General features: G+C 44.4%; 54 protein-coding genes and 4 rRNA genes (2 of these 58 cut by a window edge). 23 read left to right on the forward strand and 35 right to left on the reverse strand.

The genetic code is table 11. The features are described 5' to 3' along the window. Together ubiA and ACYX4N_RS01215 are read right to left on the reverse strand one after the other, a co-directional pair. Positions 1 to 276: the beginning of a 4-hydroxybenzoate octaprenyltransferase gene (ubiA, locus tag ACYX4N_RS01210; protein ID WP_474803167.1), read on the reverse strand. Its footprint begins 576 nt before the window's first position; 276 of the gene's 852 nt are visible here — the first part of the coding sequence; its start codon is at positions 274 to 276; its stop codon lies off the left edge, out of view. Further along, positions 273 to 842: a chorismate--pyruvate lyase family protein gene (locus ACYX4N_RS01215; protein WP_474803170.1), complete on the reverse strand. Its 570-nt coding sequence runs from the start codon at positions 840 to 842 to the stop codon at positions 273 to 275. Before ACYX4N_RS01215 ends, ubiA begins: the two co-directional genes overlap by 4 nt. 148 nt (positions 843 to 990) lie before the next feature. Between ACYX4N_RS01215 and ACYX4N_RS01220 the strand changes: the two genes are divergently transcribed. Then, positions 991 to 1,404, forward strand: a complete 414-nt coding sequence (locus ACYX4N_RS01220) for a flagellar basal body-associated protein FliL (RefSeq protein WP_474803173.1) — start codon at positions 991 to 993, stop codon at positions 1,402 to 1,404. Between the two features lie 204 nt (positions 1,405 to 1,608). Here the strand turns inward: ACYX4N_RS01220 and glpG are convergent, their stop codons facing one another. The 8 genes from glpG to ACYX4N_RS01260 all read right to left on the reverse strand — a co-directional run bounded on the left by glpG (position 1,609) and on the right by ACYX4N_RS01260 (position 10,800). Then, the gene (gene glpG, locus ACYX4N_RS01225) at positions 1,609 to 2,472 is read right to left on the reverse strand and encodes a rhomboid family intramembrane serine protease GlpG (protein ID WP_474803176.1); all 864 of its coding nucleotides are present in this window, start codon (positions 2,470 to 2,472) and stop codon (positions 1,609 to 1,611) included. Positions 2,473 to 2,630: 158 nt separating this feature from the next. Then, entirely contained in the window at positions 2,631 to 2,942 is a 312-nt protein-coding gene (gene glpE, locus ACYX4N_RS01230) for a thiosulfate sulfurtransferase GlpE (RefSeq protein ID WP_118490912.1), read from the reverse strand. Next, positions 2,942 to 3,967, reverse strand: coding sequence for an L-threonine 3-dehydrogenase (gene tdh, locus ACYX4N_RS01235; protein ID WP_474803179.1), 1,026 nt, complete (start codon positions 3,965 to 3,967; stop codon positions 2,942 to 2,944). The genes glpE and tdh overlap by 1 nt, the downstream gene beginning before the upstream one ends. Next, positions 3,964 to 5,160, reverse strand: a complete 1,197-nt coding sequence (locus ACYX4N_RS01240) for a glycine C-acetyltransferase (protein ID WP_474803182.1) — start codon at positions 5,158 to 5,160, stop codon at positions 3,964 to 3,966. The genes tdh and ACYX4N_RS01240 overlap by 4 nt, the downstream gene beginning before the upstream one ends. A 427-nt stretch (positions 5,161 to 5,587) precedes the next feature. Further along, the gene (locus ACYX4N_RS01245; protein WP_476055351.1) at positions 5,588 to 8,032 is read right to left on the reverse strand and encodes a bifunctional diguanylate cyclase/phosphodiesterase; all 2,445 of its coding nucleotides are present in this window, start codon (positions 8,030 to 8,032) and stop codon (positions 5,588 to 5,590) included. Between the two features lie 9 nt (positions 8,033 to 8,041). Then, the gene (locus ACYX4N_RS01250) at positions 8,042 to 9,217 is read right to left on the reverse strand and encodes a hypothetical protein (RefSeq protein ID WP_474857196.1); all 1,176 of its coding nucleotides are present in this window, start codon (positions 9,215 to 9,217) and stop codon (positions 8,042 to 8,044) included. Beyond that, positions 9,214 to 9,687 (reverse strand): hypothetical protein, encoded by a 474-nt coding sequence (locus ACYX4N_RS01255; protein ID WP_476055352.1) that lies wholly within the window; start codon positions 9,685 to 9,687, stop codon positions 9,214 to 9,216. The genes ACYX4N_RS01250 and ACYX4N_RS01255 overlap by 4 nt, the downstream gene beginning before the upstream one ends. An 87-nt stretch (positions 9,688 to 9,774) precedes the next feature. Beyond that, positions 9,775 to 10,800 (reverse strand): glycosyltransferase family 9 protein, encoded by a 1,026-nt coding sequence (locus tag ACYX4N_RS01260; protein ID WP_474857195.1) that lies wholly within the window; start codon positions 10,798 to 10,800, stop codon positions 9,775 to 9,777. A gap of 72 nt (positions 10,801 to 10,872) precedes the next feature. On the opposite strand from ACYX4N_RS01260, the gene ACYX4N_RS01265 reads away from it, so the two are divergent. Both ACYX4N_RS01265 and coaD read left to right on the forward strand, forming a co-directional pair. Then, positions 10,873 to 11,598 carry a 3-deoxy-D-manno-octulosonic acid kinase gene (locus ACYX4N_RS01265; RefSeq protein ID WP_476055353.1) on the forward strand — a complete coding sequence of 242 codons (726 nt, stop codon included), beginning with the start codon at positions 10,873 to 10,875 and terminating at the stop codon, positions 11,596 to 11,598. Between the two features lie 108 nt (positions 11,599 to 11,706). Beyond that, positions 11,707 to 12,195: a pantetheine-phosphate adenylyltransferase gene (coaD, locus tag ACYX4N_RS01270; RefSeq protein ID WP_179981907.1), complete on the forward strand. Its 489-nt coding sequence runs from the start codon at positions 11,707 to 11,709 to the stop codon at positions 12,193 to 12,195. Between the two features lie 100 nt (positions 12,196 to 12,295). On the opposite strand, the gene mutM is transcribed toward coaD, so the two are convergent. The 9 genes from mutM to radC all read right to left on the reverse strand — a co-directional run bounded on the left by mutM (position 12,296) and on the right by radC (position 19,438). Next, positions 12,296 to 13,105 carry a bifunctional DNA-formamidopyrimidine glycosylase/DNA-(apurinic or apyrimidinic site) lyase gene (gene mutM, locus ACYX4N_RS01275; protein WP_476055354.1) on the reverse strand — a complete coding sequence of 270 codons (810 nt, stop codon included), beginning with the start codon at positions 13,103 to 13,105 and terminating at the stop codon, positions 12,296 to 12,298. Further along, entirely contained in the window at positions 13,106 to 13,570 is a 465-nt protein-coding gene (locus tag ACYX4N_RS01280; RefSeq protein ID WP_474803200.1) for a hypothetical protein, read from the reverse strand. Between the two features lie 373 nt (positions 13,571 to 13,943). Next, positions 13,944 to 14,099 carry a 50S ribosomal protein L33 gene (gene rpmG, locus ACYX4N_RS01285; protein WP_012516577.1) on the reverse strand — a complete coding sequence of 52 codons (156 nt, stop codon included), beginning with the start codon at positions 14,097 to 14,099 and terminating at the stop codon, positions 13,944 to 13,946. An 11-nt stretch (positions 14,100 to 14,110) separates the two neighbouring features. Then, the gene (gene rpmB, locus ACYX4N_RS01290; protein WP_012516576.1) at positions 14,111 to 14,347 is read right to left on the reverse strand and encodes a 50S ribosomal protein L28; all 237 of its coding nucleotides are present in this window, start codon (positions 14,345 to 14,347) and stop codon (positions 14,111 to 14,113) included. A 329-nt stretch (positions 14,348 to 14,676) separates the two neighbouring features. Next, on the reverse strand, positions 14,677 to 16,791 hold the full coding sequence (locus ACYX4N_RS01295; RefSeq protein WP_476055355.1) for a YjbH domain-containing protein: 2,115 nt from the start codon (positions 16,789 to 16,791) through the stop codon (positions 14,677 to 14,679). Continuing rightward, positions 16,788 to 17,537 (reverse strand): capsule biosynthesis GfcC family protein, encoded by a 750-nt coding sequence (locus tag ACYX4N_RS01300; protein WP_474803205.1) that lies wholly within the window; start codon positions 17,535 to 17,537, stop codon positions 16,788 to 16,790. Before ACYX4N_RS01300 ends, ACYX4N_RS01295 begins: the two co-directional genes overlap by 4 nt. Next, positions 17,537 to 18,226 (reverse strand): YjbF family lipoprotein, encoded by a 690-nt coding sequence (locus ACYX4N_RS01305; protein WP_474803207.1) that lies wholly within the window; start codon positions 18,224 to 18,226, stop codon positions 17,537 to 17,539. Before ACYX4N_RS01305 ends, ACYX4N_RS01300 begins: the two co-directional genes overlap by 1 nt. 94 nt (positions 18,227 to 18,320) lie before the next feature. After that, positions 18,321 to 18,668, reverse strand: a complete 348-nt coding sequence (locus ACYX4N_RS01310) for a hypothetical protein (protein WP_474803209.1) — start codon at positions 18,666 to 18,668, stop codon at positions 18,321 to 18,323. A gap of 92 nt (positions 18,669 to 18,760) precedes the next feature. Continuing rightward, complete coding sequence (radC, locus tag ACYX4N_RS01315) at positions 18,761 to 19,438, reverse strand: RadC family protein (protein WP_474803212.1); 678 nt, start codon at positions 19,436 to 19,438, stop codon at positions 18,761 to 18,763. A gap of 205 nt (positions 19,439 to 19,643) precedes the next feature. Between radC and coaBC the strand changes: the two genes are divergently transcribed. Both coaBC and slmA read left to right on the forward strand, forming a co-directional pair. Further along, positions 19,644 to 20,873, forward strand: coding sequence for a bifunctional phosphopantothenoylcysteine decarboxylase/phosphopantothenate--cysteine ligase CoaBC (gene coaBC, locus ACYX4N_RS01320; RefSeq protein ID WP_476055356.1), 1,230 nt, complete (start codon positions 19,644 to 19,646; stop codon positions 20,871 to 20,873). 115 nt (positions 20,874 to 20,988) lie between these two features. Further along, positions 20,989 to 21,576: a nucleoid occlusion factor SlmA gene (gene slmA, locus ACYX4N_RS01325; protein ID WP_012516568.1), complete on the forward strand. Its 588-nt coding sequence runs from the start codon at positions 20,989 to 20,991 to the stop codon at positions 21,574 to 21,576. A gap of 82 nt (positions 21,577 to 21,658) precedes the next feature. On the opposite strand, the gene ACYX4N_RS01330 is transcribed toward slmA, so the two are convergent. Further along, positions 21,659 to 22,723, reverse strand: coding sequence for a CDP-glycerol glycerophosphotransferase family protein (locus ACYX4N_RS01330; protein ID WP_476055357.1), 1,065 nt, complete (start codon positions 22,721 to 22,723; stop codon positions 21,659 to 21,661). 106 nt (positions 22,724 to 22,829) lie between these two features. Between ACYX4N_RS01330 and ACYX4N_RS01335 the strand changes: the two genes are divergently transcribed. Continuing rightward, positions 22,830 to 23,672: an adenylyltransferase/cytidyltransferase family protein gene (locus ACYX4N_RS01335; protein ID WP_476055358.1), complete on the forward strand. Its 843-nt coding sequence runs from the start codon at positions 22,830 to 22,832 to the stop codon at positions 23,670 to 23,672. Between the two features lie 45 nt (positions 23,673 to 23,717). Here ACYX4N_RS01335 and ACYX4N_RS01340 read toward each other — a convergent pair whose 3' ends face one another. Further along, on the reverse strand, positions 23,718 to 25,355 hold the full coding sequence (locus ACYX4N_RS01340; protein WP_476055359.1) for a M28 family metallopeptidase: 1,638 nt from the start codon (positions 25,353 to 25,355) through the stop codon (positions 23,718 to 23,720). 187 nt (positions 25,356 to 25,542) lie between these two features. Between ACYX4N_RS01340 and ACYX4N_RS01345 the strand changes: the two genes are divergently transcribed. The 9 genes from ACYX4N_RS01345 (at position 25,543) to ACYX4N_RS01385 (ending at position 35,358) form a co-directional block, all read left to right on the forward strand. After that, positions 25,543 to 25,878, forward strand: coding sequence for a DUF1820 family protein (locus tag ACYX4N_RS01345; RefSeq protein ID WP_136783251.1), 336 nt, complete (start codon positions 25,543 to 25,545; stop codon positions 25,876 to 25,878). 39 nt (positions 25,879 to 25,917) lie between these two features. Next, positions 25,918 to 27,669, forward strand: a complete 1,752-nt coding sequence (locus ACYX4N_RS01350; protein WP_476055360.1) for a DUF885 domain-containing protein — start codon at positions 25,918 to 25,920, stop codon at positions 27,667 to 27,669. Between the two features lie 2 nt (positions 27,670 to 27,671). Then, positions 27,672 to 28,184, forward strand: a complete 513-nt coding sequence (locus ACYX4N_RS01355; RefSeq protein WP_474857181.1) for a hypothetical protein — start codon at positions 27,672 to 27,674, stop codon at positions 28,182 to 28,184. Between the two features lie 221 nt (positions 28,185 to 28,405). Next, a complete protein-coding gene (locus ACYX4N_RS01360; protein WP_476055361.1) occupies positions 28,406 to 29,158 on the forward strand; it encodes a recombinase RecA in 753 nt (250 codons plus the stop codon). Continuing rightward, entirely contained in the window at positions 29,104 to 30,633 is a 1,530-nt protein-coding gene (locus tag ACYX4N_RS01365; RefSeq protein WP_476055362.1) for a Y-family DNA polymerase, read from the forward strand. Before ACYX4N_RS01360 ends, ACYX4N_RS01365 begins: the two co-directional genes overlap by 55 nt. Positions 30,634 to 30,668: 35 nt before the next feature. Further along, positions 30,669 to 33,758: an error-prone DNA polymerase gene (locus tag ACYX4N_RS01370; RefSeq protein WP_476055363.1), complete on the forward strand. Its 3,090-nt coding sequence runs from the start codon at positions 30,669 to 30,671 to the stop codon at positions 33,756 to 33,758. Between the two features lie 137 nt (positions 33,759 to 33,895). Next, positions 33,896 to 34,357, forward strand: coding sequence for a hypothetical protein (locus tag ACYX4N_RS01375; protein WP_476055364.1), 462 nt, complete (start codon positions 33,896 to 33,898; stop codon positions 34,355 to 34,357). A gap of 35 nt (positions 34,358 to 34,392) precedes the next feature. After that, positions 34,393 to 34,662, forward strand: coding sequence for a hypothetical protein (locus tag ACYX4N_RS01380; RefSeq protein ID WP_476055365.1), 270 nt, complete (start codon positions 34,393 to 34,395; stop codon positions 34,660 to 34,662). Positions 34,663 to 34,827: 165 nt separating this feature from the next. Next, positions 34,828 to 35,358: an acyloxyacyl hydrolase gene (locus tag ACYX4N_RS01385; RefSeq protein ID WP_476055366.1), complete on the forward strand. Its 531-nt coding sequence runs from the start codon at positions 34,828 to 34,830 to the stop codon at positions 35,356 to 35,358. A gap of 90 nt (positions 35,359 to 35,448) precedes the next feature. Here the strand turns inward: ACYX4N_RS01385 and rrf (ACYX4N_RS01390) are convergent. The 4 genes from rrf (ACYX4N_RS01390) to ACYX4N_RS01405 form a co-directional block, all read right to left on the reverse strand. Continuing rightward, a 5S ribosomal RNA gene (gene rrf / locus ACYX4N_RS01390) occupies positions 35,449 to 35,564 on the reverse strand. Positions 35,565 to 35,703: 139 nt separating this feature from the next. Further along, positions 35,704 to 35,819, reverse strand: a 5S ribosomal RNA gene (rrf, locus tag ACYX4N_RS01395). A gap of 138 nt (positions 35,820 to 35,957) precedes the next feature. Beyond that, a 23S ribosomal RNA gene (locus ACYX4N_RS01400) occupies positions 35,958 to 38,833 on the reverse strand. A gap of 406 nt (positions 38,834 to 39,239) precedes the next feature. Then, positions 39,240 to 40,772, reverse strand: a 16S ribosomal RNA gene (locus tag ACYX4N_RS01405). Together the 16S, 23S and 5S rRNA genes form the textbook arrangement of a ribosomal RNA operon. A gap of 737 nt (positions 40,773 to 41,509) precedes the next feature. On the opposite strand from ACYX4N_RS01405, the gene ACYX4N_RS01410 reads away from it, so the two are divergent. Next, complete coding sequence (locus tag ACYX4N_RS01410; protein ID WP_476055367.1) at positions 41,510 to 42,328, forward strand: glycosyltransferase family 2 protein; 819 nt, start codon at positions 41,510 to 41,512, stop codon at positions 42,326 to 42,328. A gap of 26 nt (positions 42,329 to 42,354) precedes the next feature. Further along, a complete protein-coding gene (locus ACYX4N_RS01415; RefSeq protein ID WP_118490975.1) occupies positions 42,355 to 42,897 on the forward strand; it encodes a gamma carbonic anhydrase family protein in 543 nt (180 codons plus the stop codon). Here the strand turns inward: ACYX4N_RS01415 and aroE are convergent. Continuing rightward, positions 42,894 to 43,733 carry a shikimate dehydrogenase gene (aroE, locus tag ACYX4N_RS01420; protein ID WP_476055368.1) on the reverse strand — a complete coding sequence of 280 codons (840 nt, stop codon included), beginning with the start codon at positions 43,731 to 43,733 and terminating at the stop codon, positions 42,894 to 42,896. The genes ACYX4N_RS01415 and aroE overlap by 4 nt on opposite strands. Between aroE and ACYX4N_RS01425 the strand changes: the two genes are divergently transcribed. Continuing rightward, positions 43,732 to 44,163: a group II truncated hemoglobin gene (locus tag ACYX4N_RS01425; protein ID WP_474856776.1), complete on the forward strand. Its 432-nt coding sequence runs from the start codon at positions 43,732 to 43,734 to the stop codon at positions 44,161 to 44,163. The genes aroE and ACYX4N_RS01425 overlap by 2 nt on opposite strands. A gap of 124 nt (positions 44,164 to 44,287) precedes the next feature. Here ACYX4N_RS01425 and ACYX4N_RS01430 read toward each other — a convergent pair whose 3' ends face one another. From ACYX4N_RS01430 to ACYX4N_RS01460, 7 genes are all read right to left on the reverse strand, one after another. After that, a complete protein-coding gene (locus tag ACYX4N_RS01430) occupies positions 44,288 to 44,968 on the reverse strand; it encodes an OmpW/AlkL family protein (protein ID WP_476055369.1) in 681 nt (226 codons plus the stop codon). Between the two features lie 234 nt (positions 44,969 to 45,202). Further along, positions 45,203 to 46,135, reverse strand: coding sequence for an oxygen-dependent coproporphyrinogen oxidase (gene hemF / locus ACYX4N_RS01435; RefSeq protein ID WP_476055370.1), 933 nt, complete (start codon positions 46,133 to 46,135; stop codon positions 45,203 to 45,205). Further along, entirely contained in the window at positions 46,132 to 46,737 is a 606-nt protein-coding gene (tsaC, locus tag ACYX4N_RS01440) for an L-threonylcarbamoyladenylate synthase type 1 TsaC (RefSeq protein ID WP_476055371.1), read from the reverse strand. The genes hemF and tsaC overlap by 4 nt, the downstream gene beginning before the upstream one ends. 45 nt (positions 46,738 to 46,782) lie before the next feature. Beyond that, positions 46,783 to 47,325: a DNA topoisomerase family protein gene (locus ACYX4N_RS01445; protein ID WP_474856773.1), complete on the reverse strand. Its 543-nt coding sequence runs from the start codon at positions 47,323 to 47,325 to the stop codon at positions 46,783 to 46,785. Between the two features lie 85 nt (positions 47,326 to 47,410). Beyond that, positions 47,411 to 47,887: a DUF494 family protein gene (locus tag ACYX4N_RS01450; RefSeq protein WP_014947732.1), complete on the reverse strand. Its 477-nt coding sequence runs from the start codon at positions 47,885 to 47,887 to the stop codon at positions 47,411 to 47,413. A gap of 1 nt (position 47,888) precedes the next feature. After that, complete coding sequence (gene dprA / locus ACYX4N_RS01455; RefSeq protein WP_476055372.1) at positions 47,889 to 48,998, reverse strand: DNA-processing protein DprA; 1,110 nt, start codon at positions 48,996 to 48,998, stop codon at positions 47,889 to 47,891. Positions 48,999 to 49,036: 38 nt separating this feature from the next. Next, complete coding sequence (locus ACYX4N_RS01460) at positions 49,037 to 50,110, reverse strand: LysM peptidoglycan-binding domain-containing protein (RefSeq protein WP_476055373.1); 1,074 nt, start codon at positions 50,108 to 50,110, stop codon at positions 49,037 to 49,039. 216 nt (positions 50,111 to 50,326) lie between these two features. Here ACYX4N_RS01460 and def point away from each other — a divergent pair, with 216 nt between their 5' ends. The 4 genes from def to trkA all read left to right on the forward strand — a co-directional run bounded on the left by def (position 50,327) and on the right by trkA (position 54,560). Next, positions 50,327 to 50,836: a peptide deformylase gene (def, locus tag ACYX4N_RS01465; protein ID WP_014977863.1), complete on the forward strand. Its 510-nt coding sequence runs from the start codon at positions 50,327 to 50,329 to the stop codon at positions 50,834 to 50,836. Positions 50,837 to 50,844: 8 nt separating this feature from the next. Further along, the gene (gene fmt, locus ACYX4N_RS01470; RefSeq protein WP_476055374.1) at positions 50,845 to 51,795 is read left to right on the forward strand and encodes a methionyl-tRNA formyltransferase; all 951 of its coding nucleotides are present in this window, start codon (positions 50,845 to 50,847) and stop codon (positions 51,793 to 51,795) included. A 2-nt stretch (positions 51,796 to 51,797) separates the two neighbouring features. Beyond that, a complete protein-coding gene (rsmB, locus tag ACYX4N_RS01475; RefSeq protein WP_476055375.1) occupies positions 51,798 to 53,117 on the forward strand; it encodes a 16S rRNA (cytosine(967)-C(5))-methyltransferase RsmB in 1,320 nt (439 codons plus the stop codon). Positions 53,118 to 53,180: 63 nt separating this feature from the next. Continuing rightward, positions 53,181 to 54,560 (forward strand): Trk system potassium transporter TrkA, encoded by a 1,380-nt coding sequence (trkA, locus tag ACYX4N_RS01480; protein WP_136782368.1) that lies wholly within the window; start codon positions 53,181 to 53,183, stop codon positions 54,558 to 54,560. Between the two features lie 106 nt (positions 54,561 to 54,666). Here the strand turns inward: trkA and ACYX4N_RS01485 are convergent, their stop codons facing one another. Continuing rightward, positions 54,667 to 56,118 carry a TrkH family potassium uptake protein gene (locus ACYX4N_RS01485; RefSeq protein WP_474803290.1) on the reverse strand — a complete coding sequence of 484 codons (1,452 nt, stop codon included), beginning with the start codon at positions 56,116 to 56,118 and terminating at the stop codon, positions 54,667 to 54,669. 254 nt (positions 56,119 to 56,372) lie between these two features. Beyond that, positions 56,373 to 57,026: an isoprenoid biosynthesis glyoxalase ElbB gene (gene elbB, locus ACYX4N_RS01490; protein ID WP_179981874.1), complete on the reverse strand. Its 654-nt coding sequence runs from the start codon at positions 57,024 to 57,026 to the stop codon at positions 56,373 to 56,375. 421 nt (positions 57,027 to 57,447) lie between these two features. On the opposite strand from elbB, the gene polA reads away from it, so the two are divergent. Further along, positions 57,448 to 57,671: the 5' portion of a DNA polymerase I gene (gene polA / locus ACYX4N_RS01495; RefSeq protein ID WP_476055376.1), read on the forward strand. Its footprint extends 2,566 nt past the window's final position; the window shows 224 of its 2,790 coding nt (coding positions 1-224); its start codon is at positions 57,448 to 57,450; the stop codon falls past the right edge of the window.

Consider the following 57,671-nt stretch of genomic DNA (forward strand, 5'->3'; position numbering starts at 1 on the left):
AAGCGCTTGTTTAGGCTTAACTTCACCAGTTGCCAACGGACGCTGGGTTGTGCGCTTTACGCGTCCGTCCACTTTTCTATCGGCATAGTCATTGATAACGCAGCCTGCTGAACGCATTACGACTACGCCAGCCACAAAGATAAGCGTAATGCCTAAAGACGGTAAACCTTGTGCCGCCATTAACAGTGCCCACAATGTAGGCCACAACAATAAATAAATACCTACGGGTTTATCTAGGCGCATAAGTCGCGCATATGCATTCCAATTGTGTTTCATAATTGTTGTTCGCTTTCCTTTTCGCTTGTCGCTGACTGACCGTAAGCCGGAGAATGTGGAAGAAAAACTTCTGCCACTATCATGCTGTAGTTATCTAACGTAAACAACGAGCGCCTTCCCCACAAGGTTTGATTACTATTGATGCCAAACTGGGAGGCTTGGGCAGTACACAATTGGAACTGTGAACGGGTGAACCGCGCGTCGTTAAATAAGCGTTTTCCCAGTGGCTCGCGACCTAAGTCAGAAAGCTCACTGTCTACAAATGCTTGGGGGATAATTGAGCGTGCAAACACCCAGGGTTGGTGATCGCCACATAATAGAATTTCACGGGCTTGATAGCTGGTGTTACCGTTATTGTGAAGTAACGACAGCTCGTTGTCGTGAGGTATTTGCGTGCTCTGCCCGATAAGCTCCAGCGAAAAATGATCGCTTAGTGATTGCACCCGCTCGGTCAACGACCCTGTGTCTAAAAGCCAATTTTTTAGCTGCGCATTAGGAATTGTGATGCCAGAAGGTGCTTGCCAGTCAACCGCCAAACCCACTGGAAAAGTGGCATTAAAACTCACACGAAAAGCCCGAATAATGAATCTGTTAGTATGATAACACGTCATGTGAGAATATTTTCACTTGGTTAAACTTTTGCAGTAGTGTGTTTGATTAGAGATTTGCTACACTACCAAGTGAATTTATTACTTTGGTGTTTCAGGCTCCACTATGTTTAAGTCACTCGTTTTACGTGTATTTGCGGTTAGTTTTTTTGTTTTTGGTTGCAATTCAGCATTGGCACAAGATAAAGCCAACTACGCTTATTTGGGCTTAGAGCCAGAAATTGTTACCAACTATATTAGCGACAGCGCACAGAAGCTGGGTTACGTTCGCGTGTCGGTAGAGTTGATGATTAACGATGTGAATCAACTGGAAATTGCTGAACACCATATGCCACTACTACGCGCTACCGCTATTGAGATTTTCGGACAGCAGCCCGCAGAAAAAGTAAAGTCGCTAACCGGTCGTGAAGATATTCGCCGCGCTATATTGAAAGCTCTTCAAGAGCATATGCAGCAAGAAACCGGTGGTGAAGTGATTAAGAACGTCATCTTTACTAAGTACTTATATCAGGGTGCTTAAGCAGAATAACTGCAGCCTAACCTAATGAAAAAGCGAGCTTCAATACTGAGCTCGCTTTTTTGTTTCTATAGTAGTTTACCGTTTTTTATTAGCGTGTAATACGCCAAATATCTAAGTAAGCGCGGCTAACTATTCCCTATCTTTTCGTTGTGATACCTGCACGTTCTAGCACTTATACAAACTAAGGCCTGCGCTGGACAATTGCTAACGCTTAGCAGAACCCAAGCTTAGTATGGCGGCAAGTAAACAGCCTGAAATAAGCCCTGCGGTATGTGCAGCATTTGCCATGCTCACCCACAGTATGTCGGCATAGCCAATAACCAACCAAACCAGCATAAAGCCTACAATAGAGTTTGGTAACGACAGCCCCCAACTAGGGCGCAGCCAGCCCAGCCACCACACAAAACCCATCACGGCATATACCACACCAGATAAGCCGCCAAATAAGAATAGGTTGCCTTGTACAGGGTCGCTAAATAGCGCCTGTGCGGCATTTGAAATTGTGGCTGATACTAAAAATACAATAAGCAGCATGCTGATACCTAAAGTACGTTCAATTTTGGCCCCCAGCATGCCCCACCACAGTAAATTAAATATGATATGAAGTGCCGAGAAATGAATGAACGCCGGGCCCAGCAGCCGCCACCACTCGTGATTTTGTGCCAAGACAGAAAACGGCTGCATCAATAAGTGCTGTGCAATGGGGGCAAATAACCCAAATAAAGACAATAGGTAAACTGCAGCACACAGCACAAATACCACAGAAGTAAACGGCGCTTTAACGGCATCAGAGATTATTTTGCTTAACGAAAAGCCGCTACCTGATGGGGCTAGCTGTACGTTCTTACCACTGTCCCATGCCGCTTGCTGATATTTAGGGTTGGTTGGATTTGCTATAAAGTCTTCTGCGATAACTTTTGCGCGGTCAACATGCTCATTGTTATCCAGCACAACCACAAACTCTTTTTCGTGCTGTACTACGTTGGCGTTGATATGCTGACTGGTTAAGTAGTTGGCAAGAAGGTGCGCTGGACTTTGCTGATTAAACGCAATTAAAGGATGACCCATAAGCTAGTTGTTACCCCAAAAGCAAAAAAGAGTGTGAAGCGATAAAGATGTGCAAGAGCGCGGAATCCTAGCTCTCGTCATTGACTCTTTATACTGAAATAGTGAAAGACCTGCAAAACATAAAATAAAGGTGCACATTGTGCACCTTTATAAAATCGCTATTCGGTTACTACCGGGTTCGCCTGTCGCCACGCTTCAAAGCCCCCGTCCATACTATAAACGGTCTCAAAGCCTTGCTGAGCAATCACTTGCGCAGCCTGCTGGCTGCTTACGCCGTGGTAACACACTACAACAACTGGAATATCTTTGGGTGTTTGGTCAATAAACGCCCCAAAGTTGTCGTTGTTAAGCGGTGCCGCATTGGGCATATGGCCATTAGCAAACGATTGAGGATCGCGAATATCCACAATAGTTACGTCGCCTTGGAAGTTAGCCACGTCGTTTACGCTAATGTGTGAGAATGTTGTCATTATTGCCAGTCCAAAATAACTTTACCTGAGTGTCCTGACCCCATGGTATCAAACCCTTTCTGAAAGTCATCAACGGAAAAGGTATGAGTGATGATGGGAGAAAGATCTAGGCCACTTTGTAGTAAGCTCGCCATTTTGTACCAGGTCTCGAACATTTCTCGGCCATAGATACCTTTTATGACCAGACCTTTAAAAATGACCTGGTTCCAGTCGACAGCAACGTCTTGCGGAGGAATACCCAGCATGGCCACTTTGCCGCCGTGATTCATCTTGTCGAGCATGTCTCTGAAGGCTACTGGCACACCAGACATCTCAAGGCCCACATCGAACCCCTCTGACATGCCCAGTTCGTCCATAACGTCTTGTAAGTTTTCTTTACTTACATCAACAGCACGGGTTGCACCCATTTTTTTAGCCAGTTCAAGACGGTAAGGATTAATGTCGGTAACAACAACGTGTCGCGCACCTACATGTTTTGCGACCGCCGCCGCCATAATACCTATAGGACCAGCACCTGTAATAAGCACATCTTCGCCTACCAAGTCGAAACTTAGCGCGGTGTGAACGGCATTACCAAACGGGTCGAAAATAGACGCGAGGTCGTCGCTGATATTGTCTGGAATTTTAAACGCGTTGAATGCGGGAATTACCAAGTACTCTGCGAAAGCACCAGGGCGGTTTACACCCACACCCTCAGTGTTACGGCACAAGTGTACGCGACCAGCGCGACAGTTGCGGCAGTGACCACAAGTAATATGACCTTCACCTGAAACACGGTCACCAACTTCGAAGCCTTTTACTTCTTGCCCCATACCCACTACTTCGCCAACGTATTCGTGACCAACCACCATAGGTACGGGAATCGTGTTCTGCGACCACTCATCCCAGTTGTAGATATGCATATCAGTACCGCAAATCGCGGTTTTGCGAATTTTAATCAGTAGGTCGTTGTGCCCTACTTCAGGCTTTGGCGTGTCTTGTAGCCAAATGCCTTTTTCCGCTTTTGCTTTTACCAGCGACTTCATGAAATCACTCCCATTTCACGGCCTACTTCGATAAACGCATCGATGGCTTTATCTACGTGTTCAAGGCTGTGACCTGCTGACATTTGCGTACGAATTCGGGCTTGCCCTTTTGGTACAACAGGGTAAGAGAAGCCAATAACGTAAATGCCTTTTTCTAGCAGTTTATCAGCCATTTCACTGGCTAAGCGGGCATCGCCAAGCATTACCGGAATAATAGCGTGATCTTTACCAGCAAGGGTAAAACCCGCGTCTTCCATGCGCTTACGGAAGTGGTTGGCATTTCGCCATAGATTAGCGCGTAATTCATCGCCTTCTTTCATCATTTCAAACACTTTTAATGATGCTGAAACAATAGGTGGCGCGACTGAGTTAGAAAATAGGTAAGGACGTGAGCGCTGACGTAGCCATTCAACCACTTCTTTTTTGCCTGACGTGTAACCGCCTGACGCGCCGCCAAGGGCTTTGCCTAAAGTACCTGTAATGATATCTACACGACCCATTACACCGCAGTATTCATGGCTACCTTTACCATTTTCGCCTAAGAAACCCGTTGCGTGGCAGTCATCAACCATTACCATGGCACCGTATTTGTCGGCCAGGTCGCAGATTGAAGCAAGGTCGGCAATAACGCCGTCCATGGAAAATACGCCATCGGTAGCAATGATTTTAAAGCGCGCGCCGTCGGCATCAGCTTGCTTTAATTGCTCTTCTAGCGCTGCCATGTCGTTATTGGCATAGCGGTAACGTTTGGCTTTACACAAGCGCACGCCGTCAATGATACTCGCATGGTTTAATGCATCAGAAATAATGGCATCTTCTGGTCCAAGAAGGGTTTCAAACAGTCCGCCATTGGCATCAAAACAAGACGGATAAAGAATGGTATCTTCTGTACCTAAAAAGTCGCTGATAGAGGCTTCTAGTTGCTTGTGAATGTCTTGCGTTCCGCAAATGAATCGCACAGATGCTACGCCGAAGCCATGACTATCTAAGCCTTCTTTCGCCGCTTCGATTAAGCTTTCATTATTTGCTAGGCCAAGGTAGTTGTTAGCACAAAAATTAATAACGTGCTCGCCACCAGCAACGCCAATATCCGCTTGTTGTTGGGACGTGATTACACGCTCTTTTTTGTACAAACCATCTTCTTTCGTGGCTTCAATTTGCGATTGCAAATGAGAAATAAATGCCGCAGACATGCCATTCTCCAAGTGTGGGTATATGAAAACCGCTAGTGTAATGAAAGCGCATGAAAGGGTACACACCCTTGCGCTGTATTTAATGGGTTTGTCGACTAAGTTTGTAAATTATTCAGCACACTCACAAAAAATGCTTAAATCACGCTAATTTGTTTTAAGTGCTAGGGCCTGTTGACCTTTGTTGTACATTTTTGCAGCGGTCTGTGTGCCATCTAGACAAGGCGAATGTTTGACGGTTTAGTGGTTCTAAATCGAGAACATTCAACGCAGTATAGATGGCACAAAGGCGCTGCCCGTAGGGGTCGTTATGGAAGCCTTTTACTCTTTGTCACAGTCCTTTAACTTAGCCCGCTAGGCTTGCAGGACTGTTTCGCGATTAAAAGGCTTCCATTTAGACCAAAATTCGTACACCAAAGGTCAACAGGCCCTAGGCAAAGTCTTTCCAAAAACCGTTTTCTACTTTGTCCCTTAATGTGTCCCAAAGGTTTACTTCAGGTATAGGACGGCTAATAAGATAGCCCTGGCCCTGATGGCAGTCGAAATGGCAAAGCAACTCGTATTGCTCATTGGTTTCAATGCCTTCAGCTACCACCTGCATGCCCATGTTACGCACCATGGATATGGTGGAATGCACGATGTTTCTGTCATCTGCACTACTGGCGATGTTGGCAACGAAAGAGCGATCTATTTTTATAAAGTCGGCTGGTAATGATTTTAAGTAACTTAAAGATGAATAGCCGGTTCCAAAGTCATCAATCGCTAACATGCACCCCATGTCACGTATAGTTTGCATTATCCCCGTAGCCCGTTTGATATCAGAGACCAACACGGTTTCAGTTAGCTCTAAGCAAACTTGATCGGGAGCGATATCGTTTTTAATAATTTGGTGCTGTAAAAACTCTGGCAAACTGGGGTCGAGGAACTGCCCGGCCGATAAGTTAATTGCCACTTTGATGTCTGGGTAGCCGCTGGTTTTGAGCTCGTTAACTAAGTGAGTGGAACGCGTAATCACCCAGTAATCTAGCTCGAGCATAAATGACGTGTTTTCTAGTAGAGGAATAAAGTCGCCTGGCGATATATGCCCTTTTTTAGGATGATACCAGCGTAACAGTGCTTCAAAGCCCATGAGCTTACCGCTGTGCATGTCTATTTGGGGTTGCAAGGCAAGGCTAAACTGATTGCCTCTTAGCGCTTCGCGGGCTTCAGACTCCAATTCAACCTTTTGCATTACCTTAAGGTTCATAGTGGCGTCATATACCCTAAACTCAGCACCTTTTTTCGCCTTAGCTTCGTACATCGCTATATCGGCATGGCGCAGCAGCTCTACCGGCGTAGCGCGGGAATGATTAGTAATGGCAATGCCAATGCTGATTGAAACATAAAAAGTAACGCCATCAACAATAATGGGCTCTTGAAACTCGTCGATAATTTTTTGCGCGACCGTGTCGACATGTTTTTTGCTCTCTATATTCGACAGTAAGATAACAAACTCATCGCCCCCAAACCGCGATGCAATATCAGACTCCCGAATAGGACGGGAAATTCTCATTGCCGCAGCTTTAAGCAGCTTGTCGCCGACATCGTGCCCATGGCTATCGTTAACTTTTTTAAAGTCATCTAAATCCATAAACATGAGCGCTACTAGCCTGTCATCTCGAATTGAGCTGGCCAGTTGTTTTTCAATTTGAAAGGTCAACATGTTGCGGTTGGGTAGGCCTGTCAGCACGTCGAACATGGCCATTTTTTCTAACTTAGCGGTGTTAATTGCCATTTGTCCGTCAAAGCTTTCTAGCTGGCGCGCTAAATCGTTCGCCGCTTCCTCAACTACGTCGAGTTCGTCGGTTAGCTTAAATACCGGCTGCTTTCGACGCTTAGCTGCGACCGTATAGAATTCGCTAAACTTATGCTCAGCCAACATCGGCAGACGCTCGCTTATGTCTAAAAGCCGTGTGCGATATTGATTTAAGAAAAGATAGAGCAACGAAGAAAAAAGAAGAAATAATGCGATAGCGCTTGAAATAACCACGTACTGATATTGCTCGTTCTGACGTATCATTGCTGAGACATCTTGAACGATAAGCAAATAAGGATGATCGCCTGCCGCATGGTCAAAAGGCAAAAGGCTAACCAGAAGCTGCTGGTTTTCTAACTCTACGTTTACCCCTTTTATTACGAGGTCGTCAACACGCCAGTTTTCAGGCAATGCCTTAATAAGCGAATTTAAAAATTGTTTGTTCGCAGCGGAAACCTGACTTGCTACCTTTAACGCAAGTTTTCCAACCTGTGATTCATCTACCTGAACAACCGCGACTTTATATACATCGGTGGCGCGGCTAAATAAATACAGTAACTCTCGCATGGAAGTCGACACGACAATAACCGGCACTTTTTCGCTTGATGCCATTATAGGTATTGAAATGTAGTGCGTGCATACGCTCTCGCAAACCAGTAACGAACGACTTTCAAATGAGGCCCGGGTAGAATCTACAAGCCGCTTGATGGTGCTGTTAACGGGGTAAGTAGGCTTTCCAACAACGCCGTTTTCATCGAATAAGTAAAGGGTTTCTACCTGAAAATTGAGCGTTAGGTATTCGCTTAGGTCATCTAGCGTATTATGTAAATTATCAAGGTTATTAGAATACGCGCCATTTTTACGGCTTATGATATCAATGAGGGTGATCATACGGCTATGGAGTATGTCTTCGAATAGCTGAACCCTACGCTGGTTGCTAATTTGGCTTTCCCGCTGCTGCATCACAACCTGTGCTTCAGACTCTTGAATTAGCACGGTGGATATAACGATAGTAACGGTTAAAACCATTGCCAGTAAAATAGCGATGGTTTTCGTGGTAAAAGATACCTGAACCTTCATCTTTTACCCTTAAAACCAATACATCAATTGTATTGACCACATTTCCCAATGCTTATCGGCGTGGGATGCCACATCACGGTTTAATAAGCTGACTACACGCGTTGCACCTTCAACCCAGTGATATTCGCCCTGTAATCGCCATTTGGGCGCGATATCCCAGCGTAACCCCACCGTATAAGTATCTTGGTAGCCAAAGTAAGCAGGGATAAGCCCTCCAGTACTTGCCTCTAGTTTTTTACCGTCACTGTCGGAGGTATCGTTGATATAAGTATCGTAGCCAATAAGACCGCTGATTTCGTTGTTAAACAAATATCTAAATTGAACGAAACCACCTTCACCGGTGCGTTTTTCGGCAAAGTCAGGGGAAAATAACCCTTGGCTGTCTTGTTTTTCACGAAGTATCTCTGCAGTGACTTCCCACTTCTCAGCAAAATATTGGGCGGACAGCATAAAGCGCTCAACATTAGCTCCACCAGACAAACGGTTATCGTCTTGTGATGGTGTGTACCTGAAGTCGGAATTAAGCCAACTCGCGCCTACCTTCCACGTCATTGATGAGGGCTGCAAAAATACGCTAGCTTGATGCACGAAATCTTGTTTGATTTTGCCCTCAGCTGCATCGCCTAAGAGAAAATCGCGCTGAGAGTCATTAATGTTCGAGCGGCCATAGCTCCAGTTAAGCTCCCACGTAAATTCTTTACCATAGCGAGAGAAACTGGTTAGTATTCCGTTACTGCCCAAAGCAACATCGCGGAATCCGTCAAAATATACCGACTGAGGCAGTACTGACGTATATCGCGTTTGAGGGACATCTCTGGTTGATGAATAAAGCCAGTGGATGTTTTTAAAGCGTCCTGCGTGAATTTGGCCCTGCCACCCGCCAGGTAAGTCAGGTAATTTCCAGTCAACAAATAAATAATCGAGGCGAGCACCTTGCTCGAAGCGATTCCCACCCTCTAGATAGTTTATTTGACCTGCAATGGATATATTTTCAGCAAGCTGATAATAACCGTTTAAACCGATTTCGGTGAGTTCACCCGTCACGTTATTGTCATCAGTTATAAAGCTACTGTCTTTCGACTGGGTTAAGCCCTGTGAAACATAACCATGCCATGTAAAATCTGATTGCGCGCTAATAACATGCGAACTAAATAGCCCAAGCGCTAAAGCGATGTATATTTTCATTTTAAATCTACCTCAACGCGTCTAAGCTTGACGATATCGGTCCGCTCAACATAACCGATAGAACCTATCGTGTTTTCCAATGCATCCACTAGCGCTTGATAAGAGGTTACTCTGATAGGGGTGATACCTTGGCCAGAATAGGTAATTTGATCCCAAAGACGAGACAGCTGATAAGGGAACATTTGAAGAATATCGCGGCAAAATTGACGGTGTAGCTCGTCGCTGTCTTGAAGTACGAAAACGGTAATTTTAGTGCCATTTTCCCAATACTGGCGCTGCCCTGTAAAGATCTGACGCAGTTCGGAGCGACTAAGTTCTTCAACCATTACACTTTCGTTCACCATGACGTTAAGTTCCGATGCATTTACTTTAGGCAAGCACATGAATAGCACTGCTAGTGTTAGCAGTACTTTTCTAAATGCAGCAAAAGAATGAATCTCGGACAGCCATCGCAAAGCGGGCTTTTTCATTAAGTAACGACTCCCTGTTCAACAGAAGTACACAGCACAACGCTAAGTGTAGATAATAGTTGGTAGTTTTACCTTACGATAAAAAAATTAAACGAGGAACGGCGCAACTTTTTGCTTAACCATGTCTACGGTAATTTTTTCCATTAACTGGCTCCCTTTGGCTCGCGTTCCCCACGGTAAGGCGCTCCAAGGTTTCCCTTTTTGCTCCTCTATGCATTCATCATAAACCGACACCAACCTTTCAAGATTGTTGTAAGGCCCTGTTCTACGTGGATTAGAATGTGCGTATAGCCCAATAACAGGCGTGCCCACGGTAGTTGCCATGTGAGCAGGCCCAGTATCTGGTGCAATAACTAGGTGAGCATGCTTTAGTAACATAAGCAGCTGATGCAATGTTGTTTGCCCAGTAAAGTCTTTAAGCGGATATTTCACACTCGCTTTAATTGCATCAGCAGTTTTGCGGTCTAAATCTCCTGGACCGCCACATAATATCACGGTGACACCGGCCTCTTGGATATAGTCAGCAATACTTGCGTATCGTTGCGGCAACCAATTTCTTTCAGCCTTACTTGCCGCTGGTGAAATAACGACATATTTACCCAAGGTTTTAGCTTGTTCTTCTCCCCACTTTTCATCTTCTGATGCAACAGGAATACTCCAAGAAACAGCTTTTGGCTCAGGTACGCCCAATGCATCGGCAAAATCCATAAAACCTTTAAGCACATGAGCGTGCTTTGTAGCCGCCACCCGTTTATTGGCAAACAACCAGTGCAGCTCCTTACTTCGCGCCCAGTCAAAACCTATGCGCTGTTTTGCTTTAATCACTCGCGAAGCTAAGTTTGCCCGTAATGCCACCTGCATCATTAATAAAGCATCAAAGGTTTCACCGGCGACTTCTGCTTTAAGCGACTCCACTGCAGCTTTCCCTTTTGATTTATCAAAAATAATGAACCGTACGTTTGGCATCAGCTTCACAAGCTGATACTCCACTTTCCCTATTACCCACGTAATTTCAGCATCGTTCCACTGTGATTGAATTCGAGTAACCATAGCAACAGCATGACATACATCCCCAATGGCCGATAAGCGCATTAAACAAATCTTTTTTCCCACAGAAGCTCTCTCGTTGCTGAAAAACCAAAATAAATCATTAGAATATGAAATTTACCATAAGTTGTGGGCAACATGGCGACAATGCGACGAGACATAGGTGCTGGGCACCACTTTATTTTCGACAATACCTTAGTCAGTCAGCCTAATACAGAAATGTTTAGCCCTGAGTTTTGGCAGCTACAAAACAAGATAACAGGTCAAGCCAAGGGGCGTGGTACAACCATCTTCATTGAGCATGAAGGTCAACACTGGGTTTTACGGCACTTTATGCGTGGCGGACTGGTAGGCAAGGTACTCAGTGACCAGTACTTTTTTAATGGCATTGAACGTTCTAGACCTTTCGAAGAATTCGCATTGCTCGAATACATGCGAGGTGAAGGTCTTTTGGTACCTATTCCTGTCGCTGCTCGTATCCACCGCAGAGGCTTGATTTATCGGGGCGATATTATCACCCTTAACATTCCTAATAGCCAAGACCTGCACCACGTTTTGTGCCAGCAGCCACTATCAAAAAACGAATGGCATGAAGTCGGGCGAGCGCTGGCTCGAATGCACAATTGCCAGGTTTATCATCACGATGCGAATGTTCGAAATATTATGATTGATAGCGATAAGCAAATTTGGCTAATCGACTTTGACCGCTGCTCGAAACGTAAAGGGGATAGCTGGAAACAAAGTAACCTAGATCGTCTATTGCGCTCTTTGCATAAAGAGCAAGCGAAAAACCCGGTATTTCACTGGAAAAAAGACGATTGGACGGCGTGCTTAGGTGGCTATAACGAATTGGTGAAGCGTTAAAAACCGCGAATAATAAACATAATTGCAGCAGTACTTAGCATTACTCGTTAATGTGGTACAGTAGCCCAGTTGAACCTATAAACCCTATACGACAATAAGATTCAATTTATGCACACTAGAGCACTTTACCCAGGTACTTTCGACCCAATTACTAACGGTCATGCAGACCTTATTGAGCGGGCGTCTCAGCTATTCTCTCACGTCATTGTGGCTATCGCTTCTAACCCCAGTAAAAAACCGCTTTTTACGCTAGAGGAACGGGTAGAAATGATAAAGAAAGTTACCGCCGATCTGCCTAATGTTGAAGTAGTAGGGTTTACTGGTTTACTAGCGGACTTTGCGGATGAACAAAACGCGACTATTTTGATTCGTGGTTTACGCGCGGTATCTGATTTCGAATACGAATTCCAGCTGGCCAATATGAATCGACGCCTAAACCCGAAGCTTGAAAGTGTATTTCTAACTCCAGCTGAAGAAAACTCGTTTATTTCTTCTACTCTAGTGAAAGAGGTAGCCTTGCATCGCGGGGCCGTAAGTGGTTTTTGCCACCCGGTAGTAGAGCAAGCGTTAAGAGACAGGCTAGGTAAGAAGAGCTAGGTAAACCGGCGCTTTCCAGTACAGCAGGTTTACAGAGTTGTGTTGCTTTAAGCTATCCTTCTAGCTGTAAACCTTTCTAGTTGTGACTCTTTTTTAGCTATTAGCGCTGGCAGCGAGTACAAAAAAAGGTGTTTCGCTGTCCTATTACCTTGCTTTCAATGGCTTTGCCACACACTTCGCAAGGCTCACCTTTTCTTCCATACACATTTAAATGCTGTGCAAAGTAGCCTGGCTTACCATCGGTTTGTGCAAAGTCTTTGAGCGTAGTGCCGCCCTGCTCGATAGCTTTAGCGAGCACTTGTTTTATTGTTGCAGTAAGTGACTTGTAACGAGCGGCGCTAATATTGCCCGCGGCTCTTCTCGGGTCGATACCTGCAAGAAACAAAGCTTCGTTCGCATAGATATTGCCCACACCAACAACGATAGCGTTATCCATAATGAAGTTCTTCACCGGACCTTTGCGGTTGCGCGATAAACTGAACAAACGTTTATCGTCAAAGTCGTCTGTAAGGGGTTCAGGGCCTAAGTTGTCAAACATTGCTTGTTGTGTATCGGGCGCCTGAAATAAAACCGCCCCAAAGCGTCTAGGGTCGTTTAAGCGTAAACACTTACCAGTATTTAAAACTATATCCACGTGGTCGTGTTTCACAATAGGTGTACTTGCGTCAATAACCCGCAGTTTGCCTGACATACCCAGATGTAAAACCAGTGTACCTGTGGCTGTTTCAATCAGCAGGTATTTCGCCCTACGCTTTACCGCTATTACCTTTTGTCCCTCAACCAGTGAGACTTCCTCTGGTATGGGCCAGCGCATTCTACGTTCTCTTACCACTACTTGAGTAATGGTATTGCCGATTAGATGAGGTGATACGCCCAAACGGCTTACTTCAACTTCTGGTAATTCAGGCATTTATAGTGTCCAAGGTAATAATTTATCAAGGTCGGTATTGGTTAATGTGTACCAGTTATTTTCGAATTTGATCACTACCGGTGATGTATTAGGATAAATAGCGTAAACCTTGCCGTCGCTATTACCCGCCAGCCACACCACTACAATAAGCGGCTGTGTATTCAAAACCGATTCAGGCACTTCAGTCGCTGGATTCAACATTGCCCGTTGCCAATGTGAAAACTGCTCATCAGGCTTTACAGCGAGGCTGGTGTTAAGACCTTTTTGACGCCATTGTTGCCCGACACGTTCCAGGCTATTGTTATCATGCTCTATCTTTAGCACGTAAGCATCTTCAGGTAACAAACTAAGTGTTTGTATCGTATTTTTCTTCGGTAGCAAACTGTCTAAGTTAAACAGTGCAATCATAATGAGCATCGCAACGATAACCACATTGTTCATTGCCCGCTGAGAAATTCTTGCCACGCCTTGTTCCTGTAAAGTGGTCGACTATAAATACCGGAATATAGTAATACCTCACTCTCTTATAAGCTAACTCAATATTTTTAGATGGCTTTGAAAATGTATGGGCGTTTGTTTACATAAACCATAGTGCTGCTTAGCGTTTGGTGCCTAGCTTTATGTGTCTTGAACTTTTAGAAGCAAACTTTTTTCAGGCTGATGGCAACGTCTGATCTGATATAGACAAGGCCATTATTGGCCTATGAATTATTTGGGATCATTTGTGCGCTACGTTGCGATCTCGCTGAGATCTGAGAGTTATACGAGCAATTGCAAAGGATATTAAAGCAAAAAACCCAGCAAAGGCTGGGTTTTCGTGGAGACAAAAGCAAGCTAATTACTTGATTTTGGCCTCTTTGAACATAACGTGCTTACGCACAACGGGATCATACTTTTTGATCTCCATTTTGCCAGGCATGTTACGCTTGTTTTTATCAGTGGTGTAGAAGAAACCTGTACCTGCTGAAGAAACTAGTTTAATTTTATCACGCATTGTCGGCTTCCTTAGATTTTCTCACCACGGGCACGGATGTCAGTTAGTACTGAATCGATACCTTTCTTATCGATGATACGCATGCCTTTAGCAGACAAACGTAGTTTTACAAAACGGCTTTCGCTCTCAACCCAAAAACGGTGTGTTTGAAGGTTTGGTAAAAAGCGACGACGAGTCGCATTTCGTGCGTGTGAACGGTTATTACCAACCGTTGGACGCTTACCTGTTACTTGGCATACTCTTGACATTGTATTTGTCTCCAGAACAACGATAACTGTCGCGTCAGTTAATCCCAAGCGCTCAAACAGTGGTTGGGTCAAATGACGTATTACTATAAATTAGAGGGCGCATTTTATACAGCAAAGGCAGGATCATTTCAATAAGAAAGTACAAAAAGGTTACTTTTACGTACTATTTTTGCACAAAATACCACCAGCACTCATTTTTCACGGCCTGTATTGTACTTTTCTCTTCGCAGTTACGCTACGAATAAATACCTAATCTACACTTTAATTTCTTAGCTGAATTAAAATATCTACGGGCAAAAAAACGCCACATTCACGTGGCGTTTTTCTATTTAGTCAAAAAAAGGCGACCTAACTTCAGTTAAATCTATCAATCTTGAAGGTCGGCGTAACATTTGCCCACCGTCACGAGAGATTGGTACCCAAGGGAATAATCCTCGCCCTTTCGACGGCTCTAGCAAGAACAAATCGGTAGGAATGGAAATATAGAAGCCTTTAGTAAAACTGCCCTCTCCATATTCTTCTGACGATACATCAGTGAAGGCAGCGTAAGCACCTACTATAATGCCGCTATCAAAGCGTTTGGCGTAATCAATATTTACACCTTTATCTTTCGCTAAGAATTGACCTGCACTAACCGTAATTTGCGTATCATCTAGGAATTCAGGCTGCCAATAGACACTTGCATGGCCGGTTATCGTATCGTAATCCTCTAAGCCTGTTTGGCTGAAAGGATCACGCTGCTTAACGTAGTTGATATCGATGCCGTAGGCGACATTACTATCGACAGGGCGATAAAGAATTTCACCACCTACACCAGCAAACATGGTTTCAAGATAACCTGCGTATGCTTGAGCATAAAGGTCGTCAGCGATATCGTCTTTGTAATGTAAAAACGCGGTATCTAACCATACATCATTTTCAGACACATATTCACGTACCCGGGTACGCACGCGAGGTAAAGACACGTCTTCACCATCTACGAGGTAATTAAACTTGTCGAAGTTATCAAGAAGCGTCACTCGTGCACTACTCACCACCGAGAAGTTTTCATTAAACGCATAGCCACCGTTGAGTAATAGCCCAGTTTGATAAAGGTAGAAGTCCTCTGGATTACCAAACGATTGAGTGAAAAAGAAGTCGGTGCTATAGAAAAAGCCTGACGTATTTTCGGGGTCGTAAGCGTCCATCACTTCTTCAGAAGGTGACGTTCTTATGTAAGTCTCTGTTATTTCAGCATCCACTGACTCATAGCGGGCGGCAGAGATAAAGGCTTCAGCATCTATTTGTGTATCGACCATAGGAATGCCGCCACGATTATCTACCATATGATAAGTTTTAACACTATCAGGAAGCTCAGAAGCCGCTACGCGTCCCACGCGCTCAATAGCTTCATCTTGATCGCGATACTTAACCTGCGTTCCATAGAAAATTGCACTGTCTTCTTTAATTTCAGCATCGGACAAAACAAAACCGCCTGAATTATAAAGGTCATTATAAAGACGTGATTTATTTACATCTTTAATATTGGATGGCGCATTTCTTCCCATTAAGTTTCGCGGCGCATCGTCAAATTTGATCTGTGATGCTGTGTTCATGTTGAAGCGATATGTCACGCCAAAACCAATGGTATTTCCACGTTGGTAATTTAACAAGAAATCAAAGTCTTTGTAGCGATATACCGCGCCTACATTCCAGCGAGAATCTTGCTCTAACTGACCGGCTCTGTCACGTGAGTAATCGTTCCCTTCAAACTCTAGCTTTAGCGTTAAAGGTTCCCACGGCGTTTGGTACTCTACGCCACCAAAGAAGGCAGTAGTACCTTTAAAAAATTGATCGTAATCGACCTTACCACCACGGCCTGAGAACCCGCCAGGGCGTTCACAAAAGCTGTCTCTAACCTCACAAAATGGGTTAGTGATATCGTCAGCTGTTCCTAAATATCCCCAGCCTAAGCCTAAATGGAAATCAAACGGCCCCACCGATTTACTGGCGTTTACGTATTCGCTTTCAAAGAAGCCTGTGCCACCGAAGTCTCTAAAACCAACGCTAATATCTGGTAGGTAATAACTTTCTTTCCATAGCCTGAATTTAACGTCTAGGCCCTTATCTTTTAAGGTTTGGTCGCCACTGAATGATTCAACTTGGCTATATAAACGTGTACGTACGTCGGTATAGCGAGCGGTCGCTTCCATCCAATCATAAAGCTGGATATTAACTGACCAAAAACGATATTCGCCGTTATCGGTGTAGTTGATGGCCATTCCGCCTTCGTCTCGCATACGCGCGGTTGGCGTTTGGATTAGGCCATTACCGCCTTGCACCATTTGAGAAGGCGTAACGCGAAGTTGAGTATCGGCAAGCGTGGCAGAAGACAATGCGCTGCCAATTACCAGCGCGAGTGTTTTTTTCTTAGATACTTTTTTCTGAAATATTGGCGCACTCATTGAGGTAAGACCCTATGTACAGCTAACGCGGCAACCCGCTCATTTAATTGCTTAAGTTTATTGCTGAAAAGCTCTGAAGAAATAGGCACGTAAACCTGGCTACCCGGCATAAGCTGAGCAAAATCTAAATTCCAGTAAGCAATACCCTTCTCTTCTATATTGCCCATGGGATCAATAACGTAAACAACGCTTCTGTCGGCGTCTACCGCCTTTTTAACCGTATGAGCCGCCGTGTAAATTGAGGTATCGCTTTGATGTTGATAAGCGCCTGGCTTTATTACCGCGCCCGAGAAATGCACTACGTTAGGGCGCCCATTCAAACGGATCCAATATTTACCCGGCTGGAACATAGGGTTGTCTTCGAAGAACAACCTAGCTCGATTGTAAGAAATAGGCATATCGATACGTGTAGACACCGTCCATGAAGATACTTGATCAAAGAGGTTTCGTAGCGCTTTGTGAGTGTCTGAGTCTTTATCAAAGCTAGCCAGCAGTTCCCTTATTTGCGACAGCGCAATCTCTTTTTCTCTTTCAGCTGTTGGGTTGGTTAAATCAAATGCAGAAGCTGTAGGCCAATACCAATCGCCATTATCAGCCACTATAGACAACACACTTGATAACCTGATTGGTCGGTCGAACTGATAAGTTTGCTTGTTCACCATAACGCTTACAAGACCGTCATTGGCATATAAACTAGTAGATGTAATAAGACCCAAGGCAATAAAAAGCGTAGAAATAAACTTCATTATTGCGTTACTCCTTGTTTGTTCATCTCACGGACTACACGGCTTAGATAAACCATGTCGTACACGTCTCCCTTAGGGCTGAACTGTTGCTTTGTGGCCATCAGTTCTTTCGTATGTTTGTGCAAGAAGTAGGTATTTTCCCACGACAGACCCACGTCGATAAACGGGGTATATTCTGAAAAGTCTACGGTTTCTACGACTTTAATAAGGGGCACAGTAAAGCCTAGGTATTCGTGGGTTTCCTCGCCCACAATTCGCCATGAAGAGTCTACTGGAACACCATAGCCAATTGCGTCGATGTCCACTTTACGCTTCCAGCTAAAAGGCAAAACATCGTTGGTGGCTAACGGATTATGCTGCAAATTTCCTGTATAAAAGAGGTCGTTATCTAAACCTTCAGTTTTTACAATTATGCCGTGATGCATGGTGAAAATAACTTTATCACCTGATACCCACTTATATTTATCGCCATCAATATAGGCTAACGCAAGAGACGCAGTATCCCGCTCCCCTGCTTTAATTTGCATAATATCTGATTTACTCGCCGCAATTTCATCGACGGTGTAAGTCACTGTGCGGTCTTTTAAAGCTAGTTTTAGTGTATTGTAATAGGCAACGGTTGTTGTAGAACAACCCGATAGAGACAGGCAAAGAAAGCCAATAATGGCTGATAGAATGTGTAGTTTCATTAAGGTACGCCGACAAAAACTAAGGACAATTAAATTTTGCTGTAAAAATAAAAAAAGCCGCTAAAAAAAGCGGCTTTTTCGAATACTCTTAAATTTACTGTACGGTCGGCGCGTAAGTAAATGTAACAGGCACAGTAATTGTTTGAGTTACAGTACCAGAAGTAGTTACGGTAACAGTGTTAGTTGTACCAACACATACGCCGTCTACTAGTGGATCGTCACCTTCACAAGTTGGGTCAGTTGGAGTAGTGCCACCATTTCCTGGCGCGTCTGCAGAGTTGTTGTTTGCAACACCAGCAATGATACCAGCAGCAACAACACCAGTAGCGATCATGCCACCACTTACGCCACCGATACCTGAAGTTCCACCTTCGTTATCTTGTGCGTTAACACCAGCTACCATAGTAGCAGCTGCAAACAATGCAATAATTGACTTCTTCATAACAGTCCTTTAAAAAAATTACCCACTAGGTCCTATGCTAAATCATTTTCAACCATTTGACTAGATTATAATCGACGAATGACTTAGGAATCTTATGTTAGCAAGCCACGCTGCGCAAATGAAATGGTTTCTTTATCTCCAACCACAAAATGATCAAGTACAGGCACGTCGATCGATGCCATGGCATTTTTGATCTCGGCTGTTAGCCGAATGTCTGCATGACTTGGTTCTGCTACGCCTGAAGGGTGATTATGGACCAAAATGATCGCCGCCGCATTGTCGATCATAACCTGCTTGATCAATTCTCGCGGATACACTGCAGCGCTATTGATCGTTCCGTTAAACATGGTACGAAAGGCGATAAGTTGATGTTGGCTATCAAGCATCAAAAGCGCAAATTTTTCCCTTTCGCAGTCTCTTAATTTGGCCTGTAAGTAACGCTTAGTGTCATCTACGTTGTTAAATACATCTTGGCGTTTAAGTTTTATTTCTAAATTGCGCTTAAAGATTTCAAACCCTGCTTGGAACTGGGCATACTTACACGGCCCAATACCTGACACTTTTGAATAGCTCTCTTTCGTTGCGGTTACCACTCCTCGCAAACATCCGAGTTCGTTTAACAATTCATGCGCTACAGATAAGGCGCTCTTTCCTTTAACCCCCTTGCCCAGCAACACAGCGAGCAACTCAGCATCACTTAAGCTTTCTGCACCTTGCTGTAGTAGCTTTTCTCTTGGCCTTTCACTTATCGGCCATACTTTTATCGACATGTACTTGGTCCGTTAACTCAATAAAACAGTGGTTATAGTTGAATTGAAAGAGATTAACGACTGTATAAAAGGCGGGTTTCTTCTTTTGAAGTTGAACAGATAAAAGACAAACAGTATCTAAACGCCAAGATCGACTTTTGTTCAGCTATCCGATTTTTTGTCACCATGGTAGGCTAATATTAATATTTAGATTTCGTGTTCTTTTATGTCTATTGCTAATAAAAACATTTTGCTGGGCGTGACGGGTGGTATTGCCGCATATAAAGCTCCAGATTTAGTGCGCAAGCTCACCGCATTAGGTGCAAACGTACGTGTTGTTGTCACCGACTCTGCCGCAGAGTTTGTGAGCACTTTATCGCTCCAAGCTGTGTCAGGAAATCCGGTGCATCAGCACCTTCTAGACCCAGCTGCTGAAGCTGCGATGGGTCATATCGAATTAGCAAAATGGGCCGACATCCTACTTATCGCGCCAGCCACAGCAAACACTATCGCTAAACTTGCTCACGGCATGGCAGATGATTTATTAACCACGCTTTATTTGGCCACAACCGCTACGCTTTTTGTTGCCCCAGCAATGAACCAGCAAATGTGGAAAGCGTCGGCGACACAGCGCAATATTGCTACACTTCAAAAAGACGGTGTAACTTTTATTGGCCCAGCAAGTGGTGAGCAAGCTTGTGGTGATGTAGGCTCAGGCCGCATGGTCGAACCTGTAGATATCGCCAGTGTATTAAATGAAAATGAAGATAAGACTTCAGAGTTGGCATTAGCATTAACAAACCTAGCGGGAAAACAAATAACCATTACTGCAGGACCAACCAGAGAGCCGTTAGACCCCGTACGCTATATCTCTAATCACAGCTCTGGAAAGATGGGGTTTGCTATTGCGCAAGTCGCGGCTCAAGCGGGCGCGAACGTAACACTAGTTGCAGGGCCGGTGGCACTTTCAACGCCAGCCTTCTGTAACCGTATTGATGTCACCACCGCAGATGAAATGCTTGAGGCTTGTGAAAAACTTGTACCTTCAACAGATATTTTTATCAGCACTGCCGCGGTTGCCGACTATAAGGCATGCTCAGTGGCGGACAATAAAATAAAGAAAACAGGTGATGAGTTAACACTTACTTTTGTTAAAAACCCTGATATTCTAGCAACGGTATCTAACAGACAAGACCGTCCATTTTGCGTAGGCTTCGCAGCTGAAAGCCAAAATGTGGAAGATTATGCCCGCGGCAAACTTGCTAAAAAGAAGCTAGATATGATTGCGGCAAATGATATAACGGCTGAAGGTCTGGGGTTTAATAGCGATAAAAACGCGCTGCATGTAATATGGCAAGACGGCGATAAACGATTGCCTGCCACCAGCAAAAATGCACTAGCCGAGCAGCTGCTCGTGCTCATTGCGGAACGTTGCGCTTTAAACAACAAAAACTAACAGATACTTATTAAGTGTCGATAATAAAAACGATAAATATAAACGCTTTGGCGTAAGCCAACTTAACATGGAGCCCGGGTTGCTATAACTCGGTAGCGGAGGAACCACTTTCGTCATGCCTGCTGTCAAAAAAACAAATCGCAGAGCCCAAATTCTGCAAGCACTTGCTGGAATGTTAGAAACCAGCCCAGGTCAACGTATCACTACTGCTAAGTTAGCGGAAAAAGTCGGTGTGTCTGAAGCAGCACTGTATCGTCATTTTCCCAGTAAAGCGCGAATGTTTGAAGGGCTTATCGAATTTATTGAAGAAACGCTTTTTACGCGTATCAACAAAATAGTTAATGAAGAAAAAGACTCGCTCACGCGCTGTCAGCTAATTCTTCACCTTATTTTAGGCTTTGCAGAGAAGAACCCAGGGATAACCCGTATTTTAAACGGCGATGCGTTAATGGGTGAGCAAGACCGACTACGTGCGCGTATCGCCAAGCTTTTTGAACGTTTAGAAACCCAGCTTAAACAAGTGCTAAGAGAGCGCAAGCTGCGTGAAGGGAAAACCCTTTCCGCTGATGAAGCGATCATCGCCAATATGATGATTTGCTATACCGATGGACGTATCAACGGCTTTATTCGCAGCGGCTTTACCCGCAAACCCACTGAGCAATTCAATGAACAATGGGCCGCGTTTAAGCAAATGTTTGTGTAAGGCGCTAGGTTTAAACTAAGCATCAGTTTTTTGCATATTACTGATGCTTTATTCTGGCTCATTTCAACACTACTATTCGCAGTTAGTTTTTCTCAATATAATCAACTATGCGTAGCGAGCTTTTACCATCAGTAGGACCTACGTGATCTTCGGTATATGCCTTACGCTCTTCTTTATATAAATCCCTATTTTCTAATTGCTTTTCTATCGCGCCACGTAGTTCTTTATAGCTATTTATATGAAGCCCGATTTTTTGATAAATCACGTTATCTTTACCAAAGCGCTTCTTAAAGCGATATTTGAAAATTCCCCGATATGACCACTTCAATTTAAAGAAGTTACATACGATCACAGGTTTAGTTAACGCGACAAACTCAAAGAGTGTGCTCGATGCTTCACTGACTAAAATATCTGCTTCTTTCATAAAAGGAAGTAAAGATATGTCTGTTTCGGTTGCTACATAGGTGTTACTAAACTCTCCCCACTTTTTCAGTTTTTTCCGCTGATTTTTGTAAGCTTCACGGGAGTAGGTGAAAGTGTGCGGCTTGATAATAATATTGAAATCAGGAAAGTGGCTTGGCCAATTATCAGGAAAACATTCAAGTGAGCTTGGGTTAAAAGTGGGGGCAAACAATAGGGTCGGCTTATTCTCATCCAAACCTAGTTCAGCGTACTTTAAACCTGTTTCTGTATTGTTAAATAAGGGGTCGAGCTTGGAAAAGCCAACCTGAACAAACTCGTCATTCGGATATAGCTCTCTAATCTTTGCTAGACGTAGTTTACCCTCTATAAACCTAACCGTCATAGGCGTAGCGGATTTGTGATAGTAGCTAGGTTTAGGCCCAATACCATGACCGAGTTGTGCGGTTTTACTGGCTTTGTGAATATCATCTAAGTAAGGAAAGCCATTGCCAAAGAAAATCCAGTCAGGGGACTCTTTCAAATAAAAGTCTCTGGCGGCTTTATCATCATCTACCCAGCAAAACTCATAGCCTAGCGACAATAAAACTTGTTCGAATTTCTGAACGTTGTTTTTATTGCTATAGCAAACGAGTTTAACTTTATGACCGCGCTTAGCAAGTTCTTCACATATAGGAATAAATTGAGGTAAGTAATACACATTGACAGTGTCAAAAGCTATCTTCATAAAATTTCTTATAATTATTTATTGTTAGTATCAAAAAAATAAGCGACTGGGCGTAATACTTAATTTGTATTACAGTGTGAACAGTATCATTTATAGAATAAAATTTATGCTTAACACTACCCTATCTAAATTCGGTTATCCTGATAATCTTATAAAAACATACGATTATTGGCATGTTTTACTCAGACCTGGACAGGTAACTCTTGGTTCATTAGTTCTTATATGTAAGGAAAATGTCTTTAACTATTCTGATATTTCAGAAGAGGCGGCTAGAGAACAAAAGATCGTTGTTGCAGATATAGAAAAGGTGCTCAAAAAACGCTTCAACTTCTGCAAAATAAACTATTTAATGTTAATGATGGTGGATCCTGCTGTCCATTTTCATGTTATTCCTCGTTATGAACATCCCGTGATTTTTTGCGAAGAATCTTTTGAAGACAAGCACTGGCCCAAGCCACCTGTCTTAAGCGAAAAGCTTGAATTAGATGATGATTATTTTGCTGAATTAAGAGCAACGTTACGCGCTGACTTTGCATTACTTTCATCTACGAACGCATCCGAGACAGGTAAAAAATATCAAAGAATGTATACGTCAGGCTGCTTTGACATTTTCCACCAAGGTCATCTAAATATACTGAAGAAGACAAAAGCGCTTTGTGATTATTTGATTGTAGGTGTTTCTACCGACGAGCTTATCGAGAAGTCTAAAGGACGCCCACCGCTTATCCCGTTTGAAGAACGAATTTCCATCCTCGAGTCCAACCGATATGTGGATGAAGTTATCCCTCAGGTGGATAAAAACAAACAAAGAGTGGTAGATGAATACAATATTGATGCGATTTCAGTGGGCTCTGATTGGAAAGGAAAATACCCTAGCGTGACTTGTGACATGGTCTATTTCGATTATACACCCAACGTTAGCTCTACCGTGCTTAAAAGAAAGCTATAAAAAACGCATGAGCTAGCAGTAACCTGCTAGCTCAAGCATAGCCGTTTACTTACTAAACGTGTTACCAAAAAAGTCACCATCGTTCCACTTAGGCTTATCTTTTTGGTTTGCTAGTGTCCAACCAATTTGCGCGTTGACCTTAGTAAACGTCTCCGCCGCATTCCAGTTGAAAGGCTGGTTAATATCATCGCTAGGCTTGTGATAGTGCGTAGATAAGAACTTACCAAACACCTTGCTGCCATCTACGTTAGGGTCTTTTGATTTAAGACCCGGCACCATAAATACTGAGGGTACACCTTGTTTTACAAACGCATAGTGATCTGAGCGAGTAAACAGCGCCTGCTCAGGCCATGGGTCTGGGCTTAGCTCGATATCGGCATTAGCTGCAGCTTTTTCCACTGACTCTTGCAAATCGCTGTGGTTCGCACCAAAGGCAATAACGTCTGCAAACTCGTAGGTTAGAATTGGCATATCTAAGTTTACGTTCGCCACCATTGATGTAACAGGTACGGTTGGGTTACGAGCGAAATAGTCTGCACCTAACAGGCCTTTCTCTTCACCGGTTACCGACACGAACAGAATTGAGCGCTTTGGCTTTTCTTTCATTTCGCTAAACAGGCGTGCAGTTTCTAACATCACTGATGTGCCCGACGCATTGTCCATAGCACCATTGTTAATGTTGTCTTTCTTCACTGTTTTGGCAAAACCAATGTGATCAGAGTGAGCAGAGAAAACCACGTACTCGTTTTTAAGCTCTGGGTCTGAACCTTCAAGTACACCCACGACATTCGGGCTTGTAATGGTGTCGTGCACGCTCTTCTTGCTGATATCTACCACACCGTTAAGCGTAAAGCCTTGCGGTACTTTGTCAGCTTCAAGAACTGCATAAACCTCATCAAGGCTCTTTTCAGCACCTTCAAATAACTTACGCGCAGCGCCTTCACTCATATAAGCGCCACCTTTCAGTTGAGAAAAGCTATTTGCAGGCTGACCTTTGTCGTCTAACCAAGCCATACGCGGTGTATGAATATAGTTCAAGCGGCTTTGATAAGGACGCACTTTTTCATTTTTGGGCGTAGTAATAGTGATCATGCCAATAGCACCATTGTCTACCGCATACTTTTGCTTTTGATAGCCAGATGCAAAGTGAGCGCCCTCTTCTGATGGAAAGTCGCTTGGCTTACCAGCAAGGGCCACAACAATCTTACCTTCTACATCTAGGTCTTTGTAATCGTTGTGAGATAGCTCATCAGCTACAATACCGTAGCCGACAAATACCATTTCGCCTTTTACATTGCCCTCAGTACTGAGCAAACTCGGGCTAGCTAAGTACTCTTTTGGATAATCAAAATCAATGGTCTCGCCGTTTTGGGTGAAGGTAAACTTAGGAGACTCTTGAACCAGATTGGCTTTACGAAACGATACGTTTTGTACGTAACCGTCTGTACCTGCCGGCTTCAAACCATATTTGGCAAATTCGGTAGCAATATAAAGCGCCGCAATTTCATGGCCGCGAGAACCAGTATCACGACCTTCAAGTAAGTCATCAGCTAAGAAAAACAGGTGTGATTTAATTCGCTGTGTATCAGGGTTAAAAGCATTGTCTGTCGATGCATGGTTGTGAGCAGTAGCAGCAAAGGTCATTGCTGTCATTGCACTACCTATTAGTAGTTTTTTTATCATTGTAATTTCACCGTATAACTAAGTGTGCGACATGGTAACGCAGTTAATAGGCGAAATACCATTAAACTGCATACGTTTACCATGTGTTTCCTACCGTTGCTCGCATTTTAGGAGCAAGGTAAAATTGTTAGCTAAACGCCGGTGTAGATTCCGGGAGTATTTATATTTTTAGTGAAGAGCAGCATCCATGTCGAAAGACGATATTCTTTACCGCGTTCAATTCATCAGCAATGGAGAACGTTACGAACTGTACGTTAGAGCCCTTACTCAGGGCGCTTTGTTTGGCTTCATCGAGATAGGTGACTTTGTATGGGATACCCATACGAGCGTTGTTGTAGATCCTAGCCATGAAAGGTTAAAAGCTGAATTTTCAGAAGTAACAAAAACTTATATTCCTATGCACAACGTTTTACGCATTGACGCCGTAAATAAAAAAGGAACAGCCAAAATTACTAAATTAGAAAATAAATCTGATAAAGTAACGGCTTTCCCTAGTCCAATATATACACCAACGAAAGAGTAGCCGCCGGAGTCTATCCGGTAAAGGTTACCGGAGACCCTTATGTATCGCTATCTGTTAGCAGCATTACTACTTATTTGCAGCGTTAGTTCATCTGCAAAGAGCCTTGACGATGAAAGCTTGTATCAACTACTTGATGACATTTGGCAGTATGAGCTTTCGGTTTCCCCGCTTTTAGCGTCTCGCCAAGGCGATAGTTCCTTGGCCCATGTGCTACCCGATATTTCACCAGAAGCACTTAAAGCACAAAATGAACAGTGGCGTGTGTTTCAAAAAGCCTTAAGTCAGTACGAAAAAGACTCTATCTCTACTGACGCTTATATTGCTTTGCTAATGCAGCAATACCGTTTAGCCAACTATGTGGATGAATATACCTATCGCGCGCACTTGGTGCCCATCAACTCAGAATACGGCTTTCACGGTGCCATGGCCTCGCTTCCTAACTTATCTACGTTTAAGCGTGTAGAAGACTATCAGGCATACATTAGCCGCTTAAACGCACTTAAGCCTTATTTTAACCAGCAAATTACTTATATGAAGCAGGCGTTAAAAGAAGGCTACACGCAGCCCAAAGTCGTGCTGAAAGGGTTTGAAGACTCAGTTGCGTCGTATATTGTTGAAAATGCAGTGGACAGTGGCTTTTATTCTCCGTTTACCCGCTTTCCAGAGTACTTTACTGCCGAGCAAAAGGCAGCGTTAGCAGAGCAAGGCAAAGCAGCCATAAACAGCAGCGTGTTGCCTGCGTATCAAATATTCTACGACTTCATGGTAGAGGAATACATTCCTAATGCCCGTGAAGATATTGCCGCAAGAAACTGGCCTGATGGTGTGGCCTATTACGCTAATAGAGCCAAGCATTACACCACAACAGATATGACCCCTCAGGAAATCCACGATTTAGGTTTGTCTGAAGTAAAACGTATTCGCGCGCAAATGCAGCAAATTGTGGATGAGCTTGGCTTTGATGGCGACATTAACGACTTTATTGCGTTTTTACGCGAAGACCCTCAGTTTTATGCCACCAGCGCTGAAGATTTGCTGAAAGAGGCGTCGTTTATTGCAAAGAAAATGGACGCGAAACTCCCTTCTCTTTTTGAGTATCTACCAAGAACGCCTTACGGCGTAGCACCCGTGCCAGATGCTATTGCACCTAAATATACAACGGGCCGTTACATCCATCCTAGCCGCGATGATCAGCCAGGATATTACTGGGTAAATACTTACGCCCTTGATAAACGCCCTTTATATGCGCTGCCTGCTTTGACATTACACGAAGCGGTTCCAGGGCATCACCTTCAAATTTCATTAGCAGCAGAGCTTGAAGATTTACCTATGGTACGCCGTAACACCTATATTTCAGCATTTGGTGAAGGCTGGGGACTGTACTCTGAGTTTTTAGGTATTGAAGCAGGTATTTACGAAACGCCGTACGACAACTTCGGTCGCTTAAGCTACGAAATGTGGCGTGCGTGTCGCTTAGTGGTCGATACTGGTATGCATACAATGGGTTGGAGCCGTCAGCAAGCGGTGGACTATATGATGGAAAACACCGCGCTTTCAGAACACAACGTTAATACGGAAATAGACCGCTATATCTCTTGGCCAGCGCAAGCGCTGTCATACAAAATTGGTGAAATCAAAATAAAAGGCCTTCGCGAAAAAGCAGAGATTGCTTTAGGTGAGCGTTTTGACGTGCGCAAATTCCACCGCGCAGTGTTAGAAAATGGCTCAGTTCCACTTTTCATATTGGAACAAAACATCAACACCTTTATAGAAGAACAAAAGGCACAATAAACATGATCGTTGCATTTGGTGTTATTGGATTACTTATCCTGTTTTTAATTTACTTTGTGCTGCGAGCGCAGAACTTACAGAAAGAGCTGGCGCTGTTGCGCCACTCGAATAAGCAGACTAGTAACAAGGTAACGTATGCTTATCGCAATCTTGTTCTTGTTACAGATGCGTTGGAAAAAAACCTTACCGCGCGTATTGAAAGTGCCTATAAAAGCCGTCTTATCGACCAAACTCAATATAATGCGCTGCACCCGCTTATGCGCAACTTTTCAACCATTATTATGGCTTGTTGTGAAAAAGGCATGTCTCTTGAAGAGTCTTTAAATAAAGCATTGCAGAATGAAGAAGTGACGCTTGAGGAAATTCGTGAGGTGGTGAAAGCACTTCCTAGCAACGTGCGTATGGTGTGGTCAAAAAATACCGCTGATGGTTTTATTGCTTTTTGCCAAACCGTTACAGCAACCGTAAGCGGTACTGCAGCAAAATCACAAAAAGAACCTTCATCACAAGAGTAGCCTCTTACTCTTATCCCCATGTTAGGGTCGCCCGCTTTACTGTGTTGTTAGGATTGGCGGCCCTCGTCTATATCACTACTCTTTTAAAAGTTTAATTTTTTTACCTTTCCAAACTAATCAGTAAGTTAGCGCTTAAAACAACAAGCCAAAAACCTTTTGTCTTGAAAAGGGTTATTGCTGCACTATAATACTGTATAAAAATACAGTTTATTTTGAGTGCCATGAACAAATCGTTATCCGTGCTTAACAACCACCCGCATATTTGGCGGGCCAGAGATCAGAAGCAAAGTGAAGCCAAGTTTTCGCTAGGTTTTCCGCGTCTGGATAAAGCGCTTAACGGTGGCGTTGCCTCTACGGGGCTTGTACGTATTGCCTCACTAACCGGCGTGGGTGAGCTTTCGCTCTTTAAACAGGTTATTTGCCAACATCGCACGCATAAACTGGTGGTATTTATTAACCCTCCAGGGCAACTACAGTCGCCGTGGTTAGAAAATCTGGGGCTTAAAGCGCAACAAGTTCTGGTAGTAAAACCAGGTTCTGAACAAGAGTCGTTGTGGGCAGCAGAGCAATGTTTAAAAAGTACGGCTTGCCATTGCGTAGTGCTGTGGAGTAATGCTGTAAATCAAAAAGAAGCACGACGCCTACAGGTAGCAGCAACGCATAATGATGCGCTGTGCTTGCTGTATACTCCACCGCAACAGCAGGCCTCACAGTTAGGTTACCCAAAGGCCGACATGGGGAGCGATTCACAAGCCAACCTGTCGAATGAAAGCGACAGTGCATTACCCATTACTCTGGATATTGCGCTAAAAGGTAAACCCCACGCTTTAGCAGTGAACATACGCAAGCAGCGTCATGGGTGGCCCAAAGATAACATTGTTATTTCCCACCGGTGGACACCCGACAATCAGGCCATTAAATGGGCCATGGCACACAACACGCTTTCCGACAAGGCGCTACACTCTGTGAGCTAATGATGCTGTGGGCTTATATTTACTGCTATCAACTAACTTTAGACAGCCATATCAAAGCGGCTAGAAGTAAGCGTGCACATCGCCAGTTGTCGAAGCACGAAACTAACAACCAGTATTCAGCGTTAGCGTCGAATACTCCCTTTGCAGTATATTGCAGTAAAACCAACAAAATTACGCAGTGTAATGATATTGCGAAAAAAGAAGGCATTGAAATTGGTCATGGACTTGCCCAAGCCGCGGCGCTGTGCCCCTACGTGCATATTCTGCCTTTCAGTGAAGAAGCCGAAAAGCATATACTGACGCAGCTAGCCCATAGGCTGTATCCTCTTGCTTCTGACATCGTACTAGACAGCCACATTCATTCGAATGGCGTAAATGGTCTGGCAGTAAGGCTAGATAACCTAATCCATTACTATGGCGGGCATAAGCCGCTGTGGAAAACCCTAACTCAAGCACTCGCAGAGGCAAATATTCGCTATCATTTTGCTAGTGCATGGACGATTGAGGCTGCAAAGGTATTAGCCCTTCATCAACACAATACCTATATGCATGCGCCAGATGATATAAAAAAAGCGCTAAGTACATGCCCGCTTTCTATTACTGCTTTGTCATCTAAAGTCATTGAGGCCTTGGCAAGGGTAGGTGTTACCCGTGTACAGCAACTGTTGGCCATGCCGGTACAAGAGCTGGGGCGGCGCTTCGACAATAACACCATTATGTATCTTACTGCGCTCAGAGGAGAAACTTTTCCCCGCATTACGCTATTTAGGCCTTTAGAGCATTTTGACAACTTTACTTTATTGCCTTTTGATATTGAAAACACGCAGCACCTAACACCTTTTGTCACACAGCAGTTTGAGCATTTGTCTCACTATTTACGGGCCAGGAACTTATATACATCAAGCATAAGCGTGCATATTCATTTCAGAGAAGCACCTGTATTGGATATTAATATTCGCTCTGCAATGCCTCAGTCTTCGGTGCATAGTTGGCTACCACTATTTAGCCTTAAAACTGAAAGCTTGGAGTTACCTGAGCCTGCCACAGCGGTTGCGCTTACCTGTCAGCAGTTTGAAGAAATAGATTCGCAGAATGGCGACTTTTTTAGCAATAGGTTTAATGACGTTGCACAAAAGCAATTGATTGGCCGCTTAAACGCCAAACTAGGTGATAACAGTACGTTTCAACCTCGCGCTGCCGACAGCCATCAGTTTGAATATATGACGGTGAACGAGCCGAGCGCCGATAATTATGTTTATAGCAGTGACATTACGCCCACCTTTACCTTTGATACACCTAAGCCGCTTATTCAGGCGACCCATATTTGCTTTGGCCCTGTGCGATTACACAGCGAGTGGTGGCATGACAGCCCAACAAAGCGAGATTATTTCATCGCCCAGACTGAGCAATGTGTAAGGCTCTTAGTATTTAAAGACGAAGAAAGCCGTTGGTGGGTGCATGGACTTTTTTGCTAGCCGTATGCGGTTAAAGAAAAGGTAAAAGCGAAACCATGAAATACAGCGAACTCTTTTGCCAAAGTAACTATAGCTTTCTTTGTGGAGCCTCCTCTCCTGCAGAGCTTGTGACCACCGCGTCTTTTCTTGGCTACGACGCGCTTGCCATTACCGATGAATGCTCAGTAGCGGGTGTGGTACGAGCTTTCGATGAAATTAAGCATCAGGGTCTACCTATCAAGCTTATTGTTGGCAGTTACTTTGTATTTGATGACACCTTATCTTTTGTACTGCTGTGCCCGAACAAACCAGCCTACAGCGAACTGTGCCGAATTATAACGAACGCGAGACGTCGCTCTGAAAAAGGAGAGTATCAACTGGCCGAGTGGGACTTACGTACCATTCGTCACTGCAAATTCATTTGGCTACCTAGCGGAAAAGAAGCCCACGACAAACATTGGGCTGAGTGGCTGCAAAAACACCCTAGCATTGATGCCTATATCGGTGCTCAGCGTCTATTAGACGGGCAGGATCATCAGAGGTTTGCGCACTACAACCATTTACAGTCTGCCTACCCCTTTCCGGTTATTGCCTGTACCGGTGTACTTATGCATCACGCTGACAGGCTACCGCTTCAACATGTTTTACATGCTACACAACAGCATACCAGTGTAGATAAAATAGGCCGGGAAGCATTGAGTAACGCAGAACGTAGTCTGCGAACCGTACAAAAAATTAAGAAGCTTTACCCTGAGAAATGGATAGCCAATACCAATGCCCTAGCCCAGGTATTCACGTTTTCTTTAGAAGAGTTGCGCTATCACTATCCTTCGGAACTGGTGCCACAGGGCTATACACCCACATCGTATTTACGGGAGCGCGTAGAAGCCGGTATTAAAGTGCGCTTTCCTGAAGGTATAACCTCTGAAATTCGCCAAATTATAGAAAAAGAACTAACACTTATTGCCGAACAAGAATACGAGTATTTCTTTTTAACCATTTACGACATTGTTCAATTTGCTAAGCAGCAGCGCATTTTGTACCAAGGACGAGGGTCGGCAGCTAACTCTGTAGTGTGCTATTGCCTAGAGATAACGGCTGTAGATCCAAGGCAAATAAGCGTACTGTTCGAGCGTTTCATATCTAAAGAACGTAACGAGCCGCCCGATATTGATGTGGATTTCGAGCATCAGCGCCGTGAAGAGATCATTCAATACATTTATCAAAAGTACGGCAGAGAAAGAACCGCTATCGCGGCTACCGTTATTTGCTACCGCTTTAAATCAGCATTTAAAGATGTGGGTAAAGCGCTTGGCTTTAGCGAGTCACAACTTGATTTTGTAGTTAAACAAATCAATCGTCGAGACAGCGTTATTCCGTGGAAATCTCAGCTAGCGGGGCTTGGGTTAAACCCTGAGGAGCCTAGAGTACAGCAGTTAATTACCCTTACCGAAGCTTTACTAGGCACGCCCCGACATCTGTCGCAGCATGTAGGCGGTTTTGTTATTAGCGCAGGACCGCTTTACGACCTTGTACCCGTTGAGAACGCCGCAATGGAAGACCGTACCATCATTCAATGGGATAAGGATGACATTGAAACCTTGGGCTTGCTAAAAGTAGATGTGCTGGCGCTAGGGATGCTAAGCGCTATTCGTCGTGCATTCTCTCTTATCAATAAACAATACTCTGTTGAAACCAGTATTCCATTTATCACTAAGCTCGGAGATGACAAACAGGTATTCGATATGATCTGTCGTGCCGATACCGTAGGCGTTTTTCAAATAGAATCACGGGCTCAGATGTCTATGCTGCCAAGGTTAAAGCCCCGCCGCTATTACGATTTGGTCGTACAAATAGCCATTGTACGGCCAGGCCCGATTCAGGGCGATATGGTCCACCCTTATTTGATACGTCGCCACGGCAACGAAACCATTAGCTACCCATCTAAAGATGTGAAAAAGGTGCTCTCTCGCACTATGGGTGTGCCTATCTTTCAAGAACAAGTGATTCAACTTGCTATGGTTGCCGCTGGCTTCAGTGGCGGAGAAGCCGATCAGTTGCGACGCGCTATGGCTAGCTGGAAAAAAGACGGCAGAATTTTTGAGTTCAGAGATAAGCTCATTAAGGGTATGACGGATAAAGGTTATGAAAGTACGTTCGCTCATAACTTATTTGAACAAATCAAAGGCTTTGCAGGGTACGGTTTTCCCGAGTCTCACTCAGCGTCTTTTGCGGTATTGGCTTATGTGTCTTGCTGGTTGAAATTTTACTTCCCCGTAGAGTTTTACGTGGCGCTATTAAATAGCTGGCCCATGGGGTTTTATTCTCCTTCTCAGTTAGTTCAAGACGCTAAGCGCCATCATATACGGGTGGAGGCGCCCTGCGTGAACCAGTCAAACACAGAGCACACTTTGATTGTAAAAGGCCAAGAAAAGTACATACAACTTGGTCTTAAGCTTATTAAAGGTTTAAGTGAAGCGTCGTCCCAGATTATTGTGGAAAACCGTACAGCAAAAGGCTACAACAACGTTGAACAGTTACAGCAGCTTTCGCTTAAAAGTAATGAGCTAGAGGCACTTGCCAGCGCCGATGCGCTTCGTACTATTTCAGGGAACCGGTACGAAACTCGCTGGCGAATTATGGATACACAAACGCGTTTACCGCTATTTGATACCGATGATTTTTATGCAGATAAAAGTGCCGCCCCCCTTGGCGTTAAACCTTCTGAAGCAGAAAACTTACTTGAAGATTATGCCTCGACAGGCTTGTCTGTAAATAACCATCCTATTTCATTGCTTAGGCAACAACATGAGCTTAAAGACATAAGCTGGTCAAATTCACTTAAAGACAAAAAAAATAAGTCATTAATTAAAGTACTTGGGGCAGTAACTGGTCGACAGGCCCCAGGTACTGCCGCAGGCGTTACCTTTCTAACTTTAGAAGATGATATAGGCAATATGAATGTTGTGGTATGGCAAGCTACGGCGCGAGCTCAGCAACAAACTTTCTTGAAAGCTAAGCTTCTTCAAGTTAACGGCATTATTGAACGCTCTAAAGAGGGGGTTATTCACATTATAGCGGGTAAGCTTATCGACCGTACACCTTGGCTCGAAAAGCTGACATTAAACTCTAGAGATTTTCACTGAATTTTTTACAGCGGCAAAGTAATAGATTATGGTGTGGATAATAGTGATTGTTTAATTAATAACTTCCTTTTCGTGAAGCAACATTCGAATAACTCTGCTTTACCTGTAGATAATTGTTGTCATTTTTGGAGTATTAAATGATGCGATGGATTGCGCTTTTTATTATTTTCTCATTTAGTCTTAATACTTACGCAGATAAATATATAGTTGGCGCACAAGATTTAGCTTACTTCCCTCACTACGATTTTTCTTCGCCTGTAGATAAAGGCGTAGCCTGGTCAATTCTAGAAACGTTTTCTGAAGCTTCTGGGCACGAATTTATTTATTTGAGTTTGCCTATAAGACGGCTTCAACTCGAGTTGGTTAAAGGTAATGTTGATTTTGTATACCCTGATAACAGAGGCTGGTATAACAGCATCACCACATCAAGCGATAAGCATTTTTCACTTCCCTTAACCAATGCAGTAACAGGAACTATCGTTAAACAGGAAAATGTTGGACAAGGTATTGATGAGATAAAGCATCTAGCCATGCCACTAGGTTTCACACCAGTAAACATACAAAAATTACTTGGGTTACGAATATACAACAGGGCTTAGCCCTTCTATACCAAGAGCGCGTCGACGGGTTAGATTTGGAATACTTTGTTAGTCAAAGATCCGCACCGCTAGCGTATGAGAAAGACGCGTTTACTTTAGATTTAACGCTTCCTCATAACGAAATCCCTTTTTCTTTATCTACTCTTTATCATAAAGACATTATTAGTGAACTGAATGATTTCATATCCTCAAACCCCGAATTAATTGATAGTATAAAAGCGAAATACGGAATAACGCCTTTTAAGCAATTGTCTCATCAGCTTCTTAACGAACAAGGATTGGAAATTGAAGAGGTTTGGAAATAATAAAAACGCGCTATGGAAACCCTTGTAAAAACTTCAATAATGTCAGTAATGTAGACTTTATAAAACTTAATCCCTTCTTATTCTAGAGCCCTATCCGACTGAAATAACAACCTTTTTTTGGTTGGATAATTTTTTGCTTGTTGATTACCAGATCAAGGAGCAATTATGAAACACTTATCACTACTTTTATTTTCTTTTTTAATCATTTTTAGCGCTAATAGCGCGCAGGCAAGGCAAACTGTCAGTGTCGACTATATGCACGGATTTGATGATATCGACGGTATGCGCTTCGCATACAGACCACTTGAACAAACATTAGCGACAGATTGGTTTGGCGACATTAAGCTTTACTGGGAAGTGAGCGCCGTTGTTTGGGAATATGGCGAGAACGATACACATAGTACTAGTTATGGCGCATCACTGACGCCTGTTTTTATGAAACAGGTAACCACACTATATGACAAGTATCCTGTATATATAGAAGCAGGTATTGGCGCAAGCTACATTGGCGATCAAAAAGTGGCTGGTAAAGATATTGGGTCTAACTACCAGTTTGAAGACAGATTAGGTGTGTTTGTAGAGATCGATAAGAAGCAACATGTTGCGCTGCGTTACATGCACTTTTCAAACGGTGGCTTTAACAACGATAACCCAGGATTAGACTTCCTAAACCTATCCTACGCCTACCACTTTTAAAGAAATGGGGTCAGTGTCGTGGCTCTGACCCCACTATTTTCTTTCGTCTAAACGCAAAAACCCGCCGTTAGGCGGGTTTTTCTTAATGGAACCTGGCAGTGTCCTACTCTCACATGGGGAAACCCCACACTACCATTGGCGCTAATACGTTTCACTTCTGAGTTCGAAATGGTTTCAGGTGGTACCGTATCGCTATGGCTGCCAGGAAAAACTGGTTTGCAGTAGCGTTTACTGCGTAAAGCTGATATTTATCAACTTCACTGAATTCTGCTAGCTTACATACATGGATGCTATAGCTTCTATATAAAGCAAAAAACCCGCCGTTAGGCGGGTTTTTTTAATGGGACCTGGCAGTGTCCTACTCTCACATGGGGAAACCCCACACTACCATCGGCGCTAATACGTTTCACTTCTGAGTTCGGAATGGATTCAGGTGGTACCGTATCGCTATGGCTGCCAGGAAAAAACTGGTAACAATTTGGGAAAGTTTGATATTAATTCAATCAGTGAGTAACTACTTTTCACTCTACTTGCTGCTCTTTATCAGAGCTTAGCTTGTCTACAACACTTCCAAAAGCCTAAAGCTTCTTGGGCGTTGTATGGTTAAGCCTCTCGGGCAATTAGTACAGGTTAGCTTAACGCCTTACAACGCTTCCACACCCTGCCTATCAACGTCATCGTCTATAACAACCCTTCCAGAACTTAAAGTTCAGGGATGACTCATCTTTGGGCCGGCTTCCCGCTTAGATGCTTTCAGCGGTTATCCGTTCCGAACATAGCTACCGGGCAATGCGATTGGCATCACAACCCGAACACCAGCGGTTCGTCCACTCCGGTCCTCTCGTACTAGGAGCAGCTCCCATCAATCATCCAACGCCCACACCAGATAGGGACCGAACTGTCTCACGACGTTCTAAACCCAGCTCGCGTACCACTTTAAATGGCGAACAGCCATACCCTTGGGACCGACTTCAGCCCCAGGATGTGATGAGCCGACATCGAGGTGCCAAACACCGCCGTCGATATGAACTCTTGGGCGGTATCAGCCTGTTATCCCCGGAGTACCTTTTATCCGTTGAGCGATGGCCCTTCCATACAGAACCACCGGATCACTATGACCTACTTTCGTACCTGCTCGACGTGTCTGTCTCGCAGTTAAGCTAGCTTATGCCATTGCACTAACCTCACGATGTCCGACCGTGATTAGCTAACCTTCGTGCTCCTCCGTTACTATTTGGGAGGAGACCGCCCCAGTCAAACTACCCACCAGACACTGTCCACAATCCCGATAAGGGACCAATGTTAGAACATCAAACATACAAGGGTGGTATTTCAAGGACGGCTCCACACAATCTAGCGACTGTGCTTCAAAGCCTCCCACCTATCCTACACATGTAGGTTCAATGTTCAGTGCCAAGCTGTAGTAAAGGTTCACGGGGTCTTTCCGTCTAGGTGCGGGTACACAGCATCTTCACTGCGATTTCAATTTCACTGAGTCTCGGGTGGAGACAGCGTGGCCATGGTTACACCATTCGTGCAGGTCGGAACTTACCCGACAAGGAATTTCGCTACCTTAGGACCGTTATAGTTACGGCCGCCGTTTACCGGGGCTTCGATCAAGAGCTTCGTCCGAAAACTAACCCCATCAATTAACCTTCCGGCACCGGGCAGGTGTCACACCCTATACGTCCTCTTACGAGTTTGCAGAGTGCTGTGTTTTTAATAAACAGTCCCAGCCACCTGGTCACTGCGGCCTCCATTTGCTTACCACGTAAAGTGTTCACAAACAGAGGCGTACCTTCTCCCGAAGTTACGGTACAATTTTGCCGAGTTCCTTCACCCGAGTTCTCTCAAGCGCCTTAGTATTCTCTACCTGACCACCTGTGTCGGTTTGGGGTACGGTTCATATAATCATAAGTTTAGAAGCTTTTCCTGGAAGCAGGGCATCAACAACTTCACTCCCTTGGGAGCTCGTCTCGTGTCTCGGCCTTGAAAACCCGGATTTACCTAAGTTTTCAGCCTACGCACTTTCACTTGGACAACCAACGCCAAGCTTGCCTAGCCTTCTCCGTCCCTCCATCACTGATTATATAAGTACGGAAATATTAATCCGTTTCCCATCGACTACGCATTTCTGCCTCGCCTTAGGGGCCGACTTACCCTGCCCTGATTAGCATGGGACAGGAAACCTTGGTCTTCCGGCGTGGGAGTTTTTCACTCCCATTATCGTTACTCATGTCAGCATTCGCACTTGTGATATGTCCAGCAAGCTTTACAACTCACCTTCATCCACTTACACAACGCTCCCCTACCCAGCATGTAAACATGCTGCCGCAGCTTCGGTATATTGCTTAGCCCCGTTACATCTTCCGCGCAGGCCGACTCGACTAGTGAGCTATTACGCTTTCTTTAAAGGGTGGCTGCTTCTAAGCCAACCTCCTAGCTGTCTATGCCTTCCCACATCGTTTCCCACTTAGCAATATTTTGGGACCTTAGCTGGCGGTCTGGGTTGTTTCCCTCTCCACGACGGACGTTAGCACCCGCCGTGTGTCTCCCGGATAGTTCTCATTGGTATTCGGAGTTTGCAAAGGGTTGGTAAGTCGGGATGACCCCCTAGCCTTAACAGTGCTCTACCCCCAATGGAATTCGTCCGAGGCTCTACCTAAATAGATTTCGGGGAGAACCAGCTATCTCCCGGTTTGATTGGCCTTTCACCCCCAGCCACAAGTCATCCCCTGACTTTTCAACGTCAGTGGGTTCGGTCCTCCAGTTGATGTTACTCAACCTTCAACCTGCTCATGGCTAGATCACCGGGTTTCGGGTCTATACCTAGCAACTAAACGCGCAGTTAACACTCGCTTTCGCTACGGCTCCGCTATTCGCTTAACCTTGCTACTAAATATAAGTCGCTGACCCATTATACAAAAGGTACGCAGTCACCCCGAAGGGCTCCCACTGCTTGTACGTATACGGTTTCAGGTTCTATTTCACTCCCCTCACAGGGGTTCTTTTCGCCTTTCCCTCACGGTACTGGTTCACTATCGGTCAGTTAGGAGTATTTAGCCTTGGAGGATGGTCCCCCCATATTCAGTCAAGATAACACGTGTCCCGACCTACTCGATTTCACTGTAAAGATTGCGTCGTGTACAGGGCTATCACCTTGTATCGCTCCTCTTCCCAAAGGATTCCACTACATTCAATACAGCTTAAGGGCTGCTCCCCGTTCGCTCGCCGCTACTAGGGGAATCTCAATTGATTTCTTTTCCTAAGGGTACTTAGATGTTTCAGTTCCCCTCGTTCGCTTCGTTAACCTATGTATTCAGTTAACGATACCTGTAAACAGGTGGGTTTCCCCATTCGGACATCTGTGGCTCAAATGCATTTTGTCGGCTCACCACAGCTTTTCGCAGACTTACACGTCCTTCATCGCCTCTAACTGCCAAGGCATCCACCGTATACGCTTCGTCACTTAACCATACAACCCCAAACAGCCTTTTGACTTCTGTCTAAGTTATGTTGCATGCATGACAAGCTAATCGGAAGAATTGCCTTGCTATCAATAAATTGATAACAAGAAATTCAGTCAAGTAGAGTAAAAAGTTCATCTTTCGATTTCTCAGTTACTCAATTTTGATTGATTACTATTAATATCAGCTTTCCAAATTGTTAAAGAACATTAGTGTTTCTAAAAACACTAATTAATGATGCGATCATTAATTAGCATTCTATGTCAAAACAACTACCACTTTAGCGAGCAAGTAAATTGTCAGGAAGGTCCCCTTCCGGTTAAGCAATTTACCGCGACACTCGCGAAGCGAGTCTATAAATAAACAAAACAATCTGTGTAGGCACTGCATCAAGTGCGTCTTTCGACGTAATGGTAAGGAGGTGATCCAACCCCAGGTTCCCCTAGGGTTACCTTGTTACGACTTCACCCCAGTCATGAAACACAAAGTGGTAATCGTCCTCCCGAAGGTTAGACTAACTACTTCTTTTGCATCCCACTCCCATGGTGTGACGGGCGGTGTGTACAAGGCCCGGGAACGTATTCACCGCAGTATTCTGACCTGCGATTACTAGCGATTCCGACTTCATGGAGTCGAGTTGCAGACTCCAATCCGGACTACGACATTCTTTAAGGGGTCCGCTCCACATCACTGTCTCGCTTCCCTCTGTAAATGCCATTGTAGCACGTGTGTAGCCCTACACGTAAGGGCCATGATGACTTGACGTCGTCCCCACCTTCCTCCGGTTTGTCACCGGCAGTCTCCTTAGAGTGCCCAACTTAATGCTGGCAACTAAGGACAAGGGTTGCGCTCGTTGCGGGACTTAACCCAACATCTCACGACACGAGCTGACGACAGCCATGCAGCACCTGTGTCAGAGTTCCCGAAGGCACCAATCTATCTCTAGAAAGTTCTCTGCATGTCAAGTGTAGGTAAGGTTCTTCGCGTTGCATCGAATTAAACCACATGCTCCACCGCTTGTGCGGGCCCCCGTCAATTCATTTGAGTTTTAACCTTGCGGCCGTACTCCCCAGGCGGTCTACTTAGCGCGTTAGCTTCGCTACTCACGACTTAAAGTCACAAACAGCTAGTAGACAGCGTTTACGGTGTGGACTACCAGGGTATCTAATCCTGTTCGCTACCCACACTTTCGCACATGAGCGTCAGTCTTTGGCCAGGGAGTCGCCTTCGCCACTGATGTTCCTCCAGATATCTACGCATTTCACCGCTACACCTGGAATTCCACTCCCCTCTCCAAGACTCTAGTCTGCCAGTTCTAAATGACCATCCCAGGTTGAGCCCGGGGCTTTCACATCTAGCTTAACAAACCGCCTGCGTGCGCTTTACGCCCAGTAATTCCGATTAACGCTCGCACCCTCCGTATTACCGCGGCTGCTGGCACGGAGTTAGCCGGTGCTTCTTCTGTTGTTAACGTCACGGCTAGCAGGTATTAACTACTAACTTTTCCTCACAACTGAAAGTGCTTTACAACCCGAAGGCCTTCTTCACACACGCGGCATGGCTGCATCAGGGTTTCCCCCATTGTGCAATATTCCCCACTGCTGCCTCCCGTAGGAGTCTGGGCCGTGTCTCAGTCCCAGTGTGGCTGATCTTCCTCTCAGAACAGCTAGAGATCGTCGCCTTGGTAAGCCTTTACCTTACCAACTAGCTAATCTCACTTGGGCCTCTCTTTGCGCCGGAGCCGAAGCCCCGTTTGGTCCGTAGACATTATGCGGTATTAGCAGTCGTTTCCAACTGTTATCCCCCTCGCAAAGGCAAGTTCCCAAGCATTACTCACCCGTCCGCCACTCGTCAGCGAAGTGCAAGCACTTCCTGTTACCGTTCGACTTGCATGTGTTAGGCCTGCCGCCAGCGTTCAATCTGAGCCATGATCAAACTCTTCAATTAAATATATCGAAATATGAATCGTCGTTGTGACACTCTTAACGAGTGCCCACACAGATTGTCTTGTCTAAATTGTTAAAGAACGTTGCGACTTCGTCGCAATTCACTAGAAGCCGTTGCTTCTTAGTGACTCACCCTGTTCGAGTGAGGTGCGCATTATACGCTGGAAGTTTTTGTTGTCAACACTTTTTGAAAATTTATTTTCTGAAGCGTTTCTTCTAAACTCCCGTCTTTACTGGCCTATATAGGTAGTAGAGACTTACTTCAGGAGGGTTGCTGTTTTGCTTTTCCCCCGAAGCGGATGCGCATTTTAGGGAAATGAGCGCTCACGTCAACACTTATTTTAAAAAAAGTGTCATATTAGCTTTGAACGCTCAAATTACCCGCAACATGAACTTTATTTGAACAATTTAAAGCTCTCAAGCTAAAGGACTGGTATCTATCTAACTATAAGAATGTATTTATCGAACTGTGGTATATGCCCGTTCGGATACTGATATTAGCTTTAAGTTAGAAAAAAATAACTTCATGCGTATGCCATAATCCTTTTTAATCAGTCATATGATTCATAATGATTAACAGCGGCAGTGTCATTACTCCCCACACTTAGATAAACTACGGACAATAACCTGCCGATACTTGCTTTCAATTTTGTCAGTATATAAGCATCTGTTAGCGGGACTTGGAAACGTAATACCAAATATTGCTTAACTACATTATATAGAGGTCTATCACGCATTATGAAAACGAGCGTCATTTTTACAACTTATAATTCACCCGCGTGGTTAGAGAAAGTACTATGGGGGTTCTTCGAACAAACCGCAGATGATTTCGAAATTGTTATTGCGGATGACGGCTCTCGTGAAGACACTAAAGCACTTATCCAACGTCTTAAGCAAGAAACAGATATACCTATCAAACACGTTTGGCAAGAAGACGATGGTTTCCAAAAGTGCCGTATTCTGAATAAAGCCATTGTAGCCTCTGAGGGCGAATACTTAATTTTCACAGATGGCGACTGCATTCCTCGAAACGACTTTGTAGAGCAACATCTAAGACTATCAGAGAAAAATACCTATCTTTCTGGTGGGTATTTCAAATTACCCATGAGTGTAAGTAAAGCAATCACACGTGAGGATATCGTAAGTCAGCGAGCATTCAATGTGGATTGGTTAGTTAGTAAAGGTTTAAAAAAGACGCATAAAACGATGAAGCTCACTGCAAGAGGAGCCTGGGCAGAGTTTTTAAATAAGATAAGCCCAGCTCGCCCGACTTGGAATGGACATAGCGCTTCATGTTACAAAGAGCACATTCTGGCCGTAAACGGTTTTGAGGAAACTATGCAATATGGTGGTCAAGATTGTGAATTTGGCGATCGATTAGTTAACTATGGCCTAAAAGCTAAACGCATACGTTATTCCGCTGTGTGCATACACCTTGATCATAAACGTGGATATGTTACGCCAGAAATGCTACAGAGAAGCAAAGCAATACGTGAAGATACAAAGAAGAATAAAGTAATAAAGGCACGTGTAGGAATAGAAGAATCATCACACTAAAACGGTAATAAACAAGAGTTGCGCTAATGCATAAACCAATTGATAGTTTCAAAGGTGTCTCACCTACTTTAGGAAAGAATGTCTATATTGATGACTCGGCAAGGATAGTCGGTGATGTAGTATTAAAAGATGATGCCAGTATTTGGCCATTGGTTGCTGCACGCGGTGACGTGAACAAAATTCGTATTGGCGCCCGTTCTAATATTCAAGATGGCAGTGTTTTGCACGTTACACGTAAATCAGAGAAAAACCCTGATGGATTTCCACTTATTATTGGTGACGACGTTACCGTTGGGCACAAATGTATGCTGCATGGCTGCCAATTAGGTAATCGTATTCTGGTCGGTATGGGCGCTATTGTAATGGATGGTGTTGTTGTTGAAGACGATGTGTTCATTGGCGCAGGTACATTAGTACCGCCAAACAAAAGATTAGAGAGCGGATTTCTTTACGTTGGAAACCCCATGCAAAAGAAAAGACCGCTCAACGACGCTGAAATGGCATTTCTAAAACAGTCTGCCGTGAACTATGTGGTATTAAAAGATGAGTACCTAGAAGAAGCGAACTAGTTTCGCTTCTCGCCTTGCTCTACGATAGCCCTGACACGTTTTACAATATCTGAAGTATCGGGGCGCTTTTGTGTCCATATATAGAAAGCTTCTGCCGCTTGCTCAACCAGCATCCCTAACCCATCTATTTGCGTTTTGACACCAAGCTCGGCCGCATCTCTCATAAACCGCGTGGGCGAGTTTTTATATACCATGTCGTACACCACTTCACAGTGTTGTAAAACACCATCAGTTAAACTACACGGCAACTCGTTGCTTAGACTAGCAGCTGTTGAATTGATAATAATATGAGGTGCTATCGTTGCAATGTCCTCAAGTGCAACCACCTGCACTTTTGGGTTCGATGCAGCGTTTGCTACTTTTTCAGCTTTGGCTTTCGTTCTGTTAGCAATGGTTAGCGAAACAGCGCCCGCTTTTAATAACGGAGTGATCACACCCCGGGCTGCACCGCCGGCACCGATAAGCAACACGCGCTTATCTTTAATCTCCACGCCGCTATTTAGTAAATCGTTTACTAGCCCAACACCGTCTGTGTTGAACCCTAATAGTTCACAAGTGTCACTATTCATTAGGGTATTAACAGCTTGTGCATCTTTAGCTGCTTGGTCATCTACCTTTGCTAAGTTAAAGGCATCAAGCTTAAAAGGCATGGTAACATTGCAACCTACAACACCTTCTTGAGCTAAAAACGCTTTAGCAGCTTCAATAAAACCATCTTCAGGCGCAAGTATCTTTTCATAAGAAATCTTTTCTCCAACTTGATCAGCAAACATTTGATGAATAGTTGGTGATAAACTCTGTGCAATAGGATTTCCGAATACAGCGAATTTTTTCATGGGAATACGAGACTTATTTAATATAAAGAAGAAAAGCGATAGTCGTGCTTCGCAGAGTACACCATATGAGCGTATAGGTGGAGAGGAGAAAGTACGGGAATTAGCAAATACGTTTTACGACATTATGGAGACCGACCCATTAGCAAATGAACTACTTGCTATTCACCCTCAGCCATTAGACAGAATTCGTCATGTATTCTTTTTATATTTGAGTTTATGGCTGGGTGGTCCTGATGATTATCAGCAGCAATTTGGACACCCCCGTTTGCGTGCACGCCACCTTCCCTACACAGTAACACCAGAGTTAAAAGCACAGTGGATGTATTGTATGCGAAAAGCCATGTTTAAAACGGTAGAAGATATCGCTTTAGCTCAAAAGTTGATAGACGCACTTGATCAACTCGCCAATCACATGGTGAATACAAAATAAAAAAGCGCGTTGAAAGGATTAACCTTTTAACGCGCAACTCCCCTGTTACTGTCTACGCTCTTTATGGCGCATAAAGTAGTGCAATTGTGAAAGCCTCATAGTTAGTAAGGCGTGAAACTAATAATTAGAATGTGTAACCCACCGATAAGGTATACACCCAAGGGTCTATTTCAATATCACTTACCTTTCCAGCAGCATCTCCCACTTTAAAGGTGGCTTCTGTATCTATATCAATGAATCGAACCGATGCATTGACGTGCCATTTGGTATCAATTTGGTAATCCATTCCCACCTGAGCTGACAAGCCAAATGAATTATCAAGCGAAAGGTCGCTTAAGCCAGCTGTTTCATTCGCACCTGTAAACTCTTCATCAAAGATAAAGGTATAGTTGATACCTGCACCAATGTACGGCTGAAATGCAGAGCTGGCATCATTAAAATAGTAGTTTGCGGTAAGCGTAGGTGGAAGATGTGTGACTTCACCAAGCTGATTACCCGTCCCTAAGGGATCAGCAACAGAAAAATTAACGTCGTGCTTAAAGGGCGTTGCGGCAAGCAGCTCAATATTAATATTATCGGTAATAAAATACGCTATATTTAAACCTAACTGAGTATCGTTATCGATATTAAGGGCCACGCCAAGATCAGTTCCACCCGCTACGATGTTAGAAGTCGATTCGTCAGGAGCAACGGTAGTAAGACCGCCACGAACAATCCAGTCGCCCTGTTGATGAGCGTTAGCTAGAGGTGAAAGTGCAGCAAGTGTAAGACAAAGTGCAGATGCAGATAAAAAGTGTTTGCGCATGATGTGTCTCTTTTGTGTTTAACTAAGATGGCGCTACTTTACGCCCTTGGTTAAGAGAAACATTGATCCAGCGCAAGCTTGATAACTCACTGAAACAAAGATGATATTCGGACTTGATGCAGATCAAAAAAACGCCGCATTGATGTTAATGCGGCGTTTTTTAGTCATTGAAGATGAGTGCTGTTATAGACGGTACGCTTTAGAATTTAAGCGCAGCCTTAGTTAACTAATTGATCACCAGTCAGTAGGCTTTAACCAGTCAGTTAACTTAGCTTCAGCGCTACCCGGTGCGGGTGTATAGCAATACTCCCAGCGGGCTAACGGCGGCATCGACATTAAAATAGACTCTGTGCGCCCTCCGGTTTGTAATCCAAACAGGGTACCCCGGTCGAATACTAAATTGAATTCGACGTAGCGACCTCGGCGATAAAGTTGAAAATCACGCTCTCTTTCGCCGAAATCGGTTTGCTTACGACGTTCAACAATAGGAACGTAAGCGTCGATGAAGCCATTACCAACAGCCTGCATAAACGCAAATGACTGTTCAAAGCCCCATTCATTCAGGTCGTCAAAGAATAAACCGCCCACTCCGCGAGTTTCATTGCGATGCTTTAAGTAAAAGTAGTCGTCGCACCACTTTTTATACTTAGGATAAACATCATCGCCAAACGGCTTACATAATTTCTTCGAGGTATCATGCCAGTGCACAACGTCATCTTTGAACGGATAAAACGGCGTTAAGTCAAAACCACCACCAAACCACCAGATAGGTGCTTCACCTTCTTTTTCCGCAATGAAAAAGCGAACATTAGCGTGTGACGTTGGGACATAAGGGTTATGGGGGTGAATAACAAGTGACACGCCCATTGCTTGAAAATTTCTTCCCGCAAGCTCAGGACGATTTGCCGTTGCTGATGCAGGCATTTGGCTGCCAAACACGTGTGAAAAATTAACGCCGCCTTGCTCAATCACAGCACCGTTTTTTAAAACTCGAGAGCGACCCCCGCCGCCTTCTTCACGCTGCCAACTATCCTCGACAAACTGACCTTTTCCGTCGGCGAGCTCGAGGGTTTGGCAAATGGTGTCCTGAAGCCCTAGTAGATAGCTTTTTACTTGCTCTATTACTTCAGCGGCATTTTTACCGTCCACTAATTCTGCTGATGTCATGCTCTTATTACCTCTGCTGTATCACCATCGCGAATGGTACTGGGTTTAGTTGCACCACCTACTGCACCGTCAACGTAGAAAACGGAATCAGCGAATACGGCTTTTGCCTCTTCAGTAGTGGTGGCTGGCGGTTGACCGGTTAGGTTAGCACTTGTAGAAACAAGTGGCTTCCCTAACTTATTGCACAGCTCTACTACTACTGGATGATTAGTTACGCGCACTGCTATTTTACTATGCTTACCGGTTAACCAAACAGGCGCCGATGACGACTTAGGTAATAGCCAAGTGTTAGGGCCAGGCCAGCTAGAGAAAATATCGGTACGACGATGAGGTTGGATGGCATTGTCGTTAACATAGGGCAATAGCTGACTGTAATTAGCAGCTATTAAAATAACGCCCTTTTCTACCGGTCGCTGTTTTATCTCTAACAACGCATTTACCGCTGCTTCGTTGTCCGGGTCACATCCAATGCCCATTACCGCTTCGGTTGGATAAACGATTAAACTTCCCGCTTCAAAAGCGGCAACAACAGGGTCTACTTCAGACGAATTAGCCTCAACGGGTGTAAACGTATTCACGTTCCCATTTTGGGTATCAGACATGGTTTTGATCTCTACGTATAGTTCTTCGTGTAGTTCTTTGTATAGTTACTTTTTAAAGCCACAAGTAGGCTGAGGGCACTGTAACTGTCCCTTTTTATCTATCAATACTCCCCAACCGCAGTCTGGGCAGCTTTCATTTACCGGCGTGAAATTTAGCACATATCGACATTGTGGATAATGGTTGCACGCAAAAAACTGTTTACCGTATTTGTTAGTACGCGAGATCAGGTGCCCTTTCTTGCATTTTGGGCAATCTACCAAGGTGTCTTCTTTTTCTTTAATAGGCTCTATGTGATGGCACGTAGGAAAATTTGTACAGCCAATAAACATACCGAATCGCCCTTTTTTTATAGCAAGGTCAGAATCACATTCGGGACAAGCTATGCCATCTAAGGTTTTAAGAATGGTAGTTTGTTTATCGTGTAGCGGCTTACTGAAGTTACATTCCGGGTAGCCTGTGCACCCAATAAACGGGCCTGATTTACTGTTCTTTATATGAAGGGGCTTGCCGCACTCGGGGCAGTCTCCGAAGTTATCATCAAGAGCATGCTCGTGTGCTGAAAAAAGTGAGTGGTCTATTTTAGACATGTATTAGACGTTAAGGCCTTAACGCGCTGCGATTTCACAGCGCATTTTGTAAGTAAAGATTCAAATATCAGTGACTATGACTGCATTAATGCAGCACGCCATCTGGCTCTTCGAACAAAAGATCTTCCATTTGAGCGTAGGCTTTCTCTTTGCCAGGTACGTTGAATAGTACCATTAGCACAACCCACTTCAGGTCTTCTAAACAGAATTCATTGGAATCGATTTCCATAACCCGGTCTATCACCATTTCACGTGTAGACGCATCTAGTACATTGACCTGTTCTAAGAACATAAGAAAACCACGACATTCCACATCTAAACGCATCTGTTCTTCGTGGGTGTAAATGCGGCTTAAGCTGGTGCTAATCCCTTTACAAAAATACGGTTTTATATCCGTTTCCTGCAAAGCCGCTAGCTTTTCTAACCATGCGAGGGCTTTATAAATCTCATCGTGATGGAAACCTGCGCGCACAAGCTCTTCCGTTAACTCGTCTTGATCAACACGAATTTCCGTTTCACTGTGAATGAAGTTTTCAAACAGATACATGAGGATATCGAACATATTATTTTCCCCTCAATTTAACGTAACCACCAGGGACAGCGGCTACTAAACCACGCAACTCATATTCTAATAATGATGCCATTGCTTGCGATACTGATAAGGCATTACGCTGGGCTATAACATCAATAGCGGTGATGTCATAATCCACACTAGCTAATAATTTATCGGTTGCCAAGCTATTCGCTGCACTTTTTTCGTTTTGCTCGTTTACATCCAAGCCCAATTGCTCAGGCTGAAAACCAATTTCATCAAGAATATCGTTAATATTAATTACTAATTTGGCGCCCTGTTGGATTAACCAATGGCAGCCTTCTGAGTACGCGTGAAAGATACTACCAGGCACAGCGAATACTTCTCGCCCCATATCTGCGGCCAAATTCGCAGTTATCAAGGTGCCACTCTTAATTTTTGCCTCTACCACCAAGGTTCCAAGTGATAACGCAGCGATAATTCGGTTTCTGCGGGGAAAGTGCCAGGGTTTAGGCCCCTGCCCTGGAAAAAACTCTGTGACGGTAACGCCCTTGTCATTATTTATTTCCTCGTAGAGCTTGTGATTTTTAGCGGGGTAGACCTTTTCAGGCCCCGTGCCCATCACTGCGACTGTTCCTGTATTTCCTGACAAAGCGCCTTGATGCGCGGCACTATCAATGCCCATAGCAAGGCCACTTGTTATTGCAACCCCGTTATTAGACAACCCTAATGCAAATTCACTGGCGATACGCTTACCCTGTATGCTAGCCCTTCTGCTGCCCACAATGGCAATTTGTGGGCTTCGCAGCAAAGTACTATCACCCGTGGCAAATAGTACTAGGGGTGGACTATCCAGTTGCTTTAACCATTGGGGGTAGTATGAAGACGAATAAGAAATAATGTGTCTATTATCAGCCGATTGTTGCCATGAGAAGGCAGCATCAATAAGGGGCTTTGATATTTGATTTACGAGCTGTTTTACATCGTCGGGAAGCGATGATGCATTACCGACTAAATCAGCAGGAGATAGTTGATAGTGTTCAAGGGACTGTAGCCAGATTTTAGGGGAGATGCCCTGAGCCGATGCTAGTGCTATCCATGCAAATAGCTCGCTGTTTGATTGAGAAGTATGCTGTTTCATTGTCGCTCCTTTGAAAGCGACAATGAAACCTATAGCGTCTAAGGCTTAGCGACAATAAAGCCGCGCTTAATTCCTCTATTCGCTCGTGTTATTAATCCATAGCTTGCCGCATCGAATGTTTTAAAAACAATCACTTCACCTACTTTGAGCGCGGGTTGTGCTACCGTATCGATAAACCACTCACCACCGTTTTTAGCACCGGGTTCATCCACGTAACGCGGGCTATCTTCATCAATAATGGCTGGGCCTTGAGCATACAGCCCCAATACTGTGCCTGGTGCTACATCCATTGCACCAAGGTCAACAATGACAACGTCATATTTGCCAAGTAAGTCGTGATCATGCAAATCACCCACGACTGCTCCTCGTTGTGAGGTAGCAGGCGTAAGCTCGAAACCTTCTGGATGAGTAAAGCCACCGGCCATCAATTTGTCACCACGTTTTGCTTCTTGATTGGCGTCATCAATAAACAGCAGCATGGTATCGTCTGCCTGGTCTTTCTCTACCAACGAAGCATTAGATATATGAGTGACCTGAATGCCCAGCGTTTCTCCATCTAGGTTTTTGATAGTAGCGTGCTTTCTAATCACTCTGTACTGATCGTCAGTACTGAATTGTTGCTGGCTAAGCACAAAGTCATCTGAAGCAAACCTTACATTTCCGTCTTGGTTACCTAGGAGTCTAGGTAAGGCTGAATAGTCGTCTTCGTCTAGCAACATATGCTGTCTAACAAAAGGAGATATAGTAGTCCAAGACAGGACGTCAACAGGTTTTGGCTTTATTCGCTTATCGGTGGACGGAGACAGGTTGTAGGCTAGCTTGTCGCGTTTTACGCTTAAGACAGGCTTACCATCAATGTAACCTACAACGATGACATCACCGGGATAGATAAGATGAGGGTTATCTATTTGCGTATTCGTTCGCCATAGCTCTGGCCATAGCCAAGGCTCGTTTAGAAAAATACTCGCAATTTCCCATAGGGTGTCGCCACGCTTCACCGTATAGGTTTCAGGCGCAGTGTCTTTTAATTGAAGCGCGAACGCAGGCAAAGACAAAAGCACTCCAAGAATAAATATTGCTGCACGACGCGCGTATGTTAATCGCTTTTTCAAATTGACCACCTGCAAATTATTCACTGTCATTTATTGTTGATTTTTCAGACAATAGCACTATATCGGCAGAAGTACGTATTCTTATAGGGTTTAGGCAAAAAACTGCACGAAACCACCCGATATACGTTAGAATAGTAACTTAATAAGCACTGTAAAGCGTGCTGGCAATTAGATCGTATATGAATTTATACAGCGAAAAGGTGAAGTAAGCGAGAAATGGCAATTTTAGACGTATTAAGTTTTCCTGATGAACGTCTTCGCACGGTAGCTAAACCCGTAGAAGAGGTTAACGACGAAATCAAACAGTTGGTATCGGACATGTTCGAAACCATGAAAGACGAGAACGGTATTGGCCTTGCAGCGACGCAAGTTAATCGCCACGTTCAAGTTGTTGTAATGGACGTATCGGAAGATCAAAACGAGCCTCGCGTATTTATCAACCCTGAAATCATTCGTAAAGATGGCTCCACGATTAGCGAAGAAGGCTGTTTATCAGTGCCGGGTAATTACGCCAAAGTTGAGCGCGCCGAAGCAATTACAGTAAAAGCGCTAGATCAAAATGGCGAAAGCTTTGAGTTGGATGCAGAAGGTTTGTTAGCGATTTGTATTCAGCACGAGCTCGACCATTTAAAAGGGAAGCTTTTTATCGATTATCTATCGCCACTTAAGCGCCAACGTATCCGTAAGAAGCTTGAGAAAGAAGCGCGTCTTGCCGCAAAAGCCTAGGGAATAACGTGACAACTCCATTAAAAGTGATTTTTGCCGGTACTCCGGATTTTGCAGCTAAACACCTATTGGCGTTGCTAGAGAGTGAGCACGAGGTTATTGCTGTCTACACTCAGCCTGATAGGCCCGCCGGACGAGGTAAGAAACTCACAGCCAGTCCAGTTAAAGTGCTCGCTGAAGAAAATGCCATTCCTGTGTATCAGCCTCAGTCGTTAAAAGCGCCAGACGCACAAGAAGAGTTAGCCTTGCTAAATGCCGATTTAATGGTGGTGGTTGCTTATGGCCTAATATTGCCTACTGCTGTGCTTAATGCACCTAGACTAGGTTGTATTAATGTCCACGGTTCTATTTTGCCAAAGTGGCGTGGCGCAGCTCCAATTCAGCGCGCTATATGGGCGGGTGACGCAGAAACCGGCGTAACTATAATGCAAATGGATGAAGGTTTAGATACCGGCGATATGCTTCACATAGCCACATTACCTATTACACCTGAAGACACCAGCGCCACTTTGTATGAAAAGCTTGCAGAACTAGGGCCACAAGCGTTAGCTGAAGTCGTCGATAACTTTGAAAACTATACGCCCACCAAACAAGATGATTCTTTGGCTACCTATGCGAAAAAGCTTTCTAAAGAAGAAGCGCTTATCAATTGGGCAGACGATGCCGAGCAAATAGAACGAAATATTCGCGCCTTCAACCCTTGGCCGGTAGCGTGGATGAAGGTAGAAGATCAGAATGTGAAGGTGTGGTCAGCTACCGTTGTAACACTAGATAAAGAGGTTAAGCCAGGTACTATAATCAGTGCTAATAAAGAAGGCATAACCATAGCAACAGGGCGCGATGCACTTTGCATCACATCACTTCAAATTCCAGGTAAAAAGGCGCTACCAGCGTCAGACGTCATCAATGCTCGCCAAACGTGGTTTGAAGTGGGTCGTTGTCTGACACAAACGGACTAAACGTGAAACCATTACCCCTTCCCAAGCAAAAAAACCTGCGCGCAGATTGTGCGTGGGTCATTTATCAAATTTTAGAGCAAGGCAAGTCATCGCGTGAATGCCTAGAACGCGTTCAGCGCAGACACAACGCCAAAGATAACGCATGGATTCAAGAAATGTCGTTAGGGGTAATGCGTCGCCTTCCCCTTTTGCAACACTGGCTACGCTCTTTGCTAGATAGACCCTTAAAGGGAAATAAAAAGGTTATCGAGCACCTTATACTTCTTGGCTTGTACCAGCTTAACTTTTCACGAGTTAGTAACCATGCTGCAGTAGGTGAAACCGTTGCTGCAGCGTCTTATTTAAATGCAGCAGCGCTTAAAGGCTTGGTAAATGCGGTATTACGCAATTTTCAGCGAGAGAACCTTGCCGACAAAAACGTTGATGATGCCATTATAAACAGCGGTTTACCTAAGTGGCTGTTTAAGGCAATAGAGACCGCCTATGGCGCCGATGCCGACCAAGTGCGTAGCGAAACTAACGCTATGGCTCCCATCTGGCTTCGTGTAAATAAGCTGCAAACAACATTGGTAGCATTCACCGAGGCGCTAGATAATGTTGGCGTAGAATATACCCTTAGCGACAATCACGCAGATGCAGTAATTTTAACTAAGCGTGAAGACATTACTGCCCTGCCTGGCTTTGATAAAGGGCACTTTGCGGTGCAAGACGGTGCAGCTCAATTAGCCGCACACTACTTACAGCCGCAAGCTAGTGAGCGTATTTTAGATTGTTGCGCCGCACCAGGTGGAAAAACAGGGCACATTGTTGAGTGCGCACCGGATACTGAGTACGTGTTGGCACTTGATGCCGACGCTACACGCCTAAAACGCGTAGAAGAAAACATGACGCGCCTTAAACACGTTGTGGATATTAAGCAGGGTGATGCAGCTAATCCAGAAACTTGGTGGGACGGAAAGCCCTTCGATAGAATATTACTGGATGCCCCCTGCTCTGCTACTGGCGTTATACGACGTCACCCAGATATTCGCTGGCTTCGAAAATCCAATGACATCGACAATTTAGCGCTGCTACAACGCCGCATATTAGATACGCTATGGGGCCTATTAAAACCAGGCGGCACCTTGCTTTATGCAACCTGTTCTATTTTACCAAAAGAGAACATGGCGCAAATACAGCAGTTTCTAGCCGACACGCCAAACGCCAAGTTATCGCCTGTAGTGAAAACAGAAACCATAGACAAACCTGGACGTCAGATAACGCCGGGGGAAGAACAAATGGATGGTTTCTATTATGCGAGGCTGGTAAAGTCGTCAGACTAAGTTTAATAGTTGTGCAGGTTACATAGTTATGACCTGCACAGATATGAAGGCAAAATAATAACGATGAAGATCATCATTTTAGGGGCCGGACAAGTAGGCGGAACTCTTGCTGAAAACCTAGTAGGTGAAAATAACGAAATTACCGTTATTGACTCTGACCCCACTATTCTGCGCGCGCTGCAAGACCGTCTTGATTTACAGGTAGTTACAGGTGTAGGTTCACACCCAGATGTATTGCGCAAAGCCGGTGCGGAAGATGCTGATATGCTGATAGCCGTAACCAATAGTGATGAAAGCAACATGCTTGCCTGTCAGGTTGCCTATAGCCTTTTCAAAACGCCCACAAAAATTGCCCGCGTACGCTCAGAACAATACATTATTTATCAAGAGCAGCTATATAAGCAGCAAGACATACCGGTAGACCACATTATTGCCCCAGAGCAACTGGTAACTAAAGCAATTAAACGTCTTATCGATTATCCCGGTGCCCTTCAGGTTGTTGAGTTCGCAGAAGGCAAGGCAAGCTTGGTAGCCGTTAAAGCCTATTACGGCGGCTTATTGGTAGGTCACGCGTTATCTGCACTTAAAGATCACATGCCTAATGTGGAAACCAGGGTTGCAGCTATTTACCGTCGCGGCCGCCCTATTCGACCACTGGGAACAACGGTTATAGAAGCAGATGACGAAGTATTCTTTATTGCCGCCACCAAGCATATTCGTGCAGTAATGAGTGAGCTTCAAAAGCTCGAGTCTAGCTACAAGCGAATTATGATAGCCGGCGGTGGTTTAATTGGCGCAGGGTTAGCGAAGAAGCTTGAACACAATCATAACGTTAAGCTTATTGAATACAGCCCGGAGCGGGCAAAGTATTTATCTGCCAACTTAGATAAAACCATTGTCTTCAGTGGTGACGCGTCTGATCCTGAATTGCTTAGCGAAGAAAATATCGAACAGGTCGATGCATTCATTGCGGTTACCAACGATGATGAAGCGAATATTATGTCGGCCATGCTGGCAAAGCGCATGGGCGCGCAAAAAGCCATGGTACTTATTCAGCGAAGTGCTTATGTAGATCTCGTTCAGGGTGGCGAGATAGACATTGCGTTTTCACCACAACAAGCCACTATTTCGGCACTACTTACGCACGTGCGCCGTGGTGACATTGTTAACGTTTACTCATTACGTCGCGGCGCAGCAGAGGCTATTGAAGCTATTGCCCATGGCGATGAAAACACGTCTAAAGTGGTTGGCAGACAAATTGGCGATATTAAGCTACCTCCAGGTACGACTATCGGTGCTATTGTTCGCGACGAACAGGTGATTATTGCTCATAGTGATACCAAGATAGAAGCTAACGATCACGTTATTTTGTTCTTGGTGGATAAGAAGTACATCAATGATGTAGAAAAGCTGTTCCAGCCCAGTGCATTCTTCTTTGGCTAGCGCTATACCCCTCTTTAATAAAGCTTCGCAAAGATATCAGAGTACAGTGATTCGAATATAGACTCATAGAACAAAGGGCGATTATTATCGCCCTTTTTTCTAGATATTAGCTTCGCCAGAACGTAGGCGAGAACAGTACCAGTAATGAAAAGACCTCTAGTCGACCAAACACCATACCCGTTACTAGGATCCATTTGCCTGCATCAGTTACATCGGCATAGTTTGCTGCCACACTGCCTAGGCCCGGGCCTAAGTTATTTAGCATGGCTGCCGTTGCAGTAAAAGCACTGAGGTTATCTAAACCTGTAGCAATTAGACCTATCATTATTACCACAAATACTACGGCGTAAGCCGAGAAAAAACCCCATACAGCTTCTACCACTCTGTCGGGCATAGCACGGTCGCCAAACTTAACACTGTACACGGCTTTAGGGTGGATAAGTCTGTCTACTTCACGCTTGCCTTGTAAAAACAATAAGCACACACGTACTACCTTTAAGCCACCACCTGTGGAGCTGGCGCAACCGCCTATGAAGCTAGAAAAAATAAGCATTATGGGTAAAAACGTAGGCCATACAGAAAAGTCAGTAGTGGCGAATCCGGCCGTGGTGCTAATGGACACTGCCTGAATCATAGCCTGATCTAGAGCTTGCTCTGCTGAACTATAGTAGCCTGATAGAGTGAGTACTAGAAAGCAAATACCAATTAGCGACGCTTGAATAATAAAGAAGGCTTTGAATTCAGGATCTTTAAAGTAGCCTTTCACTGAGCGTGAACTTACCGCGGCGTAGTGCAGCGAGAAATTCAGCGCAGCAATAAGTAAAAAGACCGTACAAACCACGTTTACCATTGGGCTGTTGAAGTACCCTAAGCTCGCATCATGGTTAGAAAACCCACCAATGGCTACGGTTGAGAATGCATGGCATATAGCATCGAATACATTCATACCTGAAAGCCAATATGCTCCCGCGCACGCAATGGTTATAGTTAGGTAGATATACCATAGATGCTTTGCCGTATCGGCAATACGCGGTGTCATCTTATTATCTTTAACCGGGCCGGGTGTCTCTGCTCGATACAGCTGCATGCCCCCAACACCAAGAATAGGTAATATGGCAACGGCAAGTACGATGATACCCATGCCGCCTAGCCACTGAAGTTGCTGCCGGTAAAATTGTACTGAATGAGGGAGAAAATCTATCCCTTCGATAACCGTCGCACCTGTGGTCGTCAGGCCAGAAAACGATTCAAAAAAAGCATCGGTTACTGTCATGCTAGGTTGCTCAAGCAAGATAAGTGGAATTGCACCCACGCTTGCCAGTACTGACCAAAACAGCGCGACTATTAAAAACCCTTCTCGCGCTCTTAAATCATTTTTTTGCTGACGATTGGGATACCACAAGGCCATGCCGCCAATGACACAGAATATAAAAGCGAGAGTGAAAGGAAGACCGCTGCCATCTTGATAAATCAACGACACAATAGCTGGTGGGATCATGGTTACGCTAAAAAGCGCTATTAGTAACCCGAGTATTCGTATGATGGCACGGTAGTGCATTGTTTATTATGCCTTTATTTTTATAGCGCGCATAAGGGCTTAAGCGCCCTAGTTTTAATGATTTTTTGAACTGACTTCAAAAAAACAAACGTCGTTACCTCAAACAAAAAAGGTAAAACTCAATGTGTTTCGTATAGGGTTTTGATTATAGGACTATAATCAGTAAGGGGAAACCTTTGTCTCCCCACATTATTAAGCTAATTATATAGAATGGCGCTTAACTTTTCGGTTCAGAAAAGCCAGCCCCAAGTTTTCTATTTCATGGCAAGTACAGTCTTGACCATTTTGCTAATACTCGCATTCGCCTCACTAACGCTTTGCGCCAGCATATAGGCAGGTGTAGTTACCAGCTTCGCATCATTATCCACGACAACCTCATCGACTGGGCACTCTACATGAGTGGCACCTAAGGCATTCAAGCCGCAAGCCGTGGCCTCATCGTCGCCAATAGTTAGCTTAGTCTTGTTGCTATACACTTTGGCGGCTAAAGCTGGTGCAATACACGCATAAGCTGCAGGTTTTTTAGCTTGTGCAAATGCCTTACAGACCTCAAGAACCTCTTCGTTAAAGGTACATTTATCACCGTCTACAGCAAAGGTGCAAAGGTTTTTCGCCGCACCAAAGCCGCCGGGCAGTATAAGTGTATCAAATGCATTAACGTCACAATCAGTGACAGGCTTTATATTGCCTCTGGCTATTCGGGCTGACTCTACCAATACGTTTCTGGTTTCCCCTTCCGCCACTTCACCGGTTAAGTGATTGACCACGTGAAGTTGCTCTACATCGGGCGCGAAACATTGATAAGATGCCCCCTCTTGCTCAATGGCTAGAAGCGTTAATACCGCCTCATGTAATTCTGCCCCGTCGAACACACCACTACCACTTAAAATAACGGCTACTTGTTTCATATTGTCCTCCTAGACGTTATGCCATCTACTTATTCAAAATTTGGCTATTAAACACACAAGTGTACAAAAAAAGTTCTTATAAATACGTGTATACAATGTTAACGGTTATGCTACATTACTTGACCAACTTGGTTAAACCAAAAATAAACGTACACCAAGTTATCCACACAAAATGGAATGATTAGTAGCAGGTACGCTGTTTTCACACCTTAGTCTCATTCCCTTATTTTTCTTGATTTAGATGGTGATCTTTAACTTGACAAAGATCATCCGGATCACTGTGCCTGAAACTTTAGATCACAAAGTTATCCACAGGCAAAATGTGATCGGCTGTCACGTTTAATCTTCCTTCATGATATGGCGATCTGCCCTAGCCTGTGGCATCCTTGCGCTCATATTGTATATTGGAAAATCGCCCGCTATGCCAGATTCTAAAAAGCCTCCATTTATTCTTGTCGATGGATCGTCATATCTCTTTCGTGCCTTTCACGGTTTACCCCCTTTAACGAACTCAAAAGGCCAAGATACCGGTGCCATTTATGGTGTTGTGAACATGCTTAAAAGCTTGATCAAGCAATACAACCCTACCCACATGGCAGTAATTTTTGATGCCAAAGGAAAAACGTTTCGAGACGACATTTATAA

The sequence above is a fragment of the Alteromonas sp. ABH4_452 genome (genome assembly GCF_056311825.1).

Bases quoted from the DNA above. Each gene is read 5' to 3' on its own strand.
- ACYX4N_RS01445 (WP_474856773.1), bottom strand. From the start codon at position 47,325: ATGTCTAAAATAGACCACTCACTTTTTTCAGCACACGAGCATGCTCTT.
- ACYX4N_RS01430 (WP_476055369.1), bottom strand. From the start codon at position 44,968: ATGCGCAAACACTTTTTATCTGCATCTGCACTTTGTCTTACACTTGCT.
- ACYX4N_RS01410 (WP_476055367.1), top strand. From the start codon at position 41,510: ATGAAAACGAGCGTCATTTTTACAACTTATAATTCACCCGCGTGGTTA.
- rpmB (WP_012516576.1), bottom strand. From the start codon at position 14,347: ATGTCAAGAGTATGCCAAGTAACAGGTAAGCGTCCAACGGTTGGTAAT.
- ACYX4N_RS01265 (WP_476055353.1), top strand. From the start codon at position 10,873: ATGGCGACAATGCGACGAGACATAGGTGCTGGGCACCACTTTATTTTC.
- ACYX4N_RS01450 (WP_014947732.1), bottom strand. From the start codon at position 47,887: ATGTTCGATATCCTCATGTATCTGTTTGAAAACTTCATTCACAGTGAA.
- hemF (WP_476055370.1), bottom strand. From the start codon at position 46,135: ATGACATCAGCAGAATTAGTGGACGGTAAAAATGCCGCTGAAGTAATA.
- tsaC (WP_476055371.1), bottom strand. From the start codon at position 46,737: ATGTCTGATACCCAAAATGGGAACGTGAATACGTTTACACCCGTTGAG.
- ACYX4N_RS01220 (WP_474803173.1), top strand. From the start codon at position 991: ATGTTTAAGTCACTCGTTTTACGTGTATTTGCGGTTAGTTTTTTTGTT.
- ACYX4N_RS01305 (WP_474803207.1), bottom strand. From the start codon at position 18,226: ATGAAACTACACATTCTATCAGCCATTATTGGCTTTCTTTGCCTGTCT.
- ACYX4N_RS01360 (WP_476055361.1), top strand. From the start codon at position 28,406: ATGAACAAATCGTTATCCGTGCTTAACAACCACCCGCATATTTGGCGG.
- ACYX4N_RS01365 (WP_476055362.1), top strand. From the start codon at position 29,104: ATGGGCCATGGCACACAACACGCTTTCCGACAAGGCGCTACACTCTGT.
- rpmG (WP_012516577.1), bottom strand. From the start codon at position 14,099: ATGCGTGATAAAATTAAACTAGTTTCTTCAGCAGGTACAGGTTTCTTC.
- ACYX4N_RS01355 (WP_474857181.1), top strand. From the start codon at position 27,672: ATGATCGTTGCATTTGGTGTTATTGGATTACTTATCCTGTTTTTAATT.
- ACYX4N_RS01335 (WP_476055358.1), top strand. From the start codon at position 22,830: ATGCTTAACACTACCCTATCTAAATTCGGTTATCCTGATAATCTTATA.
- ACYX4N_RS01255 (WP_476055352.1), bottom strand. From the start codon at position 9,687: ATGAAAAAGCCCGCTTTGCGATGGCTGTCCGAGATTCATTCTTTTGCT.
- ACYX4N_RS01485 (WP_474803290.1), bottom strand. From the start codon at position 56,118: ATGCACTACCGTGCCATCATACGAATACTCGGGTTACTAATAGCGCTT.
- ACYX4N_RS01245 (WP_476055351.1), bottom strand. From the start codon at position 8,032: ATGAAGGTTCAGGTATCTTTTACCACGAAAACCATCGCTATTTTACTG.
- slmA (WP_012516568.1), top strand. From the start codon at position 20,989: ATGCCTGCTGTCAAAAAAACAAATCGCAGAGCCCAAATTCTGCAAGCA.
- trkA (WP_136782368.1), top strand. From the start codon at position 53,181: ATGAAGATCATCATTTTAGGGGCCGGACAAGTAGGCGGAACTCTTGCT.
- ACYX4N_RS01340 (WP_476055359.1), bottom strand. From the start codon at position 25,355: ATGATAAAAAAACTACTAATAGGTAGTGCAATGACAGCAATGACCTTT.
- ACYX4N_RS01240 (WP_474803182.1), bottom strand. From the start codon at position 5,160: ATGTCTGCGGCATTTATTTCTCATTTGCAATCGCAAATTGAAGCCACG.
- ACYX4N_RS01425 (WP_474856776.1), top strand. From the start codon at position 43,732: ATGGGAATACGAGACTTATTTAATATAAAGAAGAAAAGCGATAGTCGT.
- coaD (WP_179981907.1), top strand. From the start codon at position 11,707: ATGCACACTAGAGCACTTTACCCAGGTACTTTCGACCCAATTACTAAC.
- mutM (WP_476055354.1), bottom strand. From the start codon at position 13,105: ATGCCTGAATTACCAGAAGTTGAAGTAAGCCGTTTGGGCGTATCACCT.
- elbB (WP_179981874.1), bottom strand. From the start codon at position 57,026: ATGAAACAAGTAGCCGTTATTTTAAGTGGTAGTGGTGTGTTCGACGGG.
- radC (WP_474803212.1), bottom strand. From the start codon at position 19,438: ATGTCGATAAAAGTATGGCCGATAAGTGAAAGGCCAAGAGAAAAGCTA.
- ACYX4N_RS01415 (WP_118490975.1), top strand. From the start codon at position 42,355: ATGCATAAACCAATTGATAGTTTCAAAGGTGTCTCACCTACTTTAGGA.
- ACYX4N_RS01345 (WP_136783251.1), top strand. From the start codon at position 25,543: ATGTCGAAAGACGATATTCTTTACCGCGTTCAATTCATCAGCAATGGA.
- dprA (WP_476055372.1), bottom strand. From the start codon at position 48,998: ATGAAACAGCATACTTCTCAATCAAACAGCGAGCTATTTGCATGGATA.
- ACYX4N_RS01350 (WP_476055360.1), top strand. From the start codon at position 25,918: ATGTATCGCTATCTGTTAGCAGCATTACTACTTATTTGCAGCGTTAGT.
- ACYX4N_RS01295 (WP_476055355.1), bottom strand. From the start codon at position 16,791: ATGAGTGCGCCAATATTTCAGAAAAAAGTATCTAAGAAAAAAACACTC.
- ACYX4N_RS01250 (WP_474857196.1), bottom strand. From the start codon at position 9,217: ATGAAAATATACATCGCTTTAGCGCTTGGGCTATTTAGTTCGCATGTT.
- def (WP_014977863.1), top strand. From the start codon at position 50,327: ATGGCAATTTTAGACGTATTAAGTTTTCCTGATGAACGTCTTCGCACG.
- glpE (WP_118490912.1), bottom strand. From the start codon at position 2,942: ATGACAACATTCTCACACATTAGCGTAAACGACGTGGCTAACTTCCAA.
- coaBC (WP_476055356.1), top strand. From the start codon at position 19,644: ATGTCTATTGCTAATAAAAACATTTTGCTGGGCGTGACGGGTGGTATT.
- ACYX4N_RS01370 (WP_476055363.1), top strand. From the start codon at position 30,669: ATGAAATACAGCGAACTCTTTTGCCAAAGTAACTATAGCTTTCTTTGT.
- ACYX4N_RS01310 (WP_474803209.1), bottom strand. From the start codon at position 18,668: ATGAAGAAGTCAATTATTGCATTGTTTGCAGCTGCTACTATGGTAGCT.
- tdh (WP_474803179.1), bottom strand. From the start codon at position 3,967: ATGAAGTCGCTGGTAAAAGCAAAAGCGGAAAAAGGCATTTGGCTACAA.
- glpG (WP_474803176.1), bottom strand. From the start codon at position 2,472: ATGGGTCATCCTTTAATTGCGTTTAATCAGCAAAGTCCAGCGCACCTT.
- ACYX4N_RS01330 (WP_476055357.1), bottom strand. From the start codon at position 22,723: ATGAAGATAGCTTTTGACACTGTCAATGTGTATTACTTACCTCAATTT.
- ACYX4N_RS01375 (WP_476055364.1), top strand. From the start codon at position 33,896: ATGATGCGATGGATTGCGCTTTTTATTATTTTCTCATTTAGTCTTAAT.
- ACYX4N_RS01300 (WP_474803205.1), bottom strand. From the start codon at position 17,537: ATGAAGTTTATTTCTACGCTTTTTATTGCCTTGGGTCTTATTACATCT.
- ACYX4N_RS01385 (WP_476055366.1), top strand. From the start codon at position 34,828: ATGAAACACTTATCACTACTTTTATTTTCTTTTTTAATCATTTTTAGC.
- aroE (WP_476055368.1), bottom strand. From the start codon at position 43,733: ATGAAAAAATTCGCTGTATTCGGAAATCCTATTGCACAGAGTTTATCA.